We start from the raw sequence: 56590 nt of genomic DNA, 5'->3' as shown, positions 1-56590 counted from the left end.
CCGGGGCGTTGTCGAGTAGCGCCAGGATGCACGGTGTGATGCCTCGGTCCCTGTTTCCTCACAAAAAATTCGCAAAGACTCGATGCTTATGCTTCGCAGCGTCGGGCGCTTGGTCTCGTCTACAATAGCGTCAACTTTTCTCTGAGTTTTTTCATGTCCGAAATCCAAGGTGACGCACTGCAGCACCTGCCGTTGGATCAATTGACCGCGTGCCATGAATGCGATCTGTTGATGCGGCGCGTGGCTGTGCCGCTAGGGCAGAAGTCGGTTTGCCCTCGATGCGGCTATGAGCTGGAAATACACCGGCCTCACATGGTGCGGCGCGCATTGGCGTTGGTGCTGACGGCGTTGCTGCTCTACATACCGGCCAACTTCATGCCGATCATGCATATCACCATTCTCGGCCAGACCAGTACCGATACGGTCTGGAGCGGGGTGCAGGGGCTTTATGGGTCGAGCATGAAGGGCGTCGCCGTCCTGGTGTTCCTCTGTAGCATGGTCATTCCGCTGGCCAAGTTGCTTTGCCAGTTGTTCGTGCTGTTGACCCTGCGTTTCAAGACGATGCGCGAGCAGGGCATGTTGCTGTTGCGTGGATACCAGCACCTGCGCGAATGGGGGATGCTCGAGGTCTACCTGATGGGCATCCTGGTGTCGATCGTGAAGCTGATCGGCATGGCTGAGTTGCATATCGGCTTGGGGCTGGCCTGCTTCGTGGCCTTGTTGTTCACCCAGGTATGGCTTGAGGTGACCATGCCGCATCACCAGGTCTGGGGCGAGTTGTCCGGGGAGTTCGACGATGCGAGCCATTGATGCCGGTGTGCTGATCTGCGGTGAGTGCCACCAGCTCAATCGGCGCGTCGAGGGCGACGAAACCACCTGCAGCCGCTGCGGATCGGTGGTGCACGAGCGTAAGCCGAACAGCCTGGCGCGGACCTGGGCACTGCTGATCACGGCTGCCGTCCTCTATATACCGGCCAACCTCCTGCCGATCATGACGGTCAATTTCCTGGGCAATGGCATGCCCGCGACCATCATGGAGGGGGTGATCGAGCTGATCAACGCGGATATGGTTCCGATCGCCGCGGTGGTCTTCGTTGCCAGTATCCTGGTTCCCACCTTCAAGCTGGTCGGCATCACCCTGCTGCTGTATTCGGTGCAGCGTCACCAGCCGATGTCGGCCAGGCAGCGGATCATGATGTACCGCTTCATCGAGTGGATCGGGCGCTGGTCGATGCTCGATATCTTCGTCATCGCGATCCTGGTGGCTCTGGTGAATTTCGGCAATCTGGCCACCATCGAGGCAGACCTCGGTGCGGCCGCCTTCGCCAGCGTGGTGGTACTGACCATGCTGGCAGCAGTGACCTTCGATCCCCGGTTGATCTGGGATAACACGGACGCGGAAAACGACAATGAGTGATCTTCCCACCCCGAAGATGCGCAAGACCTCCAACTGGTCGGCAATCTGGATCCTGCCGCTGATTGCCCTGGCGATCGGCGCCTGGCTGGCCTGGAGGGCCTACGACCAGGCGGGGATCATGATCGATATCCGCTTTGAAAGCGGTGATGGAATCCAGATCAACAAGACCGAGGTGATCTTCAAGGGCATAGGTGTCGGCAAGGTCGTCGACCTGCATGTGAACAAGCCTGACCTGGGGGTTACCGCGTCCGTCGAGATGCGCAAGGAAGCGGGCGAATACCTGAGCAAGGAAACCCGCTTCTGGCTGGTGAAGCCGCGCGTGTCGCTGGCCGGGGTGACCGGCCTGGAAACCCTGGTGTCGGGTAACTACATTGCCATCGACCCGGTGAAAGGCGAACAGCAGAAGGAGTTCACCGCACTGAAGGAGCCGCCGCCGCTGTCCGACAGCCTGCCCGGCCTGCACCTGATCCTGAAGGCCGAGCGCTTGGGCTCGCTGGAACAGGGCAGCCCGATCTATTACCGGCAGATTCAGGTGGGGCAGGTGAAAAGCTATCACCTGGCGGAAGACCAGAAGACCATCGAAGTGAAGATCCACATCGAGCCGGCCTATGCCAACCTCGTGCGCAAACATACGCGCTTCTGGAACGCCAGCGGCATCACTCTGTCCGGTGACCTGAGCGGCCTCAAGCTGCGTACCGAATCGCTGGCCTCCATCGCCGCGGGCGGTATCGCCTTTGCCACGCCGGATAACTACCCGGACAGCCCGCCGACGGACTCGACCAAGCCCTTCCGCCTCTACGAAGACTACGATGCCGCCCAGGCGGGCCTGGGGGTCAAGCTCAAGGTCACCGATGTCAGCGGCCTCAATGCCGGCAGTACGCCGGTGATGTACAACGGCGTGCAGGTCGGTACCGTTAAGAGCATCGACATGGACCAGGACTTCAACGGCGCCACCGCGTCGCTGTCCATGGACCCGCGCACCGAAGACTTCCTCAATAGCGACACCGAGTTCTGGCTGGTCAAGCCGAGCATTTCCCTGGCGGGTATCACCGGCCTGGAAGCGCTGGTGAAGGGCAACTACATCAGCGTGCGCTTCGCCAAGACCGGCGAGCCGACCCGCGATTTCGTCATCCGTCCCAAGGCACCGCCGCTGAACCTGGACTCTCCGGGCCTGCACCTGGTGCTGACGACCGACAAGCTGGGCTCGCTGGAAGTGGGCACGCCGATCCTCTATCGGCAGATGAAGGTGGGTAGCGTGCAGAGTTACCAGCTGTCTCGCCGTGATCCGTCACGGATAGTCATCGGCGCCCATATCGAGCCGGAGTACGCCAAGCTGGTGAACACCTCGACGCGTTTCTGGAACGTCAGTGGGGTGACGGTCAGTGGTGGGCTCGATGGGATCAAGCTGAAAAGCGAGTCGCTGCAAACCCTGATTGCCGGTGGCATCTCCTTCGATACGCCAGACCCCAAGGCGCCGCCGGTGACCAAGGTGCGTCGCTTCGCGCTGTTCGACAGCGAGGAAGTGGCCCATGCCAAGGGGCGGATGATCGAGCTGCGCGCCGATACCGCCGACGGCCTGAAGGAAGGCACCGTGCTGCGCTACAAGGGCCTGGAAGTAGGGCGCGTCGAGCAGGTCGAGCTGAGCAAGGACCTGAGCGGCGTGGTCATGAAGGCGCGCCTGACTCGTGCGGAAGACCGCATCGCTCGCCAGGGCACGCGCTTCTGGGTGGTGGGGCCGGAAGTGGGGCTTAACGGCGTGTCCAACCTGGGCACTATCGTCAGCGGCCAGTACATCGAAGTGCTGCCGGCCGACAAGGTGGGCCAGGCACAGACCGCCTTCAGCGTGCTGGCCAGTCAGCCGAACCGTCTGCTGGAGGGCGACGGCCTGCGCCTGACCCTCAGTGCGCCCCGCCGTGGCTCGCTGAAGGTCGGGGTGCCGGTGACCTACCGCGAGGTACAGGTGGGCAAGGTGACCTCCTTCGAACTAGGTGAGACCGCCGACCGGGTACTGATCCACATCCTGATCGAGCCGCGCTATGCACCGCTGGTGCGTACCGGCAGCCGCTTCTGGAACACCAGCGGTGTCGGTGTGGATGCGGGCCTGTTCAAGGGGGTGAAGGTGCGTACCGAATCCTTCGAGACCATCCTCGCCGGCGGTGTCGCCTTCGCCACCCCGAACAACGCCGACATGGGCTCGCCGGCCAAGCCGGGACAGACCTTCGCGCTGTTCGACGAGTCCAACGAGGAGTGGCTGGACTGGGCGCCGAAGATCCCGCTGGGCAAGGCGAACTGAGTTCACGCCGAACAGGAAAGGGCCGCGGATGCGGCCCTTTTTCATTTCACAGGTTCGGTGGATGCGCGAGCGATGTTTGTAGGATGGGGTGGAGCGCAGCGATACCCATCAGCATCGTCGCTCGGGGCGGCATGGGTATCGCAAGCTCCACCCATCCTACGAAATGGGCTTTGGTGTTATGCGGTTCGCGAGCAAGCTCGCTCCTACAGGAGCAGGCCCGCGCGAAGTCGGAAAAGCAAAAGCCCCGCATTGCGGGGCTTCTACTTTAACGCGGGGAAGGTCACGCCGGCTCGGCGCTGGCCTCCACATCGTTGTGCGCCGCCTTTTCGGTATCCCGGCGACGAATGAACTTCCAGTCCGCCTCGTCGATGTAGATGCCGTTGGGGCCGCTGCCGCCTTCCAGGTCGATGGCCACCTGGGCCGAGACCTGCGGCTTCACGCTTGCCAGGATCGGCACGAAGCCCAGCTGCAGGCTGGTCTCCAGCAGCGCCGACTGGTTGCGTTCGTCGATGTCCGCCGCCTCGTCGAGGTAGTAGGGCAGACGCACGCGGCCGGCCTGTTCGCGGTCCATCAGGTGCAGCAACAGGTACATGTTGGTCAGCGCCTTGATGGTCATGGTGGTGCCGTTGGATGCAGCGCCGTCGATGTCGGTGTGCATGATCGGCTGGCCGCCCATCTTGGTGATCTCGAACGCCAGCTCGAACAGGTCCTTCAGGCCCAACTGGTTGTTGTTCGCCGCCACCAGGCGCGACAGGTAGTCCTTGGCTTCCTCGTTCTTCGCATCCTGCTCGGCGCTCTGGGTTAGGTCGAACACCGAGAGGTTCTCGCCTTCCTCGTACTGGCCGGCGCTGTGGATGATCTGGTCGATGTGCTTGAGCGCGTCCTTGTTGGGCGCGAGCACGATGCGGAAGCTCTGCAGGTTCGACACCTGGCGCTTGTTGATCTCGCGGTTGAACAGCGCCAGCTGGTGTTCCAGGTTGTCGTAGTCGCTGCGGATGTTGCGCAGGGTTCGGGCGATGTCGGTGACCGCCGCTCGTCTGGCCTTCGCCAGGGTGAGGGCTTCGTCGGTGCGGTGGGCGTAGGCGTTGATCAGCAGTTGCAGACGACGTTCCGGATCATCCTCGCTGTCGAACTTGGCCACGCCCTTCAGGCGTACCTGGGCGTACAGCGCTTCGATCTGGCCGTCCACGCGCTGCAGCGACTGCCAGGTGTCCTGGTAGTCGTTGAGCAGCGGCAGCAGGTTGTCCATGGAGTCGTCCACCGGGTCCATGAACGGCGTGCCGAAGGGCAGGTCGGCCGGCAGCAGCTGGCGGCGGCGCAGGGCGTCGTCGAGGGTGCGCTGCTTGGCTTCCAGGTCGGCCAACTGGCGACCGATCAGTTGCAGCTTGGCGGAGAGCTGCTGGACGCGTTCGGTGAAGGCGTCGGCGGAGCGCTTGAGTTCGTCCTGGGTGGCTTCCAGCTGGGCGAGCTGCTCCAGCTTGCCTGGCTCTTCGGCATTCAGGGTCTGGCTGCGGCGGAAGTCTTCCAGCGCCTTCTGCGCATCGAGCACGTCCTGGTACAGCTTGTCCGCCTGCGCCTTGCTGGCGTTGCGGTCGGCGGCTACGGCCTGCTGGGTCTTGAGCTGCTTGAGCTCCTTCTCCAGGCGCTCCTTCTGGTCGCGCAGGGCGGCGCGGTCGGCCAGGGCCTGCAGGGCCGGCGGTTCGATGTGCGAAAGGTCGATGGAGAGGCCCGGCACTTCGAAGCGCTCGCCCTTGAACGCATCGAGGATCTTCTCGACGCTGCCGACCCATTGGCCGGCCTCGTCCAGGTCCACGCCCTTCTCGCCCAGCGGCAGGCTGAACAGCGCGCCATTGAACAGGCGCATCAGGCGCTCCACATCCTGCTGGGAGAACTCCTCGCGCAGGCGGGCGTAGCTGTTGTTGTCGGCGTGTTCGAGCTGCTGGCGAACGCCCTTCAGTCGTTTCTCCAGGTCGCGCATGCGCTCTTCCAGGTCTTCGCTGGAGAACTGCCGGGAATGGGCCAGGGCGCCGGCCAGTTCGTCGTGGGCGTCCTTGGCGGCGAGCAGCTGCTGCTCCAGCACCTTGGCGTCCTCGACCAGGGCGAAGCGGTTCTTCAGCACGGCCAGTTCGCCCATCCAGCGCTGGATCTCGCTGATCTCGCGCTCCAGGCGCATCAGTTCGGCGGTGCTGCCGCGCTGTTCGTTCTGCAGGCCGTCCTGCTCGCGGCGGTAGTGCTCGGCCTGGATGACCAGCTCTTCCTTGCGCGCGCCGGAGTAGTCTTCCCAGGTGCCCAGCAGGTTATCCAGCAGCGGCGAGAGACGGTGCATCTTGCCGCGCAGGATTTCACGCTGCGCCACGCCGTTGGCCAGGGCCTCGACCAGCGGGCCGGCGGCGACCAGGGCCTGGTAGTCGCCCTCCATGCGACGCACGTCGCGGAAGGCTTCCTCGCAGGCGGCGATGTAGTCGACGCTGCCCGAACGCAGGCTGTGCTCGAAGGCATCGAGGAACAGCTGCTTGAGCTTGGCCGCGGTGATCTCGCGCATGTGCAGCAGGTTGATGAACAGCGAGCGGAAGGTCTTCAGGCTCTGTTCACTGGTGGAGCGCAGCGGGATCAGGGTCAGGTCCAGCGGGATCGAGGTGTGGCCGCCGACCAGCAGGCGGCGCAATTCGTCCGGCTTCAACTCATAGGACTTGATGCCCTCGCGCTCGAGGTTCGCGTACAGCTCGCGCAGGCGCAGGCAGGTGCCGTTCTTCTGGTAGTGCTCCAGGTCCAGTTCGCCCTGGTAGGCGAAGAACTGGTGGCCGAAGCCGCCGCCCGGGCCGCGACCACCACAGCCAATAACGTGACGGCCGTGGGGCAGGTCCAGCTCGATGAGGATGTAGCTGGTGTCGGTGGCGAAGTAGAACTTGCGCGAGGCTTCCAGGCTGTACTTGCCGAAGCTCATGTCGGACATGCGCGCGAGGATCGGGAACTGCAGCGCGTTGATCGACGCCGACTTGCCGAGGTTGTTCGCGCCGTACACCGACAGCGGTTGTTCCAGCGGGAAGATGCCGAGACTGTAGCCGGCAGTGTTGAGCAGGGCGAAGCGGCGGATGCCGTAGCGTTCCTGGGTCATGCCTGGGCCTCCATGTCGGCTTGTTCTTCGGCGATGGCGCGGGCGAGGGCGTCTTCTTCGCTCTCTTCTTCCACGATTACGGCAGCAGGGGCTTCAAGGGTGACGATGGCTTCGTCGTCGGCCGGCTCGTCGGCGTAGGACTCGAGGATCACCACCGGCTCGTCGTCTTCGTCCATCAGTGCGGGCGCGGTGAACTGCATTTCGCTGGCGTGCAGGTTGCTGGCCAGGTCGCGGTCCTGCTGGACCGACAGGCAGACGTCGAGGAAGCGGTGGATCGGCGGCAGGAAGCGGTACACGCCGTTGTCCTCGGCGGCGAAGCCGAGCTGGGTGAGGCGGCGCATGACCTTCTCTTCCAGTTCTTCCTGGGTGGTCACCTCGGCCTGCAGGAACAGGTCGCGGTATTTCTCCAGCAGCGGCGGCAGTTCGTCGCGGCCGATGCTGCCGCCATCGAGGACGGCCAGCGGGTCGCGGCCCTGGTCGGCCAGGTGCTCGACCAGGATGAAGGTGAACAGCGCCAGGCGCTGGGCGGTCTTGTTCACCTGGGCGCCGATCTGCTCGGGCACGAAGTAGTAGAAGCCGCGGGTGTCGCAGACCAGCTCGTAGCCCAGGCTGCGGAACAGCGCGCGGTAGGCGTCCTGCTGGTTGGACAGCTGGCTGTACAGCTCCGGGTCGCGGCGGCTGATGTGGAAGCCCTTGAACAGCTCGCGGAAGATCGGCGCGAGCTGGGTCATTTCGGTGAGATTAATCTGCATGCGATTCGCTCTTGCTGTCCTTGCCAGCGGCGGGGCCGGCGATCAGGGCGAAGGAGCACAGGCTGACGCTGTGCTGGAGAGTGTCGTATTGGCGGCGCTCGAGGCGGTCGCGCTGGAAGCGGGCATCGCGCGACAGGCGCGAGAACCAGTAGAGCAGCTCGTCGGTGGCGCCTTCGGGCTCCTGTTCCAGCAGCCACTGCATCAGGTCCGGCAGCGGCAGCGCGGCCTGGCAGCGGTCGAGCATTTCCCGGGCGGTGCGCGGCGAGCGCTGCGGGCCGTCGCTCTTGCGATTGCCGCTGGCCTTGGGGAAATGCGCCGGCTTGGGCTGGAAGTTGGCCAGCGCGAAGACGTAGCTCTCGACCTGGGACGCGGTGCCCAGGAAGTTGCTCTGCGGCCGGGTGAACATCGGCATGGCGGCCTGGGGCACGGCGTCGATGCCCTTGCGGCGGATGACCGACAGCGCCAGGGCGGCGCCGCGGGTGATAGCGTTGTGCCGGCGGGCTTCCTCGCGCAGCGGCAGCAGCAGTTCGCGGGCGCGGCGCAGGGTGAGCTGGGCGGTGGTCTGCATTTCCAGGATGCGCGCGTGGGTGCGCAGCAACTGGTCGTCGTCCACCAGTTGGCCCAGGCGTGCCTGTTCGCCCAGCAGGCGCAGCAGCACCTGTTCCACGCGGCGCACACCCTGCTCGAAGGCGCCGTCGGCGGAGACCAGCTGGATCATCGGTTCGACGTATTCGTCCCAGGTCGCCAGCACTTCCGCGTAGCGCTGGCGCAGCGGAATCTGCCGGTCCTGGGTCTTCGCCCGTTCGGCCACGGCGACCAGCGCCTGTTCGTCGTTGGCGAGTTTCTTCAGCACGTCGCGCACGCGCATGTCGAGCAGGCGCAGCTGGCGGGCCAGGTCATTGCCGTCGCGCACCTCGAAGGCGTCGCGGATGTAGCCGGCGAGGCGCTCGAGGTGGCGCAGGTAGGCCTCGATCTCCAGGCACAGGCCCAGGCGGTGCTCCTGGCGCAGGTAGGCGAGGAAGTCGTGGATCTGCGCGTTCAGCTCGAAGCGGTTGGGGCTCTTGGCCACCGGGACGAGGATGTCCAGGCGCACCCACTGGTCGAGCAGGGCGGTGATATCCACCGGGGTGCTGTCGGGCAGCTGGCTGGTGAGCTGGTTGCGCAGCTCCACCAGGCTCAGGGTGCCGGCGTCGAAGCGCTCGCACAGCGGTTCGAGCAGCACCCAGTGTTCGGCAAGGGCGCGTAGTACGCGTCGTGGGTCGATCATCGGCTTGGTTGGGCCCGGAATGAACAAAGGGAGCGATTGTACTGCAAAGGGTCTGCCCTGGCCGACAGAGTGACGAAACGCGTCAGATTGCGACGGGCTCCATCGGCTCATGCGTGAAATGGATCACGGAATTTCGCCGCTAAATAGCTGAATTTTCTGGCATGTTTTCTGCCAGAGTCAGTCGACGAAGACTGATCTACCACCATGACCTACGACGCCGCACTTGCCAAAGCCCGGTGGGCCGAACTGGAGCGCCAGAACGACCTCGACTGGGATCTGGACGCCATCACCGACCGCAACGAAGCCATCGCTTTCCTGCAGCGCTTCGAGAACCGCCTGTGCATCTATTCGTCGTACGTCGAGAAGCTCTACAGCAACTACAGCTTCGTGATTCCGGAAAGCCAGGAAGGCGGCATCACCATCCTGCCGGACGAGCAGGCCTGGTTCGACACCTTTCATGACATTCCCGCCGACGCGGTCGAGCCTACCGGTATCCATATCCTGCCGGGCGAGACCATGGGCTACAGCGGCCTGTACCTGAAGATACCCGGCGAGCACCGCCTGGTGGCGTCCCGCGAGCTGCCGTTCCAGGACGGGCTGAAGGTGCTGATCAACCGCTACCGGATGCGCGAGGACTCCTTCCTGCCGGTGCTGGTCAAGGGCGATCTGCGCGAGTACGAGGCTCGCATGCCTTCGCTGCACCTGCACCGCCTGAACATTGCCAAGCTCCAGAGCCATTCGCGCCTGAACCTGGATTCCATCAAGGGCGCCATCGCCGAGCACCTGATCGGCCTGTTCCGCCAGCACTGATCCGGCTCCTGTAACGCCGGTGTGACGATGGGTAACAACTCCTGCCGACCGCCTGTTTCGCCCGTACAGGCTTTCCACTTCCGAAGGCACATTTTCTCGACTATGGGTCGGGCCGCTATGGCCACCGAATTCCTATAGTGGCATCACGGGGTCGAGCCTCCGGTCGCTGCCAAGGACCGGCCTTGCGTCGGTTGCGCGCCCCCTTCCAATAACAACAGCTCCCCATCAGAGGAGAGTGCCATGCGTCAGTCCTCCGGTCCGCTCATGCGTGCCCTTGCCTTGCTCTGCGGGGGCCTGCTGGCCTGCTCCGCCCAGGCCCGCATGCAATCGCTGGATGACAACGAGCTGTCGGCGATCTCGGGCCAGGGCGCGATGCTCACCGTCGATGCCTCCACCTACCAGAACTACCAGTACACCCGACTCAACTTCGGCGCCGACATCAGCCTGCTGACCAACATCGACCAGCTCAGCCTGGGCAACTACACCCGCACCGGCCCCACCACCGTGTCCAACCAGCCGGCCGACATCCTGATCAACAACTTCGCCCTCGGCCGGGTGGACAACGCCAACTCGCCCGATGCCAAGGTGGTGCCGTTCCAGATCCAGGACCCGTACGTCGAGTTCGCCTTCCAGACCAACAATGGCGTGCGCCAACTGGTGGGCGCGCGGGTCGGCTTCGGCAGGGCGCAGGGCGACCTGTCCGGTGACATCCTGTCGATCACCGGCAACCTGCAGGGGCAGATCTACGGCCCGGCATCCATCGCCTACGACTACTACACCCGCAACGGCTGCCCGAACCTGATCAACTGCCTGGCGCTAGCTGTGGCCGGGGATACGCCGGTCTATGCCGACGTGGTGCTGCTCAAGGCCGGTACCGGCGAGGCCACCATCAACGGCCAGCCGATCAACCGCGCCACCCAGATCGGCATCGCCAAGGGCGACTCGCTGCACTCCGACTCGGGCGGCCTGGTCGCCGCGCTGATCCCGACCCTGTCGACCACCAACAACTGCCAGGCGCTGGGCCTGACCACCTGCTTCGACCTGACCAACTACAAGACCATCTACATCGGCAAGCCGGGCTCCACGGACATCAACACCGGCGCCCAGGGCATCTTCTTCTCCCTGCAGAACCAGAACGTGCCCTGGCAGGACCTGGCCAACGCCGGCAAGTTCGTGAATACCCAGTCCGGTGCCTTCGCCAACTTCCCGAAGGTGGGCAATGGCGCGGATGCGGTCTATCCGATCCTGATCAACCTCTATGATGCCCTGCGCGGCCTGCCTCGCCAGTCGACCTGCATGGGCTCCCAGGCGGCGGGGTGCTGATATGAGCGCACGTGCCACATTCGTCGCCTGCCTGTTCGGCTGGCTGCTCTGCCTTCCGGTCCAGGCCATGAAGGCCCTGGACGATGATCAACTGGGCGAGGTCAGCGGCGCGGGCCTGGGTTTCTTCATCGACGGCTTCAGCTACGACCAGGCCAGCGCCTCGGCGAAGATCACCGGGGTGAAGAACAGTGCCAACCAGGATGTCCAGGTGGATATCACCGGCGCCTACATCAAGGGAGCCGGCAGCCAGCGCGGTACGCTCGACACTCGGGCCTACATGGGCACGCCCATGCACCCCTTCACCTTCGGCCCGATCAAGTACAAGGTCGGCGCCAACATCCCGGTCGGGCAGGAGGCATTGCAACTGATGACGCCGACCTGGACCGACCCGATCAACGATACCCACAAGTTCGGCCTCTGGTCCTACTACCAGGGCTGCCTGTTCGGCGAGGCCGGTTGCACCGACCCCACCAAGGCAACCAGCAAGATCAACAGCGAGCTCAGCGCGCTGACCACCCAGCGCAACACGCTACTCAGCACCTATTCCAATGACATGGTCACGTTGAAGTCGGGCATCGACGCCGACATGGTCGTGGTCAACCAGCGCGAAGCCCAGGTGGATGCCGCACAGATCGTGGTGAACAACAACTACAGCACCATGCAGAGCACATACGCCGTAGCTCCCGCGCGGGTCTGCGACAACGTGCTGGGCATCGCCTGTACCAGCAAGCCGGAGTTCGGCACCAAGTACGACTGCTCCTTTATCGCCGGTTGCAGTACCAACACCGGGGTGAAGGCCTACAACGACTCGGTGGACGGCTACAACACCAGCACCTCCAACCTGAGCACCGCGCAGCAGAACCTCAGCGCCTCCTGGAACGTCACCCGCAATGGCGTCACCCTCAGCCAGCGGGCCAGCGATTACGACAAGTTCGTCCAGCTCTGCGGGGCGCAAAGCAGCGGCGCCACGACCTGCGTGGGCGGCACCATCACCCGCACGGGGAACAACGTCGCCACGGTGAAACTGGTGGCCGATGCCATGCCGGGTTCCGCCGGCACTCGGATCCAGGGACTGGACATCGGCATCAAGACCCGCTTCACCCTGCCCAGCGTCGCTTACAATAGCGACGGTAGCCGCGGCGCCACCACCCAGCGGCAGGACTACTTCGCTATCGCTCTGGAAAACTTCACCCTCAACGGCTCCTACCTCAACCTGTGGGGCGACTCAGTCGGCCTGAAGGCTTCCATGAGTCTGCAGATGTACGCCGACAAGCTGATCATCAGTGGTTGCGAGGTCTGCTCCGACAGCGACCGGGTGGTGGCCAAGAACGTCTACTTCGACCTCAACCTGGGTGACGCCAACTACCAGCCTGCGACCCTCACCGTCGCCAGCAACGGCGACCTGGTCCTGAACGCCCCGGGCGTCACCTGGGCCAACCACACCGCCTTCTACCAGAACGTACAGAAGAGCAATATCAGCATCGGCAACCTGAACATCGGCGGTACCGACCTCGGCTCCCAGGCTGTGCGGGGCATGCGGATCGACTACCTGAACGTGCGTACCGTCAACCTGCCGCGCCAATGACATGAGGAGCATCGCCGTGAACCGCCTGCCCCGCCGATTCCTGAGTGCCTTGCTGATGCTTGTCGCCGCAGGTACCCACGCCGAGATGCGCAACCTGGACGACAGCGAGATGTCCGACGTCAGCGGCCAGGACGGCGTCAGCCTGAGTATCAACTTCAACCTCGCCCCGGTGGCCGGCGACACCCGCTGCACCGGCGGTTGCGGCGCGCGCCTGGCGATCCAGCCGCTCAACAGCACCGGCTTCATCGTGCTGGACAACATCAAGGGCGCCTTCAGCTTCGATGGCATGAGCCTGGACATGGTGACCATCGACAGCGGCTTCAACGGCGACGGCGCGCTGTTCAACCGACAGGCCATGAAGATCGGCCTGACCAACGCCAGCGCCACCAACCTGCAGTTCACCCTCGGCGGCGCCAACCAGGGCAAGGTCGCCGCCAGCGGTCTGCAGCAGACCAACCTGCTCACCTACCAGGCCACCGGAGCGATCAAGCTGACCGGTAATGTGTACGTGTTCGGCACCCCGTAAGAGCCTGTTGAGAATCGGCTGCGCGTCGGGCATGGCTGTGTTGAAAACAGGCTCGGAAATGCCTATTAACCCTCCGCTTCCTCGCCTGTCTTGATTCGCTGGCGCTCACCCGGAGGCTGTTACTCCCGTTGGTCGTTGCGCCTTGCTCTGCTCTAGCTCTCGAGATTTTGATCAGGCTCCAAGCGATTCGCCGGCCGGCCTTTCCCCCCGGCGCGTTTCACGCGACAATCCCGCCTCGATGTGCCGGCCTGCCCGTGCAGGCTCCACTTACAGGTAACCGCCCCTTGATCGAAGAAGCCCGCCGCCGCGCCTACCTCGGCGCCATGCAGGTCGCCACCTGGCTGCCGCGCCTGGCGTTGCCGTTCGCCGCACCGTCGCGCCCGGAACTGCTGGAAACGCCCGCGCCCATCGTCGTCGAGAAAGCGCCGCCGGCGCCTGTCGCCGAAGTCGCACGCGAAGCCGCTCCGGTTGCTGCTCCGACCGTCGCGCCCGTGGGGGAGCCCGGTTCGATCGCGGCCCGCCTGATGCCCAAGCCTGCTGTGCCGGCCAAGGCCGCGGCCCCTGTGAAAACCGAAGAGCAGGCCGCGCCGGAAGCCGAGCCCGTGGTCCGCGCCCCGGTCGCGCCACCGCCGCGCTTCGCCCTGCAACTGCTGCGCGCCGGCGAGTGCGCCCTGCTGGTGGAACTGCCCACCGGCGAGCCCCTGGCCAGCCGCGACCCGGCCTACCTGCTGCTCAAGGACCTGCTGCGCGCCGCCGGCCTGCCGGAGAGCCCGCAACTGCTGGGCGAGCCGGTGCGCTGGCCGCTGTTCGCCAGCGGCAACATGGACCAGGGCCCGCAGGCCGCTCGTGAGTTCGTCCAGGGCTTCGTTGCCGCCCGCCTGGAAGACGGCGCACCCTGCCGCCTGCTGTGGCTGGTCGGCATGCCCGCCGTGCGCTACGCCGGCGAGGCGGACGAAGAGTCCCTGCTGCGCGAGCTGCAAGTCGAAGGCCTGGGCGTCGCCTGGGCCCTGCCGGGCCTCGAGCGCCTGGCCGAAGAACCCTCTTTGAAAGCCGACCTGTGGCGCGCCATGCGTCGCGTTCGGCAACGCTGGATGAGTCAGACCACCGCATGAGCGATGCCGTTTCCTTCCGCCTGATGACCGAGGCGGACCTCGATGCCGTTCTCAAGATCGAATACGCCGCCTTCAGCCACCCCTGGACGCGCGGCATCTTCGCCGATGCCCTGAACAGCTACGAATGCTGGGTGATGTTCGAAGGCACCCAGCAGGTTGGCCACGGCGTGATCCAGCTGATCCTCGATGAAGCGCACCTGCTCAACATCACCGTCAAGCCGGAGAGCCAGGGCCGCGGCCTGGGCCTGACGCTGCTGGAGCACCTGATGAAGCGCGCCCATGAACGGGGCGCGGTGGAATGCTTCCTCGAAGTGCGCGAGTCCAATCAGCCGGCCTACCGCCTGTACGAGCGCTACGGCTTCAACGAAGTCGGCCGGCGTCGTGGTTACTACCCGGCGGTCGGCGGTCGCGAAGATGCCCTGGTGATGGCCTGCACCCTGGTCGAGTGAGCCTGCTGGCACCCACCTTGAGTTGCCCGTAGGAGCGAATTTGTCCGCGACTCTTCCGGGCTTCGGTGTGCAGGTTCAGGACTTCGCGGATCTTGTCCGCGAAATCCCGGATGAATCCGCTCTCTCAGGGAGCTCCCGCTGCATCGCGCTCTCGTAGGAGCGGACTCCGTCCGACTATCTCCCCGGCGCGCCGAAATCGCGATTACCCCCCCCTCAACAAGCGCCATCCCACCCGCTGCCTCGGGTCCCCCACAAAAACCGGGAAATTTCCCGCCGACCGGGTTTTTCTGACGGCCATTCCTGACTTACCCTTAAGGCCAATAACAACAAGAACATAAGGTCGCAAACATGAATCGCAGCGATGTGATCGTGGTGGGCGCCGGTATCTCGGGGCTGACCGCGGCCTGGCGTCTGGCATCGGCCGGACTACGGGTGAAAGTGCTGGAGGCCAACAAGCGCGTCGGCGGACGAACCCTCAACCATCGCTTCGCCAGCGGCGAAGTGGTCGAGGTGGGCGGCCAGTGGGTCGGCCCGACCCAGGACCGCATCCTTTCCCTGCTCGCCGAGCTGAACCTTTCGACCTTCGGGCAGTGGAAGCAGGGCGACAATCTCACCCTGTTCGGCGGCCGTCTCAAACCCTATCGCGGCACCATTCCCAAGTTTCCTCCCCACGTCCTGCTCGACGTGATGCAGGCCCACGTGCGCCTGGACCGCATGGCGCGGGAAGTCCCCCTGAACGACCCCAGTCTGCACCCCAAGGCCGACCAGTGGGACCGCCTGACCTTCGCCGAATGGCTGCGCCGCAACCTGCGTACCTCCACCGGGCGCAAGGTCTTCGAGCTGATGAGCGGCGCAGTGTTCGCCGCCAGCCCCCATGACCTGTCGTTCCTCCACGTCCTCTTCTACATCCGCAGCGGCACCAACCTCGACACCCTGCTCGGCGTTGAAGGCGGCGCCCAGCAGGACCGTATCCTCGGCGGCTCCCAGCGCATCTGCCAGACCCTCGCCGAGCGCCTGGGCGACGCGGTGCTCACCGGCGAGCCGATCCGCGCCGTACGGCAGAACGACCGTGGTGTTGAGCTGGTCAGCGACCGTGGCGTGCACCACGCCTCGCGGGTGATCTTCGCCATCCCGCCGACCCAGCTGCTGCGCATCACCCAGGAACCTCTGCTGCCCAGCTGGCGCGACCAGCTCCTGCAACGCCTGCCGCAGGGCGCGGTGATCAAGTGCATGGCGCTCTACGACAAACCCTTCTGGCGCGACCAGGGCTTCTCCGGCCAGGCCACCAGCGAAGTCGGCCCGGTACGCCTGACCTTCGACAACAGCGTCCCCGACTCGCCGCGCGGCGTGCTGCTCGGCTTCATCGAAGGCGACGAGGCGCGGCAGTGGAACGCGCGGCCGACGGGCGACCGTCGCGGCCAGGTGCTGGACTGCTTCGCCCGCTACTTCGGCGAGGCGGCGCTCAAGCCAATCGATTACGTGGACAAATCCTGGGCCGAGGAACCCTTCGCCCGTGGCTGCTACGCCGCGCTGTTCCCACCGGGGCTGTGGACCAGCGGCGCCGCGCGGCTGCGCGAGCCCTACGGCCGCCTGCACTTTGCCGGCACCGAAACGGCGACGCGCTGGATGGGTTATTTCGATGGGGCCGTGGAGGCCGGGGAGCGCGCGGCGGGCGAAGTGCTCGGCGCGAGAGACGATCACGGGGAGGAGGACTATGTGCGACACCTTGGTATTGCGTAGCGACGGGGCCACCTGGTTCGCCAAGAACAGCGACCGCGAGCCCGCCGAACCGCAACGCCTGATCCGCCTGCCGGCCGTGCACGGCGACCGCGCGGCGACGGTGCGCACCACCTACCTGGAGATCCCCCAGACCGCCGAGCGTCATGCCGTCATCCTCAGCCAGCCGGCCTGGCTGTGGGGCGCCGAGATGGGGGTCAACGAGCGCGGCGTGGCCATCGGCAACGAAGCCGTTTTCACCCGCCTGACCCTGCGCGAAGGCGAAGCGCTGCTGGGCATGGACCTGCTGCGCCTGGCCCTGGAGCGCGCGTCGACCGCGCGCGAGGCGCTGGCCGTCATCACCGAACTGCTGGAGCGCCATGGCCAGGGCGGGCCGGCCGGCTACCGCAACAAGCGCATGCGCTACGACAACAGCTACCTCATCGCCGACCCGCAGGAGGCCTGGGTATTGGAAACTGCTGGTCGGCTGTGGGCAGCGAAGAAGGTCGAGCGCTGGGCGATCTCCAATGCCCTGACCCTCGGCCATGACTACGACCTCGCCAGCGCCAACCTGGAGGACCATGCGTGCCGCCTGGGTTGCTGGAACGGCCGTGGCGACTTCCACTTCGCCCGCGCCTTCGATGGCCGCGTGCTGCCCTGGATCGCCGGGGCGCGGCAACGGCGGCAGCTCAACCAGGAATTCCTCGCCCACTGCCCGGCCAAGGTCGATTGGCTGGCGCTGGTGGTCGCCCTGCGCAGCCATGGCCATCGGGGGCATCGGCTCTCGCGGCACGACAATCGCCAGGTCTGCCTGCACGCCGGCAGCTTCTGGCGGCCCTCGCAGACCACCGCCAGCCTGATAGCCCGGCTCGATGGCGGCTCGCCGCGCATGGCCGCCACCGGTACCTCGGCACCCTGCCTGTCGATGTTCCAGCCGCTGGGCTTCGAGCCCGGCGCTGGCGCGGGCCTGCTCAGCCCCGAGGAGGCGCCCGTGGAAGAGTCCCTCTGGTGGCGCTTCGAGACTGTGCATCAGCGCGCCCTGGCCGACCCCGGCTTCGCCGACGCCCTGCGCGCCGGCCACGGTTGGCTGGAAACCGAGTTGCTGGCCGCGTTGGACAGGCGCACGCTGGATTGGCCGCGCCTGGCCGCCGAAGCCCAGGCCTGGCACGACGCCTGGCACCAGCTGGCGCAGCAGGAGGCGCTCCGCCCGCCGCGCTGGTGGCGTCTGAATGCGGCGCGCTGAAAGCGTCTTGTCAGCTGCGCCCTTGCTGCGTAAGGTGCGGCAGCCAACGATGAGGAGCCGACCATGAGCGATCTGCAGGAACTGTTCGACAACAACGAACGCTGGGCCGAAGCGATCAAGCGGGAAGACCCGGATTTCTTCGCCAAGCTGGCTCGGCAGCAGACTCCGGAATACCTGTGGATCGGCTGCTCCGACGCCCGCGTGCCGGCCAACGAGATCGTCGGCATGCTGCCCGGCGACCTGTTCGTCCACCGCAACGTCGCCAATGTCGTGCTGCACACCGACCTCAACTGCCTGTCGGTCATCCAGTACGCCGTCGACGTGCTCAAGGTGAAGCACATCCTGGTCACCGGCCACTATGGCTGTGGTGGCGTGCGCGCCGCCCTGCAGGATCGCCAGTTCGGCCTGATCGACGGCTGGCTGCGCACCATCCGCGACCTCGCCTACGAATACCGCGATCACCTTGGCCAGTTCGAGAAGGAAGAGGAACGGGTCGATCGCCTGTGCGAGCTCAACGTCATCCAGCAAGTGGCCAACGTCAGCCACACCAGCATCGTCCAGAACGCCTGGCACCGTGGCCAGTCGCTGTCCGTGCATGGCTGCATCTACGGCATCAAGGACGGCCGCTGGAAGAACCTCAACGTCACCGTCAGCGGCCTCGACCAACTGCCGCCGCAATACCGCATGCGCCCGCTCGGGCAACTCTGAGCCGGTTGTCCGTCTGCGTCCTTCCGTGAGGGGCGTAGGCGGATGATGAAAGGACAGACGGCGAGCGGAGGTCAGCGATGCATCGGTTGTGCGTGATTCCCGGCGACGGCATCGGCCGAGAAGTGGTGCCGATCGCGGTCAAGGTACTGCAGCGGCTGCTGCCCAACCTGCGCGTGGAGGAGGCCGAAGCTGGCTGGGGCTGTTTCGAACGTCATGGTGTCTCGGTGCCCGACACCACTTTGGCCCGCTTGCGCGCTTGCGGCGCCGGACTGTTCGGCGCCGTCTCCTCGCCCAGCCATCGCGTCGAAGGCTACCGCAGCGCCATCCTCACCCTGCGCCAGGAGCTGGCGCTCAGCCTCAATCTGCGTCCGGTGCGCACTCGTCCGCACGTCTCGCACCACCCGGGCGTCGACCTGCTGATCCTGCGCGAGAACAGCGAAGGCCTCTACAGCGACCGCGAACACTGGGAAGCCGAAGGCGTGGCCATCGCTGAACGGGTGATCACCCGTGCCGCCTGCGACCGCCTGGCCGCCGACGCCTCGTGCATCGCCCGCCAACGCGGCGCCCGGCGCATCACCCTGGTCCACAAGGCCAACGTCCTCCCGCTCACCTGCGGCCTGTTCCGCGACACCTGCCGCGACCGCCTGGTGGAAGACGGCTGGAGCGACGTGCTCGACGAACGCCTGGTCGACGTCGCCGCCCTGCAACTGGTGGAACGCCCCGAAGCCTTCGACCTGATCGTCACCACCAACCTCTTCGGTGACATCCTCTCCGACCTGGCCAGCCACTGGGGCGGCGGCCTCGGCATGGCCCCGTCGCTCAACCTCGGCCGGGGAATCGCGCTGGCCGAACCCGTCCACGGCAGCGCCCCCGACATCGCCGGCAGCGGCCGCGCCAACCCGCTCGCCGCCATCCTCAGCGCCGGCATGCTGCTGCGCCACCACTGGCAACTGCCCGAACTGGCCGAGCGCATCGATGCGGCGGTGGATGGCTTCCTGCGGGAGGAGGGGAGTGTGGACTTTGGTGGGGAGACCACCAAGGTGATCGGGCAAGGCGTCTTGCAGCGTCTGAACTGATTGTCCGATCTCGCCGGTCGCCATGATGTCCGCTGCCTGATACCTGCACAGGGCTGATACGAATGGAATGAAAAGGAAACTCTGCGCAACCCCGCTGGCCACCAGATCCACCAGCCGTGCTTCATCCATCGTCCCGTCGATCCCATCATCGCCATAGCCGGCCTCTGGTCCCTGTGGATAAAACCCAATGGAGAGTCTGTTCTCTCCTACGCCCTGCTGACCAAATCCGCCGCACCTAGCCTCCAGCACACCCACCACCGCATACCCGTGGGGCTGGCACCGGAGAACCTTGGAAATGGCTATCCACGGCCATACGCGGAGAAGCTGTGGACGACCTGATTCAGCATGCGCGGGAGGACTTTGCGAGGTGGGTGCCATTGCGGGTGAATGACACGAAGAATGATTCGGAGGAATGGCTTCGAGGAAGCCAAGTAACTGGGGGCGGAGGATTTTCGTAGGCAAAAGAAAAGGGATTTAGCTTTCGCTAAACCCCTTTTGAGATATGGTGGCTACACCGGGACTTGAACCTGGGACATCAGCATTATGAATGCTGCGCTCTAACCGACTGAGCTATGTAGCCGAGTGGCGCGCATTTTCCGCAGATCGAGGGGGGGTGTCAACCCCTTTTCTTGAATATTTTTCTGATCTATCAATCGTTTAGGCGGAAAGGCCTGATTTCGGGGATTGCCGGGCGGGGAGGGTGGGGTGCAGGGTGTGACTGGGAATATGGGCGTGGGGGTTGTTCGCGAGCAAGCTCGCTCCTACGAAGAGCCCGCTTATAAAAAAGCCCCGGCGGGTGGCCGGGGCTTTTCGGGGCTGGCGGGCGCTTAGACGTTATCCGCTAAGTCAGGCCTGAGGCAGCCGCCAGACCTGAGGGGGTGCCAACTTCTTAAAATTATGTACCCGGTTCTGTACCCGGTTTTGTGCTTCGTGCCTGCTTCAGTGTGAGGTGAGATGATTAGCGCTCGTCATGCCCTCGGTCAGTTGTCACTGCGTCTCTGAAGGCAATGTAGGCTAGCTTGTCCTTTAGGTCTTTCATTTTGGACTCCACAAGCTTCGACACATCTTCATCGCTTGCGGTGGGTGGCGTTTCGTCAGGCCACATTAGCTCCCAGCGAGCTAAAAGCGTTAGGTAGCGCTCGGTGTATTTCAGGGTTTCATCTAGTTGAGCCTCGAACAAGGCTGATTGCTGGTTGGCAATCGCGAGCTTTCGCGCTACTGACTCTTTGAGCTGCCTTTTATAGTCCCTTTCTGCGTTGAGAGCTTTCCCTTCCTCCTCAATTAGCGAAGTGATCGTGGCTGTTTCGTCCTTTTTTTGCTTCTGGGCGATGGCGTGTAGGCGGTCAATCGTTTCGTTCGTCAGCGTAAAGGTTATGGGCTGCCTGCCATTGCTGTCCGAGCGATAGCGGCGCTGACGGATTGCTCCCTGGAGCCTGATCACCAGGACTGGCATGTCTTGCTGAATCTGCCTGATAGCAGAGGCGACGTGCTCATAACTCGCAAACCTAGTAAACGCGTCACCCTTAAGTTTGCTCATGTAGTCGGCGCTGAGGCGATGCTTCAGGTACTCGGCGGCCCATTTCCATTCGTCATCCTGCTTTCGTAGCCACTTCAGCGGTTTCTCGTTTTCTGACATCTCATCCTCCAGGCGGGCCGTTTTGGCTATGAGCCAAAGCCAAGCCTTCGGGAGAGATTTATACCGTTACTGTTTCGTTACGCAACCGTTATCAGCTTTGCCACTGATATGTTAGTAAAACGTTACGTGTTGTTATGTGAGTCGTTACTGTAACTAAGGTATAGTAGATATAGGGTATATTTGCGAGTTAAAAATTGGAGGTTCTATGCTTGCTAGGCTTCTTGATGCGAAGCTAAGGGCGGGTGATCCAGATGCTAAATTTTTGCTCATTGCATTCTGGAAGCACTATGGCTCGGTGACGCCTAAGCCTCGTTCGCAGAAGCAATTGGCTGAAGACCTGCGGCTTCCGGTGCAAGCAGTTTCAAAAGCGGTTGCCCAACTGGTTGATGTGGGGGTACTGCGAGTCGTTACTCAGCCTGAAGGGAAGGGGCGGCCAAGGTGTACCTACGAGATGAGCAAAGCTATCCAGTCGGCTCTGCGGGATGTCGAGGAAAGGACGCTGAACCACCCCGGTTTGGTCAAGCATGTCTTGGGTGGCGAGCGCATCAGGGCCATCTGGTCTGGCTGGAAGGACGATGCGCCGACTGCGAAGGAGCTCAACACACGCTCGCGAGACGAGAAGCGAGTTGCTCCAGTGCGGCAGGGGAAGCTCAGCTTGGCGAATCGTTTGCTGCTCATGATCTTGCTAAGCCATGCAGATCCGTTTGGGGTTGCCAGGGGGCTGAGTAGCAAGGAGCTCTGCTTGCTGACGGGAATGGATGCGGCCTCTCTCAAGCAGCGCTTGCGCAGGCTTACGGAGCTGGGATTCATTCGTAGACACATACCTGGGTTGGCGAGTCCGATTTTCGCTGAGAAGCTCAGGAGCGTTTATTGGCTTAATCTGAACCACCTTCAGCTTTCACCTGCTGACGACGTTGTTTCCGTCGTGGTGCATAAGAAGGCCGCCGATCAAGACATCGACTACAAGTTTTTGGCTGGCGTCAGACTTGATCGCAACTCCTTCCTAGGGCGAGGGGAATACTTGGCACCTCGCAGCGTGGTTCGTCTCTTCAGGCGAGCGCCAGATCATGCGTTTGATCAGCTTGAGCTTTTTATTTGTGACTGCGTATTGGGCTTTCTGTCGCGCCACTGGGTTCAGGCTGATTCCGCCGGATGGGGAAAGGTGCGCGGTGTGGACTCGACGGTGAAGGAGCAAGTGGCGGCATTCTTTCGACTGCCGATGCTTGATCCCAAGGACAAAGCGATTCTGGACCACGAGGAGATTTTCGACTTCTTCCACCACCAAGTCCTTGAGCTGGCCAGAGAGGTGGTCCAACGTTTTTCGCAGGTATCCAGCATTGATCTGGCCAGGGTTAGCTACATCTTGGTTCCGGCGCATGTGTCGACTGGCCACCGTTGCATCGCTCTGTTGACTGAAAGAGCCTCGGACGAGGGTCTGGCCAAGCATTGGATGGTCACCAAGGGGTGCGATGATCCTGTGGTGAAAAGCGTGTTAAGGGAGGTGGATATTCCGCTGGAGCTGCGCGAAAAGTCAGGGTTGCTCACGCCAGCACGAGCTGCTGGGTAACAGGCAGTTTTTTTATACGGCCCTCGCAGATCCTCTGGGACATACAGAGGAGCCCTGCTGATGCGAATTTTCCGCTTACAAGACGTGATCACTGCTACTGGCCTGTCTAGGTCGACCCTGTACAAGTACATCTCGGAAGGCACCTTCCCGAAACCGGTATCGTTGGGCGACCGCTGCGTCGGCTGGGTCGATAGCGAGGTGCACGACTGGATCCTTGCCCGGATCGAGGAGCGTGACCAAGCTGAGGGGGCGTCCACTCGTCCCATCGGCCATCTGAGCATGGCCAGCTAGAACAGCCACCTGCGCCATGATCGGCTTCGGCTGGTCATGGCGCTTATGCCGGTTCTCCGTCTCTGGCTGTTCGGCTTCGCATGGTAAGTCGTGGCGGTGTCGCTCCCACCGCCACGACAGCCTCAGTTCCGATATCTGGCTCAGGCCTCTTCGGCTTGATTTATTTCCGAAATTCGAACTCGGCAAAAATTGCCGCTATGGCGGGACGATTGAGGTGGCTTTGCCCGAGCAGCTCGGCGAAGGAAATTGCGGTGCGGGTATTATGCTTTTACTAGCTACTATCACCCGAAGGGTTCACGCCTAACCGAGTAACAACCTGCACTGACCTACACAGAGAGTCGGACACTGATCCACCACCTGAGAGGCCATCACTACAGCGTATCCAGAGAGACCAACCAACGGATCAGGCAGGGAAAGGTATCCAGTAAATTAAAACTCCGCAGGCATGGCTTATGAAACTCAACCATGAGAGGTCATAACCATGTTCAGCGATACCAATACCACCCAGCGCTTTCCACTCCGTCACCCTGACAATCCCAACCTCCACCTGCACTACGGGGATACCTTCGAGGGCTTTCCCATTCAGAGCGAAGTAGGCCCCTTTATTCGGGAATACCTGTCTGATCTCAAGCGCACCGTCGACCTGGCATTGGCTGAGTATCCGAGGGTCTTGGCCTACAGGGTGGATCTGCGTTTGCCTCAGGGTGTCGAGCTACCCGACTTCGCCTATACGAATCAGGTCATCAGCCGGTTCTTCGAATCGTTTACGAAGAAGATCCAGTACCACCAGGAGCGGGTGGCTGAGCGTGGCTACTCGCGTGGTTGCAAAGTACGGTACGTCTGGTCGAGAGAGATCGGTCAGGGAGGCCGCCAGCATTATCACCTGCTGATCCTGCTTAACCGTGATGCCTATTACACCCTAGGGCTGCTGGGCTCAGAGAGGGTCAACATGATCAGCCGCATAGAAGAGTCATGGGCCAGTGCGCTGGGGTTGTTGATGTCTGAAGTCGATGGGCTGGTACATATCCCCGAAAATCCAACGTATCGGATAGATCGGCATCCCCGTATGCGGAAGGTTGCATGGTCAGAACACAAGGTTCTTGTTGATGAGCTACCGGATCTGTTCTACCGGGCCAGCTACCTGTGTAAGAAAGCGACCAAGTCCTACGGGGATCGTCAGCGGGGATTCGGCACTAGCCGAGGGTAGTGGCTAGTTCGCCTTTGCGACCATTAACTCAGACCAGCGAGTGGTGTAAGCCGGGGAGAGCAATTCTCTTCGCATAGCCCACTCGACTGGCTTGGTGATGCGTCCCGGCTGCAGCGTTCCACGTCCTCAGCAGTTTTTGATAGCTTCCATGGGGCACAGGATCATTTTCACATGCCAATGCTCGTTCCTTTATCATCCATGCACTTTGCATGGATGGTGGGCCTAGAGGCCCCCTTGCCGCCTTGGCAGCAGTGATCGGAACAGCCTTATATGAACGCCGTAGAAATCGAACAAGCCATCACCGACCTGGCCAGCCAGCCGTTTGACCGGGTCGAGTTCCCTTATGCCTTCCTGCAGGCTTTCGGTAATAAGGAAACCACCCTCAAGCGCCTGCGTTCGGGTGCAACCAACAAGTCCGATCTGGGCGGTGTGCTGCAGACCAGCAATATCCACCTGGCCGTGTGTGAACCAGGCAAGGTCACGGAGACCCTGGCGGCACTCAAGGCCAGCCCTGCTACGGCCCGTGCCAAGGCTAAATACGTGCTCGCCACGGATGGCGAGACGCTGGAAGCTGAGGAGCTGGAAAGTGGCGAGACGGTCGCCTGCGACTACCCGCAGTTCCCTGATCACTTCGGATTTTTCCTGCCGCTGGCAGGCATTTCCACGGTCAAGCAGATTCGCGAGAACTCCTTTGACATCCGTGCGACCAGCCGACTCAACAGGCTTTATGTGGAGCTGCTCAAGGACAACCCTGCCTGGGGCACGGCCGAACGCCGCCATGAGATGAACCATTTCATGGCGCGGCTGATCTTCTGCTTCTTCGCTGAAGATACCGACATTTTCAATGGCACCGGTCTGTTCACCGACACACTCACGCAGATGAGCGACCGCGATTCAAGCAATCTGCATGAGGTGATGGGTGAGATCTTCCGCGCGATGAACACGCCGATTGCGCAGCGTGCTTCGGCGAGTCTGCCGCGCTGGGCGGATGCTTTCCCGTATGTCAACGGTGGGCTGTTCTCAGGCGATCCGGATGTACCGCGTTTTTCTCGCATTGCGCGTAGCTACCTGCTGCATATCGGCGCTTTGGACTGGAAGCAGATCAATCCCGATATCTTCGGTTCCATGATCCAGGCCGTGGCCGACGACGAGGAGCGCGGCTCACTAGGCATGCACTACACCAGCGTGCCCAATATCCTAAAGGTACTGAACCCGCTGTTACTCGATGAGCTGCGCGCCAAGCTGGAAGAGGCCGCTGACAACCCGCGCATGTTGCTCAACCTACGCAAACGTCTTGCACGTATTCGAGTATTCGATCCTGCCTGTGGTTCGGGCAATTTCCTGGTCATCGCCTACAAGCAGCTGCGCGAAATTGAAAATACGATCAATGAGCGTCGTGGCGAGCCTGGGCGTAAGAGCGATATTCCTCTCACCAATTTCCGAGGTATAGAGCTGCGGGACTTCTCTGCTGAGATTGCTCGACTGGCCCTCATCATCGCTGAGTATCAATGCGATGTGCTGTATCGCGGGCAGAAAGAAGCTCTGCTGGAATTTCTGCCGTTGAGCAGTCAGAACTGGATTACTCGTGGCAATGCCTTGCAGGTGGATTGGCTTAGCACCTGCCCGCCAACAGGGACCGGGGTTAGGCTTACAGCCGATGACTTGTTTCAGAGTCCACTGGATCAGGCCCAGATTGACTTTGAGAACGAAGGTGGCGAGACCTACATCTGCGGCAACCCGCCGTATTTGGGCAGCACTTGGCAGAGTGATGATCAAAAGGACGATCTCAGGAAACTTTTTGACAGTCGAGTAAAAAACTGGAAATCCTTGGACTACGTTGCTGGCTGGTTCCTCAAGGCGGCCGACTATTGCTGTCATGCCAATGCAGCAGCAGCGTTTGTATCAACCAACTCCATCTGCCAGGGGCAGCAAGTACCGATCTTGTGGCCGGAAATTTTCTCCACCGGCTGTCAGATTTGTTTTGCTCATACCAGCTTCAAATGGACCAACCTGGCTTCCAATAACGCAGGGGTTATGGTCGCCATCATTGGAATTTCTACTAAGTCCCCAAGTATGAGGCGTCTATTTTCTGTTGGGGATGACGAGAAAACCGTCGAGAGACTTTGCTCCCAGATAAATGCGTATCTGGTGCCCGGCGATGATGTGGTGGTTAACAAAGCAGCACGTCCCCTGAGTGGTCAGGCCGAAATGAGCTTTGGTAGTAAGCCCGTAGACGGGGGGCATTTACTGATGTCTCGCGATGAGGTGAGCAGTCTAGGTTTAGACTCGGTGCAGCGTGTCCAGCTCATTCATCGTATTTTTGGCTCTGCGGAATTTATTCGTGGGCAAGAGCGCTATTGCCTGTGGATTAATGACTCCAACTTAAGAGAAGCACTGAGCATACCCTCAATTTCTGAGCGTATTGAGGGGGTGCGGAGCATGCGTTTGTCCAGTCCCAAAGGGCCTACTGTCGAAGCTGCATCAGTGGCTCACCGTTTTGGAGAAGTGCGCCAGGTTGGAAATGAGAGCGTGATTATTGTCCCAAGCGTCTCGTCCGAATCCCGTGAATACCTACCCTGCGGCTATGAGCCTGTAGGTACTATTGTTTCCAACCTTGCTTTTGCTCTCTTCGATGCCCCGCTTTGGAATATGGCTATTGTTGCTTCGAAATTGCATTTGACTTGGATTGGCACGATTTGCGGAAAAATGAAAACCGACTTTCGCTACTCCAATACCTTGGGTTGGAACACTTTTCCTATACCCGTATTAACCGAGAAAAATAAAGCCGACCTCACCCGCTGCGCCGAAGACATTCTTCTGGCACGGGAGGCCCACTTCCCGGCTACGATTGCAGATCTCTACGACCCAGAGACTATGCCAGAGAACTTGCGCGCCGCCCATGAGCGTAATGACGAAGTGCTGGAGCGCATCTATATCGGTCGCTGCTTCAAAAACGATACCGAGCGGCTGGAGAAGCTGTTCGAGCTGTACACCGAGATGACGGCCAAGCAGAAGCTTGGGAAGGCTAAACGATGACCGACCAGATCCTGGCTAGCTCGGAAGTTGGCCTCAAGGAAATTGAGCGTCTCGAACACCCCTAAAAATACGGGCAAGAAGCCCTGAATGGATGCATAGCCATGACCCAAACCGTTCCTTCCGTTTCCGTTTCCTATGCTCAGAACGGACGCTCCACCAAGGCCAACGAACTGGGCATGCGCCCTATGCAGGAGCGCGTCTTCGAGCGGCGTGGTGAGCAGTACCTGCTGATCAAGTCGCCGCCTGCATCCGGTAAAAGCCGGGCCTTGATGTTCATTGCTCTGGACAAGCTGGCGCACCAGCACATCAAGCAGGCCATCATTGTGGTGCCGGAAAAATCCATTGGTTCGAGCTTTCACGATGAGCCGCTTAGCCGCCACGGTTTCTGGGCCGACTGGCATGTGGAGCCGCGTTGGAACCTGTGCGATGCACCCGGCACCGACGATGGCGGCAAGGTCAATGCAGTGGGCGCGTTCCTAGAAGGCAGCGACCAGGTGCTGGTTTGTACCCATGCCACCTTCCGTTTTGCGGTGGAAAAATTCGGGGTGGCTGCGTTCGATGACCGTTTGATCGCCGTGGACGAGTTCCACCACGTTTCCGCCAACCCCGAAAACAGGCTGGGCACGTATCTGGGCCAGTTGATCGCCCGCGACAAGGTGCACATCGTGGCGATGACTGGCTCCTACTTCCGTGGCGATGCCGAGGCTGTGCTGTCACCCGCTGACGAAGCCCGCTTCGATACCGTGACCTACACCTACTACGAGCAGCTCAACGGTTACGAGCACCTGAAGAAACTGGATATTGGTTACTACTTCTACTCCGGGGCTTACTCCGACGACATCCTCAACGTCCTCGACCCGGAAGAAAAGACCATCCTCCACATCCCCAACGTGAACTCTCGCGAGAGCACCAAGGACAAGATTCGCGAGGTGGAGCACATCATTGAAGAGCTGGGCGAGTGGCAGGGCACCGACCCGGTGACGGGCTTCCAGCTGGTGAAGACCGTCGATGGGCGTGTACTGCGTATTGCTGACCTGGTGGATGACGACCCGGCCAAGCGCGATAAAGTCTCGGCTGCCTTGAAAGACCCGGCCCAGAAGAACAACCGCGATCATGTCGATATCATCATCGCGCTGGGCATGGCCAAAGAGGGCTTCGACTGGATCTGGTGCGAGCACGCCCTCACAGTCGGCTACCGGTCCAGCCTGACCGAGATTGTGCAGATCATCGGTCGGGCGACACGCGATGCACCCGGCAAAGCACGGGCACGCTTCACCAACCTCATCGCCGAGCCGGATGCCAGCGAGAAGGTGGTGACCGAGGCGGTGAACGATACGCTCAAGGCGATTGCCGCCAGCCTGCTGATGGAGCAGGTTTTGGCCCCGCGTTTTGAGTTCAAGCCGAAGACTCCCACCTCTGGCCCGCAGGAAGGCTTTGACTACGGCGATGCGGGCTATCAGCCCGACAAGTGCAACGTGGGTTTCAACCATGACACCGGGCAGCTGCAAATCGAGATCAATGGCCTGGCCGAGCCCAAGAGCCCTGAGGCCAGCCGTATCTGTCAGGAAGACCTGAACGAGGTGATTGCCAGCTTCGTTCAGGACAAGACCAACATCGAGCGCGGCCTGTTCGATGAGGAACTGGTTCCCGAGGAGCTGACCCAGCTGCGCATGGGTAAGATCATCCGCGACAAGTACCCCGAACTTGATGCCGAGGATCAGGAGGCCGTTCGCCAGCACGCCATTGCGGCACTGAACTTGACTCAGCAAGCCAAGCAACTGGTGCTGGGGGATGATCTGCAAGGCACCGTCACTGGTGCAAATAGCGCCCCGAGCACTGCCCTGATTGATGGCGTGCGCAAGTTCGCGATGGATGTGCGCGAGCTGGATATCGACCTGATCGACCGGATCAACCCGTTCAGCGAGGCCTACGCCATCCTCGCCAAGACCATGAGCGAGGAAAGTCTCAAGCAGGTTGCTGCAGTGATTGGTGCCAAACGCACCCGCCTGACGCCTGAAGAGGCCAAAGACCTCGCCGTGCGGGCGGTAAAATTCAAGAAGGATCATGGCCGGGTGCCTTCCCTGACTGCTCAAGACCCATGGGAGCGGAGCATGGCGGAAGGCGCTGCGGCCTTTATGCGTTTCAAGAAAGAGGGCCGTTATGGCTAACGAATTTGATCTGGATGAGCTGGAAGCGGAGCTTTCCGATTTCGCCACGTCAGACAAGAAGACCGGCCGCACTCCTCGCGAGGAGCGCATCATTGCCGGCTTCGAAGACATTCAGCGCTTTGTTGAGGAGCACGGCCATGCGCCGCGCCACGGCGATGATAAAGACATCTTCGAGCGCCTGTATGCCGTGCGCCTGGATCGCCTGCGCGATCAGGAAGAATGCCGCAGCCTGCTCATGCCTCTCGACCATCAGGGCCTACTGAATGCGCTTGAGGTACCAGAGCCACAAGGCGACTACAGCATCACGGACGACGAACTGTTGGCGGAACTGGCCGGCGGCGACGAGGGTTCGGATATTCAGAACCTCCGTCATGTTCGCAGCAATGCCGAAAAGCGTGAGGCCGAGGAGATTGCACAGCGCGAGCGTTGCGAGGACTTTGAGCGGTTCCAGCCGCTGTTTGAGCAAGTGCAGCGCGAGCTGCAGTCGGGCGTTCGAGTTACCCGCAACTTCATGAGGGATACCACCGTTGAGGCTGGGCAGTGGTTTATTCTCAGCGGCCAGACTGCTTATGTAGCTGAGCAAGGTGAGGACTTTGATTCGCCACAGGGCAAGAAAGATGCGCGTCTGAGAGTAATTTTTTCCAACGGTACGCAAAGCAATCTGCTGCGACTTTCGCTGGTGCGAGCTCTTTACAAAGATGATGCCGGTCGCCGTATTACAGATGCGGATGCGGGGCCTCTGTTTGGCGAAACACTGGAGCCCGATGACATCGAGAGTGGCACCATTTACGTGCTGCGCAGCCACTCAACGCATCCCTTCGTAGCCGAACATCGCGAGCTGATCCACAAGATCGGCGTCACCGGTGGCAAGGTGGAAACTCGTATCGCCGGGGCTAACAAGGACGCCACCTACCTGCTGGCGGATGTTGAGGTGGTTGCCACCTACAAGCTGCACAACATCAATCGTACGCGGATGGAAAACTTGTTCCATCGTCTGTTCAGCCCTGCCCAGATTGAGCTGACGATCCCTGATCGCTTCGGTAATCCGGTCAAACCCCGGGAGTGGTTTTTGGTACCGCTGCACGTTATCAACGAAGCTGTGGAGCGCATTCGCGACGGTTCAATCGCCGGCGTTATTTACGATCCCGCGTCGGCATCGTTGCGAAGTGCCGGCTGAACCGAGCATTTGTCCCGTGAACATTCGTTCCCTGCAAGCCCGCTGGATGCAACGCTGGGAGACTCAATCTCATCGGCTGCTAATTGACCGTTCCTTGTTGAAGATTTGGTAGAGTCACTCCTTCAACTGAAGGAGTGCTTCACATGGGATTTTATATCGAGTGCTACCGTGGGGCTGAGTTTTTACACGCTGGGCAACCCAGCACGATCAGCGCCGATCAGATAGAGCAAGTCGTTGATGAGACGACGCAGGTATCAACACCTGCGTTCAAAGGTGGCGATGAGGTTCGTCGAGCTACGTTCGTTGCGACTACACCTCAAGGGAAATTCACTTGGCATGTACTCTTCAGTACCGGTGACGCCGATGACTGTGTGGAGGACGTTACGCTTGTCAGTGCTCCGTTGGATGCAGTCGTCAAGGTGAGTCCTGGGTTTAAGATCAGGGACGCAGATAGCTGAGTCCCCCACGGGCTTGGCTGATTAGCAATCGCACATCGGGCCTTATTTGCGAGACAAAAAATAAAGAATGTCCCGCCCTCAGTGGAGCGGGACATCCGTTTCCTCTGACGTCGGTCACTTGCTTTTTGGTGCTGCCTGGAGTCGACAGAAGATCCAGCACGCCAGTACCACCGCTATCAGCAGTGGTGGAAATCGCACCATCACAATCACCAGTAACAAGACCGCCAGGCAGCCTGCCAGGATCCCGGCAAACATCATCGCAGCACCGAAAGTGCGTAGCAGACGTTTCATACTTCCACCTCTTGGCGTGTGGCTTGCGCGTCCAACTTCTCAGCCAGGCTGGGCTTGCTGTAGGTGGCTTGTGGTGTGATTGTTGAGGCGGGCACTTCACCTTCCGGGTAGAACTCTTCCACGATGGCGCTGACATCCTCCTCGCTGTCTTCGAATGCTCCGTTGCCAAAGCCGCGTCGTGCTGCCTCATCCAAGGCGGCTTGATCGAAGCCCGCAGCCTGGCGCCGCGAATCGAGTTCGCTGGCTGTCACCAGTGCTTCAGCCATGTCCATGCCGCCGCGTACAGTCAGGTCGGCGTAAAAGATCGGCGTGCCATGGCTCTGTCGTGTCGACTTCCCGCGTAGACGTAACTCCAGCGGCAGACAGGCCAGGCGGTTACCCGAGATGGCCTGGAAGTAATGCAGGCGAGCGGCCAGGGTGCGGATGCTGTTGAAGCCGGTGGTGCGGAACATGAAGCTGCCCAGCGGATCCTCATCGCCAATGACCACGTTCAGTCGGCCGTAGGGCTTGCAGGCACCGCCTTTGGCGAGCGGACAGGCATCCGGCGAAGGGCAGGGCAACGACTGCATACCGTCCTGAGTGACCCGTTTGCAGGTCTCGCCATTGCCGACGCAAACCGGCCGACCAGACTGCCGGTCGAACAGCGTGTAGTCGGCGCGGAAATTCAGCTCCGGTTCGTTGAACAGCAGGCGTACCGGAATGCTGCGCAGCTTGTCGTCCTTGCCTTCGCGCAGCTCATCATTGAGTGGGTGCAGTAGCCAGCCGTCCTTACCCTGCACCTGGGAGGTGATGGTGAACTGGTCATCCTTCTCCGGCAGTCGCTTGCCGTTCTTCTCGATGACCTTGCCGATGGAAATCCGCCCGAGTACCGGCGGAGTGATAGCCAGACCTTTGAGCATGGTGAGTCTCCTGGAAATGAAAAAAGGCCAGCCACGCAGCGCGAACTGCATGGACTGGCCAAGGGGGAAAGGATTGGAGGGGTTGGGTTTCAGCCGACCAGAAAGCGCCGCGCACCCAGCTTCAGTAGTGGGTACTTGGCCTGCAGGTGCGGCTTGTCTTTGAGCAGTTGAGCGACATCGAAACCGATGCTGTCCTTGGCTTTGCGCCAACTGATGTAGCCGCTGGAGAACTCCGCCCGACTGGCGTCGCCCATGGCCTGCTGCAGCATCTGCTTAAGTTCAGCCTCACGCTTTTCCCTGTCGGCAATCGACTGGCGCACGGCTTTCAGCTCTATATAGGCTGCAGTGAGCCCGGCATGCTGGCTGAAGTCGACGACCTGGCCGTTGTCCTCTGGATAGAGGCAGCGAAGTGCTGACTCAGCGGAAGCGGTGCCATCGGCCGGCGGTGGTGTGTCGGTTTCCACGTAGTGCCAAAACTGGCGCTCCAGCTCGATCAGGCGAGCAATCATCTGCTCGTCTCGTTCGATGCGATGGATCTCCAGCGTCTGGCCGCCCAGCAGCACCGACACATCCGCCGCTTGCTTGCCGGTGACGGCGAGCTGGTGCATCACCTGCAGCTGCACATACTCAGGCACGCCCTCTTTCCAGAGGCGTGCCCCGTTTATGCCGGCTGTCTTACATTCGAGGATCTGCACATCGTCGGCCCCGATCACCTCGCGGTCGATGTTGGCCAGCATCCAGGGCAACTCCGGATCAGGATGCTGCAGCACGGCGTTGATGCGCCGTACCTTGTTATTCGTACGCTTGCTGTAGTGCCAGGCCACGATAGGCTCCAGCACGTTGCCCCAGTACATCGGGCTTTCCTCATCCTGAGGATCAGCCTTGGGCATGCCGGAATCGCGACCGGTCTTCTCCATCCACAGCTCCAGCTGCGACTTGTAGGGATTCAGACCAACGGCAGCGGCGGCATCGGAACTGCCGATACCTTGCTTGCGGATCTGCAGCCAGTCCTCGCGCGGCAGCTCCTTGGTGCTGACCAGACGCAGGGCGGGGCGGGATTTGCTGGTGCTGCGATTCAATGAAGTGGCTTTCATAGCGTTCACCTTGCAGAAATAGAAACGCCCGACCTGCAGCGAAGCGGGTCGGGCGTTATGGGGTGGGATTAGTAAAAGGTCAGGCGACCAGTTGCAGGGCCGTATCCAGAGCGCGTTGCTTGATCTGGGCACCTTGGCCGAACCAGGCAGAGTCGAGGCGGTACTCTGTGCTGCGTGCCCGTCGCTCGTGATCAACGTACTCGGTCACGGCATTGAGCAAGCCCCAGGCGGTGCCGCGAGCTGAGTCCAGCTGGCTGCCCCGGCCACGGCCTTCGTACAGCTCCTGCACTTTGCGCAGGGCGCGCTCGTTCGGCAGCTGCTCCGGCAAGGCGCCGGTCGGGCTGGTCTCGCACATCACGTTCATAAAGAAGCCCAGTGCCTCATGCCACTGCACCTTGCGTTCAGCCAGGTGGCGCATGCGGTACATGAAGTCGTCCCATTGCGAGACAGCAATGCCGAGCTGCTTCTTCACCAGATCACCGTCGAAGCGGGTGCTGTGCGGCACCTTGATCGCACGGCTGGTGCCGTCCAGGGCGATGGTCAGCGTGTTGTTGCAGACCACACGGATAGTAGTGGGCGTTGCTGTGGTGGCCAGTGTGCCGTCGCAGGAAGTGGCCAGCAGCAAATAGCCATTTACTTGGTCGTTGCCCTTGAGCGCAGCGCCCTGTCCGGTACGCGCCAGTGCCCAGAACTTGCGACCGCCCTTGAGCACGCCAGCGGTTTCCAGCTCGTAGCCGGAGACCTCGGTCAGGTCACGATAAAATTCGAGCACTTCCCGAGGCTGCACGGTGTGATAGCGCTGCGAGACCACTGACAGCGGTGCCTTGGTGTCCGAACGGTAGAGCACCTTCTGCTCGGGGAAGGAGTGGATCGCGCCCAGATGGCCGATGGCGTCCGACTTGAAGTGCACTGGGCTTTCCATGATCTGCCAGTCCATACCGGCTTCGCGTTGCCAGACTTCGATGGGCTGTTTCTGCGGCAGGTTGTTGCCCAAGCCGTGCCACGGAGTAGCGCCAACGTAGGCCATTTGTTCGATTTGATGAGCCATGACGAGTTTCCTTTAGGTGCAGGCCGGCAAAAAGCGCTGCGCATGGCGCAGCACCGGCAATCAGTGATGGAGAAGGAAGAGGAGAGCGGTGGCCGGATCAGGTCGGCAGGTTGAAGCGATGACCGCAGATCAGGCAGAGGTTGTGGGCCAGGACGTGACGGTCGAGTGACTCGCCGAGCTGAGCGCCGAGCGCACAACCACCGACGCCTCCGACCAGGCCACCGAGAATGGCGCCGGATGCCGAGCCGAGTGTGATACCTACAGGGCCGGCAATTACGCCGAGTGCTGCGCCGGCCTTGCCGCCTGCCAGAGCAGCACTGATGCCGCGTGCGAGGCCGCCGACAGCGCCGATGGCCGCGCCGGTTTTCATGGCGTGATGGAACGAAGCGACTTTGGGGGAGTGACAGCGAGGGCACTGCAATGACATGGGGGGAACCTCTTTGGTGCGGATGTCATTGCAGTAATGTGTGGTTGAGATTTTTTTGAATCGAATGGCTGCTTTTCAGCAGCGCTAACTGAGTGCGAACTGGCTGGAGTCGGCCAAAAGCAGTCTTTGATTGGTGACCAAGCGGCCCTCGTGCGGGGGCAGTTATTAGGCCCAAAGGTCTCTAGGAAAGCCGGGGCTATTGATAGGGCCGGTTCACCTCTAGCATTGTGGTCAGGTGGTACTGATGAAGTCAGGTGGTGAGTCCACTCATGATCAACAGCGATGCACTCGGCCCTGCGAAAATTACATCGAGATTAGTGCCGGCTCAGTTAGCCGCGTGCTCAGAAAGCCCAGCTGGATCAATTACTCGAATATGCCGAAAACCGATCTTAATCAGTCCCGCCTTTTCCAGTTGTTTTAGCAGCCCGTTGATAGTCTGGCGGGAAGAACCAAGTATGGAGGCTAAATCCGCCTGAGAAACATTCAAAATAACTTCCTCAGAGCCTGTTGCCGGTGGTTGCAGCAACAACAGTTCTGCTAAACCTGTACGCAGCCGTTGCAGCGGCACGATCATCTGGCCATCGGCAAAGTGCCGCATAAAAGCGGCATAGCGCTTGGCAATAAAAAGTGTAATTGCCTTGCAATAGAGAGGTTCCTCTTCAAGGATTCGCTCGAATTGCTGCAGAGGCAGCATTAGTAATTGCACATTGGTATCGGCGATCACAGCCACATCGGCCTTTTCGCCTGTAATCAGGGCGAGGAAGTTGAACCAAAATCCTCTCTCGCCAATCATATAAAGCTTCTCCTCACCCTCGAATAGCAGCCGCGAAACCCGCACGCGCCCCTCAAGCACTACTGAGGCTGCAGTCGGTCGGCTGCCTTGGGCAGTGATCACCTGCCCTTTGCGATAGTGGCGCAATACGGAAGACTGGATGATTTTGTCTTGCACTTCCCCCGGCAAGCTTGCGAACCAGTCATCTGCCTCGCGCAGGCGGTAGATTGTCTGATGGGCTGCGTCATCTATGTTTTGCATTTGGAAACCTTGGAAACATCGATGTTGGGTCTTAACCACATTCGACAGTTTCCCAAGATATGGGATGCAGGGGAAGCCGAATTAACGGCTCGCAGCTAACAGCGGCACCACCCTATCCCGGTGCAGCAGCAGCAGGGCTAAAGACAGCAAGTAGTGCAGCCATTGGATGCCAGATAGCGGTCCGAGCATCTCTTCACCGGTTGCACCGGCCGCTAGACTAACGATGAACACTAGCGCCGCCCCGAGTGGCATTACCCGCCGCGTCACTAAGGCTGTGGCACAGATTAACAAGACAGAGCCAAGAGGCACCAGCATGCGCCAGGTGTCAAATCCCGACACGCTAATCACCACCCCGAAGCTCCCAACCAAGAGCGCGAAGCGCCCTGCGGCCGTGATGCGCTGAGCAACAGAGTCATCTGGCCAGCGCAGTGCAATGACCAGCAGCGGGAAACCTGCGCTGGCGGCAACCAGGCCGGTAAAGCGATGTGGGCCGGCGAACAACTCACCATACTGGTAATGCAGTGTACCAATCGCTGCCGCCAGGCCGATCAGGCCGCAACCAATGGCTAGAGCAGGGCGCTGGCGCAGCTGGACAAAGGCAATGGAAAAGGCAACCACAGCCAAGATCAAGTCGGAAATGGCATCGGCATTCATTGGGAAGTCCACAAAGCAGCAGGTTTGAAGGAAGTGCGGCTGAGCCATGCAGCGCTGCCTAGCATTACAACCAATAACATCAGCTTGAGTGCGATGGGCATACTAAAACCGAACCAGTCAGGTAGAGCAGCAAAGGCAATGCCCAGTCCTATGACACGGCACTGCTCAAAACGCCGTGCATTGGCACGTCCTTCCAATAGTGACGTGAGAGAGATTGCCGAAATGGCAAAGCCAGCGGCGTAGAGTGCCAGTAAGGTCTTCGGCAAGGTGTTGACTAGCGTCAGAAAATGCATGAGGAACAACATTGCAAGCACCTGATGCACTACCGCATAGCGTTTGACCGCATCGGGTGTACACGGATCGTAATACTTAAACTGCGACGGCTCGTAAGGCTCGCTCGCCTCATCGTGCCAGCCACCAGGTGGTGCCAGCCAGACGCCAAGTTTAGCCCGCCAGCCCGGGGTGGCTTTGGATTTCTGCCAGAGCTCAATGTAGTAATGCATGTTGCCCCAGAATGGGTTAAGGCTCTGCAACGGTGTGCGCACGCCGTAGATGACCTTCTCGTCCTTGCGCTCCTCGGCGAAGGTACCGAATAGGCGATCCCAGAGAATCAGAATGCCCCCGTAGTTTGTGTCCATGCAGTAGTCATTTTGCCCATGATGGACGCGATGGTTTGAGGGTGTGACGAAGATGCGATCAAGCCAGCCCAAACGACCAATTACCTCGGTATGCACCCAGTACTGGTAAAGCAAGTCGATCAGCAACACCCCGGCAAACACGCTGGGCGGCACACCGGCCACTGCCATCGGTAGATAGAATATCCAGCCCAGAAGTGCGCTCGTCGAGGACTGGCGTAAGGCTGTTGCCAGGTTGAAGTACTCGGAAGAGTGATGCGATACGTGCCCGGCCCACAGCAAGCCAATTTCATGGTTCATACGGTGATGCCAGTAGTAGAAAAAGTCGTAGGCCACAAGGGCTCCGACCCATACCCACAGGCTATCGCTAGGCAAGGTCGTGGCGCGGTAGGCTTCGAATACCAGAGTGTAAACGCCCAGTTTCGCCAACTTGGTGAACGCCCCAACCACCTGGCTCAATAGACCATATTGGTAGCTGCTGATGGCATCAGGTATGGAATACGCCGCTAGCCCGCGGCGGTGCGCCAGCCATGCTTCCAGCAAGGTGGTGGTTAAAAAAATCGGTATGGCAAACACGATCAGATTCATTGCGCGCGATCCTTTTCTCTCGACTCAAGAAAGTTGAGCGGCTGATGGCTTTCAGCGACTCAGCGACCAGGCAAGTTAGCACTCTTGACTGTGCCCACTTGTCGGCTCGGCGACAGGTTCTGCACGGCAATAGTGGCAACCTAGCTGACCACTCGTGCCGGGGCTCAGTGCTCAGTGCAGCCCTGGTGTAGTCCACTTCAAGGAGAATAAGCGTGAGTAAAGTAGTCGCAATTAGCGGTGGATTCGGTTGTCTAGGTATAGCGGTAGGCGAGGCGTTCGCGGCCAATGGTTGGCGGGTGGCCCTGATTGATCAGGCCAGCGTGCCGCGACCCCTGGCCGACACGGCGCGCTCTGAAAAACTGCTTATCGGCGCGGTCGATCTAACCGATCTGCACATGGCAAATTGTGCAATGCAGCAGGTGCAGCAGCATTTTCAAGGATTAGATGCGCTCATCAACGTGGCGGGTGGTTTTCGCTGGGAGACCATCGAGGGCGGCGATCTTGCGACCTGGGATTTGATGTATCAAATGAACGTGCGCACTGCCGCAACGGCTAGCATGGCCGCGCTGACACACCTGAAGAAAGCCGAAGCCGGGCGCATTATCAACATTGCAGCCGGAGCGGCCAGTAAGGCCAGCCTAGGCATGGGGGCCTATGCTGCAGCAAAGTCCGGGGTGATGCGCCTTACGGAGGCGTTGGCCGAAGAGTTGAAAGATCAGCGCATCACGGTCAATGCGATCATGCCATCGATCATCGATACCCCGCAGAACCGCCTCGATATGCCTGATGCGGATGCCACCCGCTGGGTTACGCCAGAGCAGGTCGCTAATGTGATCGTATTTTTAGCCTCTCAGGAGGCTAGTGCAATCACAGGTGCAGCTATCGCTGTAAATGGGCGGTGCTAATTTATTAGGCCGGCTGTCGACATAGCAGAGTGGCTGCCTAGAGCCGTTCTTCTCACCCAGGGTTCGCCCGATCCTAATGATCCTAATGATCCTAATGATCCTAATGCGGCATGCGTGGCCTATGCGTGGGGAACTGCCTGTTGTTACCGGCTGCTTTGGGCTTGCTGTGGGTCACTTCTTGCTCGTGCAGAACTTGGCCCATTCCGCCATCAGTGCACTGCGCTTCTCCAGAAGGTCGGAGCGCGAATAGGCCGCCTCGGTCTGGTCGCGTTCATCATGGGCAAGCGCAAGCTCACAAACCTCTCTCGGGTAGTTGGTGCATTCGGGTGAAAGCGCCAGCCGATGTTTTCGTAATCAGCGACGTCTCTTTCCATTCAGCCTAAGTCCTTTTTCCAGCTGTCCAGCATGTCCGCCCATCTCTGCATCATCATGGCTCGATCACTCAAATACTCGGCATGGTTGTAGGTGCGGCGGACAGCGTTTTGCTCGGTATGGGCGAGCTGTCTTTCGATCCAGTCTGCTGAATAGCCCATCTCATTGAGTCTGGTGCTGCCCGTTGTCCTCGTGGCATGCGGGCTGTATTTACCTCCCCAGCCAAGGGTGTTGAGCATCTGGCGGAATGAGGCCGCAACCATTGGGCGGGTGCGTACGTCGCGGTGAGGAAATACGTGGGTGTATTTTCCTGTGATGGAATGCAGGCCTCGCAGTATTTCGACTGCCTGTCGCGGCAGTGGCACCGTGTGCTCTTTGCGCTTTTTCATCCGCTCGGCGGGAATGCGCCAAAGCGCCTTCTCCAGGTCAAATTCTGCCCACTGAGCCTCTACAGCTTCATTGGGGCGGCACAGAGTCAGCCACATGAGCTGGAAAGCGCAGAGGGTCTCATGGCGTCCGCCGTGAGATTCGACATCGCGTAACAGTTGGCCAATTTCTTCGGTGGAGAGAGGGCGTTTGTGCTGAGTCTTGTTGGCTGGCAGGGCTTTTCGAACGGGGTGTACCGGGTCGGTGCTGGCTCGCAACGTGGAAATTGCCAGTTCGAAAACTCCGGACATGCTCCGCTTGGCCTCTGCGGCAACAGATGGGCCATTATCTTGAGCGGCTGCTCTGAGCACTTCAAGAATGTGCATGGGGGTGATGGCTTTGATCGGCAGTTCACCGATTTTGGGAAATACGACGCGTTCAAGCATGTTGAGTCGTCTGGACTTGGTGATCTCCTCCCAGTCCTTCAGTGAAAGCCACTCTTTGGCGACGGCTTCAAACGTAATGGCCTTCTCGTGGTCGCGCTTCACCCGCTCCTGTTGCCGGTGGTGCGCGGGATTGATGCCCTGTATGACTAGGGCACGGGCTTTCACGCGCTCATCGCGTGCCTCTGCAAGAGTGAAGCGGCGCCCTTTGCGGCGCTCTTCGGCGTGCTCGGGTGATTCCCCTTTGGGCGCGATTACATAGTCCCCAATCGCGAACACGCTTTCCTTCCTGCTAGTTCCGTCGTTCAGCTCGAACCGATAGCGCCATGCCTTAACCCCGTTAGGCTTCACCTCAAGGTAAAGGCCATTGCCATCTGTGAGCTTGTAGGGCTTTTCCTTGGGCTTGGCGGTACGGCACTCGGTATCGGTAAGCGGCATGGCTGCTCAATCCTGGTATACCCGGTTATATGGGGAGGTGAATTTTTCGATACCCGGTAGCGTACCCGGTAAATATGCGGATCGTATAGATTCTTTTCGGACCTTTTCGGAAAAGAAAAACCCCTTAAGGCTTTATTCCTCAAGGGGTTTCGTGTCCGGTAAGATCCGGTGAAATCCTAATTTCTGTTTAGACGTTGAAGCGGAAGTGCATCACGTCGCCGTCCTTGACGATGTAGTCCTTGCCTTCCAGGCGCCATTTGCCGGCTTCTTTCGCGCCCTGTTCGCCCTTGAACTGGATGAAGTCGTCATAGGCGACGACTTCGGCGCGGATGAAGCCTTTTTCGAAGTCGGTGTGGATCACGCCGGCGGCCTGCGGGGCGGTGGCGCCGACGCGGACGGTCCAGGCGCGGACTTCCTTCACACCGGCGGTGAAGTAGGTCTGCAGGTGCAGCAGTTCGTAGCCGGCGCGGATCACGCGGTTCAGGCCCGGCTCCTCGAGGCCGAGGGATTCGAGGAACATGTCCTTCTCTTCGCCGTCGTCCAGCTCGGCGATCTCGGCTTCGATCTTGTTGCACACCGGCACGACCATGGCGCCTTCTTCTTCGGCGATGGCGCGGACGACGTCCAGGTGCGGGTTGTTCTCGAAGCCGTCTTCGGCAACGTTGGCGATGTACATGACCGGCTTGCTGGTGAGCAGGTGGAAGCCGCGGATGACGCGCTTGTCTTCATCGCTCATGTTCTTCATCAGCGAGCGGGCGGGTTTGCCTTCGCTGAAGTGGGGGATGAGCTTTTCCAGCAGGGCTTTCTGCGCCAGGGCGTCCTTGTCGCCGCCCTTGGCGTTGCGCGCGACCTTCTGCAGTTGCTTCTCGCAGCTGTCGAGGTCGGCGAAGATCAGTTCGAGGTCGATGATCTCGATGTCGCGCTTGGGGTCGACGCTGTTGGAGACGTGGATGACGTTCTCGTCTTCGAAGCAGCGCACGACGTGGGCGATGGCGTCGGTCTCGCGGATGTTGGCGAGGAACTTGTTGCCCAGGCCTTCACCCTTGGACGCACCCGCAACGAGGCCGGCGATGTCGACGAATTCCATGGTGGTCGGCAGCACGCGCTCGGGCTTGACGATCTCGGCCAGCGCATCGAGGCGGGCGTCGGGCATCGGCACGATGCCGCTGTTCGGCTCGATGGTGCAGAAGGGGAAGTTTTCCGCCGCGATGCCGGATTTGGTCAGGGCGTTGAACAGGGTGGACTTGCCGACGTTGGGCAGGCCGACGATGCCGCAGTTGAATCCCATGCTAGGTCCCTCGCGCCAGGTGGCGGAAAAGAGGTGTGATCAGGCCTTCTGGCTGTGCAGCTTCTGCATCGCGCGGGTCCAGTCCCCGTCGAGCATTTCCGGCAGCACGCCGAGGGCGGAGTCGATGCTGGTGTCGAGCAGTTCCTGTTCGGCGCGCGGGGCGCGGCCAAGAACGAAACCGGAGACCAGGCTGCTGTGCCCCGGATGGCCTATGCCAAGCCGCAGGCGATGGAAACCGTTCTGGTTGCCAAGCTGGGCGATGATGTCGCGCAGCCCGTTGTGCCCGCCGTGTCCGCCGCCCTTCTTGAGCTTGGCGACGCCGGGGGGCATGTCGAGTTCGTCGTGGGCCACCAGGATGGCTTCGACCGGAATGCGGAAGAATCCGGCGAGCGCCGCCACGGCCTGGCCGCTGCGGTTCATGTAGGTGGTGGGGATGAGCAGACGAACGTCGCGGCCCTTGTGGCTGAACTTGCCGACGAGGCCGAAGTACTTCTTGTCGAGTGACAGGTTCGCGCGTTGCGCGTCCGCCAGTCGCTCAACGAAAAGGGCCCCCGCGTTATGCCGGGTCTGGTCGTATTCAGGGCCTGGATTTCCCAGGCCGACGATCAGTTGTACGGCAGTCACGACGGGGGCCCCTTCCTTAAAGGCAATGGTGCGCGCGATTACTCGGCAGCAGCTTCGCCTTCACCTTCTTCTTTCACTACGCGGGAAGCGTGGATGTTGGCGACGGCCAGGTCGTTACCGTGGGCCAGTTGCACCAGCTCTACGCCTTTCGGCAGCTTCAGGTCGGACAGGTGAACGATCTGGCCCAGTTCTACCTTGGCCAGGTCGACTTCGATGAATTCCGGCAGGTCTTTCGGCAGGCAGGAAACTTCGACTTCGGCGATCACGTGGGAGATCTCGCCGCCACCAACCTTGACGCCAACAGCGGTGGCTTCGTTGATGAAGTGCAGCGGTACGTGAGCGGTCAGCTTCTGGCCGGCAACGACGCGCTGGAAGTCAGCATGCATGACGAAGCCTTTGGACGGGTGACGCTGCAGGGCCTTGATCAGTACGGTTTCCTTGGCGGCACCGACGTTCAGGGTGATCACGTGGCTGAAGGCAGCCTCGTTTTCCAGCAGCTTGGCAACTTCGCGCAGTTCCAGGGTCAGGGATTGCGGGGCTTTCTCGCCACCGTAAACCACAGCCGGGATCAGGCCAGCATTACGACGCAGGCGGCGGCTCGCACCTTTCCCCAGGTCGGAACGCTCTTGAGCATTCAGTACAAAATCAACCATTTGACTATCTCCAAAATGACAAGATCGCCCGGACGCTTGCGACCAGCGTTCGGGCGATTTTGCTAAATGCCCCATCGACATGACGGGGCGCTTTACGTCAGTGCTGTCCCGCCTTAGCGGAACATGGCGCTGATCGATTCTTCATTGCTGATGCGGCGCATGGCTTCAGCGACAACCGGAGCGATGTCCAGCTGGCGGATGCGGCCACAGGCTTGTGCAGCAGCGGACAGCGGGATGGTGTTGGTCACCACCAGCTCGTCCAGTACGGAATTTTCGATGTTCTCGATGGCACGGCCAGACAGCACCGGGTGGGTGCAGTAGGCGATCACCTTGGCGGCGCCGTGCTCTTTCAGAGCCTTGGCGGCATGGCCGAGGGTGCCGGCGGTATCGACCATGTCGTCGACCAGTACGCAGGTACGGCCTTCGACATCACCGATAATGTGCATGACTTCGGACTGGTTGGCCTTCGGACGACGCTTGTCGATGATGGCCAGATCAACGCCCAGGGACTTGGCGACGGCGCGAGCACGCACCACACCACCGATGTCCGGGGAGACGATCATCAGGTTCTCGAAGCGCTGGTCTTCGATGTCGTCGACCAGTACGGGGGAGCCGTAGATGTTGTCGACGGGGATATCGAAGAAGCCCTGGATCTGGTCGGCGTGCAGGTCAACGGTCAGAACGCGGTTGACGCCTACGACGGTCAGCATGTCGGCAACGACTTTGGCGCTGATGGCCACGCGGGCGGAACGCGGACGGCGGTCCTGACGGGCGTAACCGAAGTAGGGGATGACGGCGGTGATACGAGTCGCCGAGGAGCGGCGGAAGGCGTCAGCCATCACCACCAGTTCCATCAGGTTGTCGTTGGTCGGTGCGCAGGTCGGTTGAATCAGGAAGACGTCCTTACCACGGACGTTTTCGTTGATTTCGACGCTGATTTCGCCGTCGGAGAACTTACCGACAGAAACGTCACCGAGGGGAATGTGCAGCTGCCGTACGACACGGCGTGCCAGATCGGGGTTGGCGTTCCCCGTGAAAACCATCATTTTGGACACGCTGCGGTACCTGTGTCGGCTTGAGGGTAGGCCCGGTTGAGCCAGAAGAAAATGGCAGGGGCGGCTGGATTCGAACCAACGCATGGCAGGATCAAAACCTGCTGCCTTACCGCTTGGCGACGCCCCTGTAGCTTACAACTTGCGGAGCAATGTGTTCGTTGATGCTGTACGTATGACCCTGTGGGTTATGGCAGGGGCGGCTGGATTCGAACCAACGCATGGCAGGATCAAAACCTGCTGCCTTACCGCTTGGCGACGCCCCTGTATCGTACAACCGATTACATTGCTTTCTTCTCAGGCCTGGCCTTGAAGCTTGCGGTGCAACATCGAGATGTTACGCCCCTGGGCGACAAAACTTGGCAGAGTGGCCGGAAGTTGGCGGCGAACTTTATCAGCATCGCCTTGATTTGGGAAGCTCCCAAACACACAAGCTCCGGTGCCGGTCAATCTCGCTTCGGTAAATTTACCTAGCTGGATCAGTGCGTTACGTACATCCGGGTAACGCTTCTCGACGACCGGCTGGCAGTCGTTATGACCGTCCACCCCGAGAAGGCTGCGAACTTTAATGGGCGGAGTATCCCGTGTCAACTCGGGATCGGAGAAAACTTCTGCTGTGCTGACAAAGACTTGCGGCACGACGACGAGGAACCAGGGCTCATCCAGCTCCACCGGCGTGAGCTTCTCGCCGACGCCTTCGGCGAAGGCCGCGCGGCCGCGCACGAATACCGGCACGTCGGCGCCCAGGCTAAGGCCCAGCGCGGCGAGGCGGTCTTCGTCCCAGTCGAGCCTCCACAGGTGCTTGAGGCCGAGCAGGGTGGTGGCGGCGTCGGAACTGCCGCCGCCGATGCCGCCGCCCATGGGCAGGCGCTTGTCCAGCCAGATGTCTGCGCCCAGCTTCGTGCCCGATTGTTCCTGTAGCCGGCGCGCGGCTTTGACGATCAGGTTGCTGTCGTGGGGAACGCCTTCGATGTCGGTGTTCAGGCGGATTTCGCCGTCCTCGCGCAGGGCGAATTGCAGTTCGTCGCCGTGGTCGAGGAATTGAAAGAGGGTCTGCAGCTCGTGGTAGCCGTCGGGACGGCGGCCGTTGATGTGCAGGAACAGGTTGAGCTTCGCCGGGGCCGGCAGGGTCAGGCGGTCCTGCATATCAGTGGCCCAGTTGGCGCGGCTGCCAGGTCTTCACCACCAGGGTCACATCCAGGTCCTGGCCGTGCAGCTTCAGGCGCTCGGGCAGCCAGTAGCCGTCCTGTTCACTGTAGCGGGTGTATTCCACTTCCCAGCCGTCCTGTTCGAGTTTGGCCAGGCGGCTGTCGCCGTCGAGGGTCAGGCGGCTCTTGCTGTCCGGCGCGGGCAGGCCGCGAATCCACCAGAGCAGGTGGGACACCGGCAGGCGCCAGCCCATCTGTTGTTCCAGCAGTTCCTCCGGGGAGGCGGCTTCATAGCGGCCCTGGCCTGCGACTTCCAGGGTCACTGCGCCTTCGCGCCCGGTCAGGCGCGCTGCGCCACGACCCAGCGGGCCGGACAGGCGGATGTCGTAATAGCCTTGGCGTTGCAGCCAGAACAGGGTGCCGCTGCCTGAGTCTTTCGGCGCGCGGATGCCGACCTTGCCATCGATCTGCCAGCCGTCGAGGGCGGTGATCTGGGTCTTGTGGGCATTCCAGGCGGTGGCGTTGCCCTGGCCTTCCAGGGACTCGTGGGTGCCAAGGCCGGTGCAGCCGGCAAGCAGGGCGAGGGCGGCGGCGCCGAGGAGGTGACGTAAACGCATAGATCAGAGGGTTCCGGAACCGGTCAGGCGCTTCATGGTGTCGCGCAGGACGGTGCTGTCGGGCTGGGCTTGTAGGGCGGCGGCCCACACTTGGCGTGCTTCGCTCTGCTTGCCCTGGGCCCAGAGCACTTCGCCCAGGTGGGCGGCGACTTCATGGTCGGGGAAGCGTTCCAGCGCCTTGCGCAGGTAGCCTTCGGCTTCGCTGAGGTTGCCCAGGCGGTAGTTGACCCAGCCCAGGCTATCGAGGATCGCGGGGTCGTCCGGGTTCAGCGAGTGGGCCTTCTGGATCAGGTCGCGGGCTTCACTGTAGCGGGTGGTGCGGTCGGCCAGGGTGTAGCCCAGGGCGTTGAGCGCCATGGCGTTGTCCGGCTCGCGCTGGATGATCAGGCGCAGGTCCTGCTCCATCTGTGCCAGGTCGTTGCGCTTCTCGGCCAGCATGGAGCGGGTATAGAGCAGGTTGAGATCGTCCGGGAATTGCTTGAGGCCCTGCTGGATGACGTTCCAGGCGCGGTCGACCTGGTCGCGGTTGGACAGGCCCTCGGCTTCGATCAGGTACAGCTGGATGGCATAGTCCGGCTGGCGCTCGCGGGCTTCGGCGAGGCGGCGGGAGGCTTCGTCGACGCGTTTCTGGTCGAGCAGGATTTCGGTCTGGCGGAGCTGGGCCGGGAGGAAGTCGTTGCCCGGGCCGACCTGGGCATATTCCTTGAGCGCGGTGTCTGGCTGCTTCTGTTCCTCGGCCAGGCGGCCCAGGTTGAAGTGGGCGGCGTCGACGTGGCTGTCGCGCTCGACCAGTTCCTGCAGGTAGACCTTGGCTTCGTCCCAGGCCTGGGCCTCCAGGCAGACCAGCGCCAGGGAGAAGCGCAGGTCGTCGTCATCCGGGAACTGTTCGACCAGCGCGGAGAACTCGGCCTTGGCCTCCTCCAGGCGGTTCTGCTCCACCAGCAGGCGGGCGTAGGCCAGGTGCACGCGCTTGTCGTCCGGGTGCTCCTTCATGCCGTTCTTCAGCAGCGGCAGCGCTTCGTCGCTGCGCTTCATGCTTTGCAGCAGGCGCGCGCGCAGCAGCAGCGGGGCGACGTCGTGCTTGCTCGCCGAGTTGTCTTCCAAGAGGTGCAGGGCTTCCTGCGGGCGGCCGTCCTGCTGCAGCAGCAGGGCTTTGCCGAACAGCAGCTGGCCGTTGTCCGGGTACTTCTTCAGCAGGCGGTCGAAGCTCTGCAGCAGGCCCGCGCGGGTGTCCGGGTCGGTCTCGGCGGCGGACAGCGCGAGGAAGTCGAAGTGGGTGTCGCCCTGGCCATTGAGGACTTTCTCCATGTACACCATGGATTCGTCGTACTGCCCGGTGCGCGCCAACTGGATGGCGGCGGCGCGCTGGGCGTCGAGGTTGTCCGGCGCGGCCTTGGCCCAGATCAGCGAGGTGTCCAGGGCTTCCTGGTCGGCGCCCAGGTACTCGGCGATGCGGAAGGCGCGCTCGGCGACGCCCGGGTCCTGAGTGGCACGGGCCTGTTCGACGTAGTTGGCAAGGGCGATGTCGAAGCGGTTGCGCTGGCCGGCGAGCTCCGCGGTCAGCAGCGAAAACAGGGTCTCTTCGCTGAACGAGCCGTACTTCTGCTGCTTCTGGGCAGCGGCGGCCTTGTCCTTCTCGGCGGAAGAACCCTCCGGGGTTTTATGGGAAAGAGACTGGCAGCCACCGAGCAGCAGCAGAGCAGTCAGCAGCGCAAGAGACTTGTTCATAGAGGAAGGACGAGGGCCTGACCTGCGAAATAGCGCCCATCATGACATAAGGAATGTGGCAATCCCATGGGCAAGCGCGGCATCGGGCCTTGTATACGATTTGCAGTGTGCGATACGTCGCGGGTGGTTGTCCTTCACAAGGCTAAGTAGGACAATTGCGGGCTTTCCGATCAGCATCAGCGATTCTGCATGGCCTTCATTGCCCTCGGTATCAACCACAAGACCGCGTCCGTGGCCGTCCGCGAGCGCGTGGCTTTTACTCCCGAGCAGATGGTCGAGGCCTTGCAACTGCTCTGCCGCCTCACGTCCAGCCGCGAAGCCGCCATCCTCTCCACCTGCAACCGCAGCGAACTCTACCTGGAGATCGAGCACCCGGACGCCGGTGATGTGCTGGCCTGGCTGGCCGATTACCACCATCTGAACATCGACGACCTGCGCGCCTGCGCCTACGTGCACCAGGACGACGAAGCGGTGCGCCACATGATGCGCGTCGCCGCCGGCCTGGACTCCATGGTACTAGGCGAGCCGCAGATTCTTGGCCAGATGAAGTCCGCCTACGCCGTGGCCCGCGAGGCCGGCACCATCGGACCCATGCTCGGCCGCCTGTTCCAGGCGACCTTCAGCACCGCCAAGACCGTGCGCACCGACACCGCCATCGGCGAGAACCCGGTGTCCGTGGCCTTCGCCGCGGTGAGCCTGGCTCGGCAGATATTCAGCGACCTGAGCCGCAGCCAGGCGCTGCTGATCGGCGCCGGCGAGACCATCACCCTGGTCGCCCGCCACCTGCACGAGCAGGGCGTGAAGCGCATCGTGGTCGCCAACCGTACCCTGGAGCGCGCCAGCCAGCTGGCCGAGCAGTTCGGCGCCCGCGCCATCCTGCTGGCGGACATGCCCGACGAACTGGTCAACAGCGACATCGTCATCAGTTCCACCGCCAGCCAGCTGCCGATCCTCGGCAAGGGCGCGGTGGAGCGCGCGCTGAAGCAGCGCCGGCACAAGCCGATGTTCATGGTCGACATCGCCGTGCCGCGCGACATCGAGCCGGAAGTCGGCGAGCTGGAGGACGTCTACCTCTATAGCGTCGACGACCTCCACGAAGTGGTCGCCGAGAACCTCAAGAGCCGCCAGGGCGCTGCCCAGGCCGCCGAGGAACTGGTCGGCGATGGCGTTCTCGAGTTCATGGCACGCCTGCGCGAGCTGGCCGCCGTTGACGTGCTGCGCGCCTACCGCCAGCAGGCCGAGCGCCTGCGCGACGAGGAAACCCAGAAGGCCCAGCGCCTGCTGGCCAACGGCGCCGACCCGATGGAAGTCATGGCGCAGCTCGCCCGCGGTCTGACCAACAAGTTGCTGCACGCGCCCAGCGTGCAGATGAAGAAACTCTCCGCCGAGGGCCGCATCGATGCGTTGGCCGTCGCGCAGGAACTGTTCGCCCTCGAGGAGGGCACTGACAAGCGATGAAAGCGTCCCTCCTGAAAAAGCTGGATATCCTCAGCGACCGCTATGAAGAGCTGACGGCTCTGCTGGGCGATGCCGAGGTCATCAGCGACCAGACCAAGTTCCGCGCCTACTCCCGTGAATACGCGGAAGTGGAACCGGTCATCCTCGCTTTCCGCGAGTTCCGCAAGGTGCAGTCGGATCTGGAGGGCGCCCAGGCGCTGCTCAAGGACAGCGACCCGGACCTGCGCGAGATGGCCGAGGAAGAAGTCGGGCAGGCCAAGGCCGCGCTGGTCGGTCTGGAGGATCGCCTGCAGCGCATGCTGCTGCCCAAGGACCCCAACGACGGCCGCAACGTCTTCCTGGAAATCCGCGCCGGCACCGGCGGCGACGAAGCCGCGATCTTCTCCGGCGACCTGTTCCGCATGTACTCCCGCTACGCCGAGAAGCAGGGCTGGCGCGTCGAGATCATGTCCGAGAACGAAGGCGAGCACGGCGGCTATAAGGAAGTCATCGCCCGTGTCGAGGGCGACAACGTCTACGCCAAGCTCAAGTTCGAGTCCGGCGCCCACCGCGTGCAGCGCGTGCCGGCCACCGAATCCCAGGGGCGCATCCACACCTCGGCCTGCACCGTGGCGGTGCTGCCCGAGCCGGACGAACAGGCGGCCATCGAGATCAACCCGGCCGACCTGCGCGTGGACACCTACCGCTCCTCCGGCGCCGGCGGCCAGCACGTGAACAAGACCGACTCGGCGGTGCGCATCACGCACATCCCGTCGGGCATCGTGGTCGAGTGCCAGGAAGAGCGCTCGCAGCACAAGAACCGCGCCAAGGCCATGGCCTGGCTGGCGGCCAAGCTCAACGACCAGCAGCAGGCCGCTGCCCAGCAGGCGATCGCCAGCACGCGCAAGCTGCTGGTCGGTTCGGGTGACCGTTCCGAGCGCATCCGCACCTACAATTTCCCCCAGGGCCGGGTGACCGACCACCGCATCAACCTCACCCTCTATTCCCTGGGCGAAGTGATGGAAGGCGCGGTGGAACAGGTGATCGAGCCCCTGCTGCAGGAATTCCAGGCCGACCAGCTGGCCGCACTGGGTGATTGAGAGAGCGGCGATGGCAACCATCATGACCCTGCTCAACGAGGCGCAACTGCCGGACTCGCCCAGCGCGCGACTGGATGCCGAGCTGCTGCTCGCTGCCGCCCTGGGCAAACCGCGCAGCTTCCTGCGTACCTGGCCGGAGCGAGTGGTCTGCCGTGAGGCCCACGACCTCTTCGACAGCTTCGTCGCCCGCCGCCGGGCCGGCGAGCCGGTGGCCTACATCCTGGGTCGCCAGGGCTTCTGGAGCCTGGACCTGGAAGTGGCGCCGCACACCCTGATCCCGCGCCCGGACACCGAACTGCTGGTGGAAACCGCCCTCGACCTGCTGCCGGCCACACCGGCCCGCGTGCTCGACCTGGGCACCGGCACCGGCGCCATCGCCCTGGCCCTGGCCTGTGAGCGTCCGGGCTGGCAGGTGCAGGGTGTGGACCGCGTGGCCGAGGCCGTGGCACTGGCCGAGCGCAACCGCGAGCGCCTGGACCTGGCCAACGCCGCCTTCCGCGCCAGTCAGTGGTTTTCCGAGCTGGCCGGCGAGCGCTTCTCGCTGATCGTCAGCAACCCGCCCTACATTCCCAGCGCCGACCCGCACCTCGCGCAGGGCGACGTGCGTTTCGAACCGTCGAGCGCGCTGGTCTCCGGGGCCGACGGCCTGGACGACATCCGCCTGATCATCGAGCAGGCGCCCGCGCACCTGGAGAACGGCGGCTGGCTGATGCTCGAACATGGCTTCGACCAGGCCGGCGCCGTGCGCGACCTGCTGCTGACCCGTGGCTTTGCCCGCGTGGAAAGCCGCCGCGACCTCGGTGGCCATGAACGAATCAGCCTGGGGAACTGGACATGCTGAGCGATAACGAACTGCTGCGTTACAGCCGGCAGATCCTGCTGCCGCAGATCGACGTCGACGGCCAGCTGCACCTGAAGGACAGCCGCGTGCTGGTCGTCGGCCTCGGCGGCCTGGGCGCCCCGGTGGCACTGTACCTGGCCGCCGCCGGCGTCGGCGAGCTGCACCTGGCGGACTTCGACAGCGTCGACCTGACCAACCTGCAACGGCAGATCATCCACGACACCGGCAGCGTCGGCACGAGCAAGGTGGACTCCGCCATCGCCCGCCTGAGCGCGATCAACCCGGACGTGAAACTGGTTGCCCATCGCCAGGCGCTGGACGCCGACTCTCTCGACGCGGCTGTGGCGGCAGTGGACCTGGTGCTGGATTGCTGCGACAACTTCGGCACCCGCGAGGCGGTCAACGCCGCCTGCGTCGCCGCGAAGAAGCCGCTGGTGAGCGGTGCGGCGATCCGCCTGGAAGGGCAGCTCTCGGTGTTCGACCCGCGCCGCGACGAAAGCCCCTGCTACCACTGCCTCTACGGCCACGGCAGCGAAGCCGAGCTGACCTGCAGCGAGGCCGGCGTGGTCGGTCCGCTGGTGGGCCTGGTGGGCAGCCTGCAGGCCCTGGAAGCGCTCAAGCTGCTGGCCGGGTTCGGCGAGCCGCTGGTGGGCCGCCTGTTGCTGATCGATGCGCTGGGCACACGCTTCCGCGAGTTGCGCGTCAAGCGTGACCCGCAGTGCGCCGTGTGCGGAGTGGCGCATGGCTGATGCCGCGCCCATCGGTGTCTTCGACTCCGGCGTTGGCGGGCTCAGTGTCCTTCACGAGATCCGCGCCCGGCTGCCCAACGAGTCGCTGATCTACCTTGCCGACTGCGGCCACGTCCCCTACGGCGAAAAGACCCCCGACTATATCCGCGAGCGTTGCCGCGCCATCGCGGACTTCCTGCTGGCCCGTGGCGCCAAGGCGTTGGTGCTGGCCTGCAACACCGCAACCGCTGCCGCTGCCGCCGACCTGCGCGAGCTGTACCCGCAGGTGCCGATCGTGGCCATGGAACCGGCGGTGAAGCCGGCCGCCGAGGCGACCCGCAGCGGCGTGGTGGGTGTCCTGGCGACCACCGGCACACTCAAGAGCGCGCGCTTCGCTGCTTTGCTCGATCGCTTCGCCGGCGATGTGCGGGTGATCACCCAGCCCTGTCCGGGACTGGTGGAGCGTATCGAGGCTGGCGATCTGAGCGGTCCGCAGACGCGCGAATTGCTGGGGCGCTATGTCGAGCCGTTGCTTGCCGAAGGCTGCGATACGCTGATCCTCGGCTGCACCCACTACCCGTTCCTGCGTCCGTTGCTGCGTGAGCTGATCCCCGCGGATATCTCGCTGGTCGATACCGGCGCGGCCGTGGCGCGTCAGCTGGAGCGTCTGCTCAAGGCGCGTGAGTTGCTGGCGGAGGGAGCGGCGGGGCGGACGGAGTTCTGGACCAGTGGCCCGGTGGAAAACCTGGAGAAGGTCATGCCGGTGCTGTGGGGAAGCGGCGAAATTGTCAGTTCCTTCAGCGGATGACAGAAAAATTACCTGCCAGCGACCATGCTCTGTCGGCCAAGTTCGAGAAGTGGTCTTATAATACCTAGCTATTCGCGGGGATTTTTCATTCAGCTTTCTCATTAAGGATGTTTCGATGAAGAAACTACTTTCGCTGGCCGCCTTGGCCGCATTGTCCCTGGGTCAGATTGTCAGCGTGCAGGCCGCCAGCCTTACTGGCGCCGTGGGTGCGACCGGTCAGGGCGACATGACCTATCGTTTGGGCCTGGGCTTCGATTGGGACAAGAGCTGGTGGGAAAGCTCCGTAGGACATCTCACCGGATACTGGGATGCGGGGTACACCTACTGGTCGGCCGGTGAGCGCGCCGGTGGCCGTCACTCGCTGTCGTTCGCCCCGGTGTTCGTCTACGAGTTTTCCGGCGAATCGGTCAAACCCTTCGTCGAAGCCGGCATCGGCATCGCCGCCTTCACTGGCTCGGAAGTGGGTGACCAGGATCTGGGCGGCTCGGTGAACTTCGAGGATCGCCTGGGCTTCGGCATGAAATTCAACGGCGGCCAGGCCGTCGGCGTGCGTGCGATCCACTACTCCAATGCCGGCCTCAGCCAGCCCAACGAAGGCATTGAGTCCTACAGCCTCTATTTCACGCAGCCTCTGTAACAGAACGCTGACGAAAAAAAGCCGGACCTTGGGTCCGGCTTTTTTGTGTCTGCTCTGCGGCTGGGCGGGTTCGCGAGCAAGCTCGCTCCTACGAAGAGCGGCACGGTGCATCGCCTGTAGGAGCGAGCTTGCTCGCGAACAGAAGTCCCCGGTCGCATCGGCGATGGATGCCGTCTGACCTTCGTCCCGGCGGCTCTCGTAGGAGCAACTGTCTTCTACCGGGTTAATCCCTGCCTGCGCTTCCCCCTCACCCCAGCCCTCTCCCTCAGGGAGAGGGAGCCGTCCGTGCCGGCTGACACTACGGTTTCATCCTGCACCGAACAGTCCCCTCTCCCGCTTGCGGGAGAGGGTCAGGGTGAGGGGCCCTTGATCTTGTAGGAGCGGACTTTGTCCGCGATCCACCTGGCACCGCAGCGCCCGGCGAAAACAATCGCGGAAGGAGTCCGCTCCTCCTGAAGCATCAAGGCTGGACGGAGAGTCCCTTGAACGCCTCCAGCGCCCGCTCCCGCGTGGCGGAAAGATCGACCATCGGCTGTGGATAACCTGCCGCGCCGAACAGCCCCAGCCGTGACGGATCGTGAATCGCCCGGCCTTCCACGCCGGCCAGCTCCGGCAGCCAGCGACGGATGAAGCGGCCGTCCGGGTCGAAGCGCTCGGATTGAGAGATCGGGTTGAAGAGGCGGAAGTAGGGCGCCGCATCGGTGCCGGTGGAGGCGCTCCACTGCCAGCCGCCGTTGTTCGCGGCCAGGTCGCCGTCGATCAGGTGGCGCATGAACCAGCGCTCGCCTTCGCGCCAGTCGATCAGCAGGTTCTTGGTGAGGAACATCGCCACTACCATGCGCAGGCGGTTGTGCATCCAGCCGGTGGCGAGCAGTTGGCGCATCGCCGCGTCGATGAGCGGGAAGCCGGTGCGGCCCTGCTGCCAGGCCTCCAGGTCCTGTCGGTCGTGGCGCCAGTTCAGCTTCTCGGTGTCCTCGCGGAAAGCGCGGTGCCGGCTCACGCGCGGGAAGCCGACCAGGATGTGCTTGTAGAACTCACGCCAGAGCAGTTCGTTGATCCAGCTGACCGCGCCGCTGTTGCCGGTTTCGAACTCGCCCTGGTTGTTGGCCAGCGCCGCGTGCAGGCATTGGCGGGGCGAGAGGACTCCGGCGGCGAGATAGGGTGAGAGCTGGCTGGTGCCGTCGCTGGCGGGGCAGTCGCGGCGCTCGTGGTAGCTCCCCAGACGCTCGTCGGCGAAGGTTTCGAGACGCTCGTGGGCTTCGCTCTCGCCGGCCGGCCAGTGACCGCGCAAATCCTCAGCGGGTGATTCGAAGCCGTCGATGCGTTCGGGCAGCGGATCGCTGGCCAGCTCCAGCGGCGCTTGAGCGCGCAGTGCCGGCTGCAAGGCGGGAACGCCCAGATTGAGGCGCTCGTAGCAGAGCTTGCGGAACTGGCTGTAGACCTGGAAGTAGCCGCCGCCCTTGGTGAGCAGGGTACCGGGGGCGAAGAGCAGTTGGTCGAGGTAGCTGCGCAGTTCGACGCCCTGGCCGGCCAGCCCACGCTTTACGGCGGCGTCCCGACGGGCTTCGTGCAGGCCGTATTCCTCGTTGATGTGCACCGCCCCGATGTCATGGTGGCGGCACAGTTCGGCGATCACCCGGGGCGCGTCGTTCCAGCGGTCCGCCGTGCGTACCAGCAGCGGGATGTTCAGCTCGGCAAGCCCGGCGCGCAACACTCGCAGATTGCGCAGCCAGAAGTCCACCTTGCAGGCGGCATCGTCGTGCTCGCGCCACTGGCCGGGGCTGAGCAGGAACAGGGCGATGACCGGCCCACGTTCGGCGGCTGCCGACAGGGCGGTGTTGTCGCGCAGGCGCAGGTCGGTGCGCAGCCAGACGAGTTGCCGCCTCATGCCGGTTCACCGTTGAGCAGGCCGAGTTCGCGCAGGCAGTGCAGGGCGCTGACCGGGTCCTGCGCCAGGTGCAGGGGCGCCGCGACCTCGGCCAGTTGTTCCTGGTGGATGCGCGCGGCGGCCCCGGCCAGCACGCGGGGGCAGTCGACGCCGGCCAGCACGCGCGGCAACTGAGCGAGATTGAGCGTCTGGCTGGAGTAGAGCAGCACCGCGCGGGGCTTCAGGCGTTCCACCGCCAGGGCCAGTTCGCCGGGTGGCAGCGGCCAGTCGAAGACTTCCAGCGGACAGCCGGCGCTGCTGGCCAGCCAGGCGCTGAGCCAGAGTCCCGGTTCCAGCGGCAGTTCGGAATGGTTCACCAGCAGCAGTGGTGCACCGCGCTGCTGGCGGTTGTGGTGGTAGAGGCGGGTGCCGAACTTGCTGCGCAGCCAGCCGTGGAAGAACACCCGCTCCAGTTGCGCGCCGAACTGGCCCTGCCAGCGTCGCTCCAGTTGCTCCAGCAGCGGCAGCATCAGGTGTTCGCAGAGGGTGTGCGCCGGGTAGACCGCCAGGGCGCCGTTGAACAGTTCGTCGAGCCGGCGCTCGCTGATCCGGCCGATGGCGCCGATGCATTGCTGCAGCAGGTCTTCCCAGGGCGAGGCGTCCGGCTCGGCGGCGGGCGGGTCGGGGTTGTCCAGCAGCGCGCGGACCTTGCTCACTGCCACGCCCCGCCCCAGCCAGGTGAGGATGGCCTGGATGCGCGCGATCTGCGCCTCGGAGTACAGGCGATGGCCCTTGGGCGTGCGCTGGGGCACCACCAGTCCGTAGCGCCGTTCCCAGGCGCGCAGGGTGACCGGGTTGACCCCGGTGCGCCTTGCCACCTCACGGATGGGCAGCCAGCCTTCGGCCAGGGCCTGGCGGTAATCGTCGTCCGTTTCGCGGTGTGGGTGGTCGGGCTTCATGGCGTTCCTGCCGGTACGTCAAATGGCATTGCGAAGGCTCAGGTCTTCGGGATGCGGTTGAAGGTAGGCCTGGGCATCGATGTAGGGATGCGGATGCCGGCGGAAGTGGTGCTTGAGCAGTGTCAGTGGAACCACCAACGGGATCACCCCGTTGCGATACTGGCCGATCAGCCGCTGTATCTCGGCTTTCTCCTCGGCCGGCAGGTCGTGCTTGAGATAGCCGGCCAGGTGCTGAAGTACGTTGCTGTGGGTGCCGCGCGTGGCGCAGGTACCCAACGCGCGCATGAAGTCGCGGAAGTAGGCCGGGGCGAAATCGTCCAGCGGTTGGTCGCCGATCATGGCCAGGCGCTGGCCAAGCACGTTGTATTGGCGAGGGTCGTGAGCCATCAGCTGGTACTTGTAGCGCGAGTGGAAGCGGATCACCGCGTGGCGTGTCAGGCCCTGCGCGCGGAGCTTCTGCCAGGCGGCGTAGGCGAACACGCGAGTGAGGAAGTTCTCGCGGATCACCGGGTCGTTCAATCGGCCTTCCTCCTCCACCGGCAGCTCCGGGCGAGCAGCACAGAAGGTTTCCGCATAGAGCCCGCGAACACCGGGCGGGCACGCCTGGCCATTGGAACGGTAGAGCTTCACCCGCTGCAGCCCGCAGGAGGGTGATTGCTGCATGAAGATGTAGCCGCAGATGTCCCGCAGCAGGCCGGCCTGCTCGCGGCCGAAGTCACGCAGGGCCGCGCTGACGTCGCGGTTGCCTTCCCGCTGGATCACCGCCCTCGGCGTGTCGTGGTCACCGACCAGGCGCAGGGTCGGTCGCGGCACGCCGAGGCCGATGGCGACTTCCGGGCACACCGGGACGAAATCGAAGTGGCGGCTGAGTACATCCAGGCACAGGCGCGAGACCTTGTGTCCGCCGTTGTAGCGCACCGGCTCGCCCAGCAGGCAGGCGCTGATACCGAGCTGGGGACGTGGCGTGGAGTTGGACAT

The 56590-nt window shown here is 62.3% G+C and carries 50 protein-coding genes, 3 tRNA genes and 2 pseudogenes; 27 read left to right on the top strand and 28 right to left on the bottom strand.

Annotation, left to right across the window (positions count from 1 at the left end):
- Nucleotides 1-153: 153 nt before the first annotated feature.
- From ACAW63_RS00275 to ACAW63_RS00265, 3 genes are read left to right on the top strand one after another with little or no spacing between them, the layout of a single operon-like run.
- The gene (locus ACAW63_RS00275; protein ID WP_275608672.1) at nucleotides 154-810 is read left to right on the top strand and encodes a paraquat-inducible protein A; all 657 of its coding nucleotides are present in this window, start codon (nucleotides 154-156) and stop codon (nucleotides 808-810) included.
- Nucleotides 797-1417: a paraquat-inducible protein A gene (locus ACAW63_RS00270; protein ID WP_371230863.1), complete on the top strand. Its 621-nt coding sequence runs from the start codon at nucleotides 797-799 to the stop codon at nucleotides 1415-1417. Before ACAW63_RS00275 ends, ACAW63_RS00270 begins: the two co-directional genes overlap by 14 nt.
- Entirely contained in the window at nucleotides 1410-3710 is a 2301-nt protein-coding gene (locus ACAW63_RS00265) for an MlaD family protein (RefSeq protein WP_371230861.1), read from the top strand. Before ACAW63_RS00270 ends, ACAW63_RS00265 begins: the two co-directional genes overlap by 8 nt.
- Nucleotides 3711-3990: 280 nt before the next feature.
- Here the strand turns inward: ACAW63_RS00265 and mksF are convergent, their stop codons facing one another.
- Genes mksF through mksB form a run of 3 tightly spaced genes read right to left on the bottom strand, consistent with a single transcriptional unit; the run spans nucleotide 3991 to nucleotide 8844 of the window.
- Nucleotides 3991-6825 carry an Mks condensin complex protein MksF gene (gene mksF, locus ACAW63_RS00260; protein ID WP_371230859.1) on the bottom strand — a complete coding sequence of 945 codons (2835 nt, stop codon included), beginning with the start codon at nucleotides 6823-6825 and terminating at the stop codon, nucleotides 3991-3993.
- A complete protein-coding gene (gene mksE / locus ACAW63_RS00255; RefSeq protein ID WP_371230857.1) occupies nucleotides 6822-7577 on the bottom strand; it encodes an Mks condensin complex protein MksE in 756 nt (251 codons plus the stop codon). The genes mksF and mksE overlap by 4 nt, the downstream gene beginning before the upstream one ends.
- On the bottom strand, nucleotides 7567-8844 hold the full coding sequence (gene mksB, locus ACAW63_RS00250) for an Mks condensin complex protein MksB (RefSeq protein WP_371230856.1): 1278 nt from the start codon (nucleotides 8842-8844) through the stop codon (nucleotides 7567-7569). Before mksB ends, mksE begins: the two co-directional genes overlap by 11 nt.
- A 204-nt stretch (nucleotides 8845-9048) precedes the next feature.
- On the opposite strand from mksB, the gene ACAW63_RS00245 reads away from it, so the two are divergent.
- The 11 genes from ACAW63_RS00245 (at nucleotide 9049) to ACAW63_RS00195 (ending at nucleotide 19731) form a co-directional block, all read left to right on the top strand.
- Complete coding sequence (locus ACAW63_RS00245) at nucleotides 9049-9654, top strand: hypothetical protein (protein ID WP_371230855.1); 606 nt, start codon at nucleotides 9049-9051, stop codon at nucleotides 9652-9654.
- A 240-nt stretch (nucleotides 9655-9894) separates the two neighbouring features.
- The gene (locus ACAW63_RS00240) at nucleotides 9895-10977 is read left to right on the top strand and encodes a hypothetical protein (RefSeq protein ID WP_371230853.1); all 1083 of its coding nucleotides are present in this window, start codon (nucleotides 9895-9897) and stop codon (nucleotides 10975-10977) included.
- 1 nt (nucleotide 10978) lies between these two features.
- A complete protein-coding gene (locus ACAW63_RS00235; protein WP_371230851.1) occupies nucleotides 10979-12562 on the top strand; it encodes a hypothetical protein in 1584 nt (527 codons plus the stop codon).
- 16 nt (nucleotides 12563-12578) lie between these two features.
- Nucleotides 12579-13088 carry a DUF6160 family protein gene (locus ACAW63_RS00230; RefSeq protein ID WP_371230849.1) on the top strand — a complete coding sequence of 170 codons (510 nt, stop codon included), beginning with the start codon at nucleotides 12579-12581 and terminating at the stop codon, nucleotides 13086-13088.
- A gap of 284 nt (nucleotides 13089-13372) precedes the next feature.
- Nucleotides 13373-14200 (top strand): energy transducer TonB, encoded by an 828-nt coding sequence (locus tag ACAW63_RS00225; protein WP_371230847.1) that lies wholly within the window; start codon nucleotides 13373-13375, stop codon nucleotides 14198-14200.
- A complete protein-coding gene (gene rimI, locus ACAW63_RS00220; RefSeq protein ID WP_371230846.1) occupies nucleotides 14197-14649 on the top strand; it encodes a ribosomal protein S18-alanine N-acetyltransferase in 453 nt (150 codons plus the stop codon). Before ACAW63_RS00225 ends, rimI begins: the two co-directional genes overlap by 4 nt.
- 348 nt (nucleotides 14650-14997) lie before the next feature.
- Nucleotides 14998-16389, top strand: a complete 1392-nt coding sequence (locus tag ACAW63_RS00215) for a flavin monoamine oxidase family protein (RefSeq protein ID WP_371230844.1) — start codon at nucleotides 14998-15000, stop codon at nucleotides 16387-16389.
- Nucleotides 16364-17608, top strand: coding sequence for a C69 family dipeptidase (locus tag ACAW63_RS00210; RefSeq protein ID WP_371230842.1), 1245 nt, complete (start codon nucleotides 16364-16366; stop codon nucleotides 17606-17608). The genes ACAW63_RS00215 and ACAW63_RS00210 overlap by 26 nt, the downstream gene beginning before the upstream one ends.
- Nucleotides 17609-17671: 63 nt before the next feature.
- A complete protein-coding gene (gene can, locus ACAW63_RS00205) occupies nucleotides 17672-18316 on the top strand; it encodes a carbonate dehydratase (RefSeq protein ID WP_371230840.1) in 645 nt (214 codons plus the stop codon).
- 77 nt (nucleotides 18317-18393) lie between these two features.
- On the top strand, nucleotides 18394-19392 hold the full coding sequence (locus ACAW63_RS00200) for an isocitrate/isopropylmalate dehydrogenase family protein (RefSeq protein ID WP_371230838.1): 999 nt from the start codon (nucleotides 18394-18396) through the stop codon (nucleotides 19390-19392).
- Between the two features lie 81 nt (nucleotides 19393-19473).
- Complete coding sequence (locus ACAW63_RS00195) at nucleotides 19474-19731, top strand: SOS response-associated peptidase family protein (protein WP_371234826.1); 258 nt, start codon at nucleotides 19474-19476, stop codon at nucleotides 19729-19731.
- A 164-nt stretch (nucleotides 19732-19895) separates the two neighbouring features.
- On the opposite strand, the gene ACAW63_RS00190 is transcribed toward ACAW63_RS00195, so the two are convergent.
- Nucleotides 19896-19972, bottom strand: a tRNA-Met gene (locus ACAW63_RS00190).
- A gap of 378 nt (nucleotides 19973-20350) precedes the next feature.
- Complete coding sequence (locus ACAW63_RS00185; protein ID WP_024086255.1) at nucleotides 20351-21028, bottom strand: hypothetical protein; 678 nt, start codon at nucleotides 21026-21028, stop codon at nucleotides 20351-20353.
- Nucleotides 21029-21479: 451 nt separating this feature from the next.
- On the opposite strand from ACAW63_RS00185, the gene ACAW63_RS00180 reads away from it, so the two are divergent.
- The 3 genes from ACAW63_RS00180 to ACAW63_RS00170 all read left to right on the top strand — a co-directional run bounded on the left by ACAW63_RS00180 (nucleotide 21480) and on the right by ACAW63_RS00170 (nucleotide 24093).
- Nucleotides 21480-22595 carry a hypothetical protein gene (locus ACAW63_RS00180; RefSeq protein ID WP_198082071.1) on the top strand — a complete coding sequence of 372 codons (1116 nt, stop codon included), beginning with the start codon at nucleotides 21480-21482 and terminating at the stop codon, nucleotides 22593-22595.
- 60 nt (nucleotides 22596-22655) lie between these two features.
- Nucleotides 22656-22886, top strand: coding sequence for an AlpA family transcriptional regulator (locus tag ACAW63_RS00175; RefSeq protein ID WP_042855695.1), 231 nt, complete (start codon nucleotides 22656-22658; stop codon nucleotides 22884-22886).
- 481 nt (nucleotides 22887-23367) lie between these two features.
- Complete coding sequence (locus ACAW63_RS00170) at nucleotides 23368-24093, top strand: inovirus Gp2 family protein (RefSeq protein ID WP_096222167.1); 726 nt, start codon at nucleotides 23368-23370, stop codon at nucleotides 24091-24093.
- 3 nt (nucleotides 24094-24096) lie between these two features.
- Here ACAW63_RS00170 and ACAW63_RS00165 read toward each other — a convergent pair whose 3' ends face one another.
- Nucleotides 24097-24168 (bottom strand): DUF4113 domain-containing protein, encoded by a 72-nt coding sequence (locus ACAW63_RS00165; protein ID WP_230684674.1) that lies wholly within the window; start codon nucleotides 24166-24168, stop codon nucleotides 24097-24099.
- Between the two features lie 195 nt (nucleotides 24169-24363).
- On the opposite strand from ACAW63_RS00165, the gene ACAW63_RS00160 reads away from it, so the two are divergent.
- The 3 genes from ACAW63_RS00160 (at nucleotide 24364) to ACAW63_RS00150 (ending at nucleotide 30474) form a co-directional block, all read left to right on the top strand.
- Nucleotides 24364-27129: a BREX-1 system adenine-specific DNA-methyltransferase PglX gene (locus ACAW63_RS00160; RefSeq protein ID WP_263475324.1), complete on the top strand. Its 2766-nt coding sequence runs from the start codon at nucleotides 24364-24366 to the stop codon at nucleotides 27127-27129.
- Nucleotides 27130-27230: 101 nt separating this feature from the next.
- The gene (locus ACAW63_RS00155; protein WP_042855641.1) at nucleotides 27231-29297 is read left to right on the top strand and encodes a DEAD/DEAH box helicase; all 2067 of its coding nucleotides are present in this window, start codon (nucleotides 27231-27233) and stop codon (nucleotides 29295-29297) included.
- Entirely contained in the window at nucleotides 29290-30474 is a 1185-nt protein-coding gene (locus ACAW63_RS00150; protein WP_042855642.1) for a GIY-YIG nuclease family protein, read from the top strand. Before ACAW63_RS00155 ends, ACAW63_RS00150 begins: the two co-directional genes overlap by 8 nt.
- Before the next feature lie 572 nt (nucleotides 30475-31046).
- Here ACAW63_RS00150 and ACAW63_RS00145 read toward each other — a convergent pair.
- From ACAW63_RS00145 to ACAW63_RS00110, 8 genes are all read right to left on the bottom strand, one after another.
- Nucleotides 31047-31223 carry a hypothetical protein gene (locus ACAW63_RS00145; RefSeq protein ID WP_013970869.1) on the bottom strand — a complete coding sequence of 59 codons (177 nt, stop codon included), beginning with the start codon at nucleotides 31221-31223 and terminating at the stop codon, nucleotides 31047-31049.
- On the bottom strand, nucleotides 31220-32122 hold the full coding sequence (locus ACAW63_RS00140; RefSeq protein WP_042855644.1) for a hypothetical protein: 903 nt from the start codon (nucleotides 32120-32122) through the stop codon (nucleotides 31220-31222). Before ACAW63_RS00140 ends, ACAW63_RS00145 begins: the two co-directional genes overlap by 4 nt.
- 89 nt (nucleotides 32123-32211) lie before the next feature.
- On the bottom strand, nucleotides 32212-33216 hold the full coding sequence (locus ACAW63_RS00135) for a YqaJ viral recombinase family protein (RefSeq protein WP_042855645.1): 1005 nt from the start codon (nucleotides 33214-33216) through the stop codon (nucleotides 32212-32214).
- A 79-nt stretch (nucleotides 33217-33295) separates the two neighbouring features.
- Entirely contained in the window at nucleotides 33296-34264 is a 969-nt protein-coding gene (locus tag ACAW63_RS00130) for a DUF932 domain-containing protein (RefSeq protein ID WP_042855646.1), read from the bottom strand.
- Between the two features lie 97 nt (nucleotides 34265-34361).
- The gene (locus tag ACAW63_RS00125; RefSeq protein ID WP_042855647.1) at nucleotides 34362-34691 is read right to left on the bottom strand and encodes a hypothetical protein; all 330 of its coding nucleotides are present in this window, start codon (nucleotides 34689-34691) and stop codon (nucleotides 34362-34364) included.
- Between the two features lie 325 nt (nucleotides 34692-35016).
- Entirely contained in the window at nucleotides 35017-35724 is a 708-nt protein-coding gene (locus ACAW63_RS00120; protein WP_003090707.1) for a Crp/Fnr family transcriptional regulator, read from the bottom strand.
- Between the two features lie 81 nt (nucleotides 35725-35805).
- Nucleotides 35806-36378, bottom strand: coding sequence for a hypothetical protein (locus tag ACAW63_RS00115; protein ID WP_021219115.1), 573 nt, complete (start codon nucleotides 36376-36378; stop codon nucleotides 35806-35808).
- Nucleotides 36375-37601, bottom strand: a complete 1227-nt coding sequence (locus ACAW63_RS00110) for a sterol desaturase family protein (RefSeq protein WP_043241603.1) — start codon at nucleotides 37599-37601, stop codon at nucleotides 36375-36377. Before ACAW63_RS00110 ends, ACAW63_RS00115 begins: the two co-directional genes overlap by 4 nt.
- Nucleotides 37602-37813: 212 nt before the next feature.
- On the opposite strand from ACAW63_RS00110, the gene ACAW63_RS00105 reads away from it, so the two are divergent.
- Nucleotides 37814-38506 carry an SDR family NAD(P)-dependent oxidoreductase gene (locus tag ACAW63_RS00105; RefSeq protein WP_021219117.1) on the top strand — a complete coding sequence of 231 codons (693 nt, stop codon included), beginning with the start codon at nucleotides 37814-37816 and terminating at the stop codon, nucleotides 38504-38506.
- Between the two features lie 171 nt (nucleotides 38507-38677).
- Here the strand turns inward: ACAW63_RS00105 and ACAW63_RS00100 are convergent.
- The 11 genes and pseudogenes from ACAW63_RS00100 to ACAW63_RS00050 form a co-directional block, all read right to left on the bottom strand.
- Nucleotides 38678-38830: pseudogene (locus tag ACAW63_RS00100) on the bottom strand (integrase); the annotation flags it as partial.
- Between the two features lie 50 nt (nucleotides 38831-38880).
- On the bottom strand, nucleotides 38881-40125 hold the full coding sequence (locus ACAW63_RS00095; protein ID WP_042855650.1) for a tyrosine-type recombinase/integrase: 1245 nt from the start codon (nucleotides 40123-40125) through the stop codon (nucleotides 38881-38883).
- 187 nt (nucleotides 40126-40312) lie between these two features.
- Nucleotides 40313-41413 carry a redox-regulated ATPase YchF gene (gene ychF / locus ACAW63_RS00090; RefSeq protein WP_331319302.1) on the bottom strand — a complete coding sequence of 367 codons (1101 nt, stop codon included), beginning with the start codon at nucleotides 41411-41413 and terminating at the stop codon, nucleotides 40313-40315.
- 39 nt (nucleotides 41414-41452) lie between these two features.
- Nucleotides 41453-42037, bottom strand: a complete 585-nt coding sequence (pth, locus tag ACAW63_RS00085) for an aminoacyl-tRNA hydrolase (protein ID WP_193452056.1) — start codon at nucleotides 42035-42037, stop codon at nucleotides 41453-41455.
- Nucleotides 42038-42075: 38 nt separating this feature from the next.
- On the bottom strand, nucleotides 42076-42690 hold the full coding sequence (locus ACAW63_RS00080) for a 50S ribosomal protein L25/general stress protein Ctc (protein ID WP_275608634.1): 615 nt from the start codon (nucleotides 42688-42690) through the stop codon (nucleotides 42076-42078).
- A 113-nt stretch (nucleotides 42691-42803) separates the two neighbouring features.
- Nucleotides 42804-43745 (bottom strand): ribose-phosphate pyrophosphokinase, encoded by a 942-nt coding sequence (locus tag ACAW63_RS00075; RefSeq protein WP_015478849.1) that lies wholly within the window; start codon nucleotides 43743-43745, stop codon nucleotides 42804-42806.
- Between the two features lie 52 nt (nucleotides 43746-43797).
- Nucleotides 43798-43872 (bottom strand) — tRNA-Gln (locus ACAW63_RS00070).
- Between the two features lie 61 nt (nucleotides 43873-43933).
- A tRNA-Gln gene (locus tag ACAW63_RS00065) sits at nucleotides 43934-44008 on the bottom strand.
- A gap of 31 nt (nucleotides 44009-44039) precedes the next feature.
- Nucleotides 44040-44888 (bottom strand): 4-(cytidine 5'-diphospho)-2-C-methyl-D-erythritol kinase, encoded by an 849-nt coding sequence (gene ispE, locus ACAW63_RS00060; RefSeq protein WP_371230832.1) that lies wholly within the window; start codon nucleotides 44886-44888, stop codon nucleotides 44040-44042.
- Nucleotide 44889: 1 nt separating this feature from the next.
- On the bottom strand, nucleotides 44890-45507 hold the full coding sequence (gene lolB / locus ACAW63_RS00055; RefSeq protein ID WP_371230831.1) for a lipoprotein insertase outer membrane protein LolB: 618 nt from the start codon (nucleotides 45505-45507) through the stop codon (nucleotides 44890-44892).
- Between the two features lie 3 nt (nucleotides 45508-45510).
- Nucleotides 45511-47278: pseudogene (locus ACAW63_RS00050) on the bottom strand (tetratricopeptide repeat protein).
- A gap of 146 nt (nucleotides 47279-47424) precedes the next feature.
- Between ACAW63_RS00050 and hemA the strand changes: the two are divergent.
- The 6 genes from hemA (at nucleotide 47425) to ACAW63_RS00020 (ending at nucleotide 52786) form a co-directional block, all read left to right on the top strand.
- Entirely contained in the window at nucleotides 47425-48693 is a 1269-nt protein-coding gene (gene hemA / locus ACAW63_RS00045) for a glutamyl-tRNA reductase (protein WP_371230829.1), read from the top strand.
- Nucleotides 48690-49772: a peptide chain release factor 1 gene (gene prfA, locus ACAW63_RS00040; RefSeq protein WP_371230827.1), complete on the top strand. Its 1083-nt coding sequence runs from the start codon at nucleotides 48690-48692 to the stop codon at nucleotides 49770-49772. Before hemA ends, prfA begins: the two co-directional genes overlap by 4 nt.
- Before the next feature lie 10 nt (nucleotides 49773-49782).
- Nucleotides 49783-50613: a peptide chain release factor N(5)-glutamine methyltransferase gene (gene prmC, locus ACAW63_RS00035; protein WP_371230825.1), complete on the top strand. Its 831-nt coding sequence runs from the start codon at nucleotides 49783-49785 to the stop codon at nucleotides 50611-50613.
- Entirely contained in the window at nucleotides 50607-51362 is a 756-nt protein-coding gene (locus ACAW63_RS00030) for a molybdopterin-synthase adenylyltransferase MoeB (protein ID WP_371230824.1), read from the top strand. The genes prmC and ACAW63_RS00030 overlap by 7 nt, the downstream gene beginning before the upstream one ends.
- A complete protein-coding gene (murI, locus tag ACAW63_RS00025; protein ID WP_371230822.1) occupies nucleotides 51355-52149 on the top strand; it encodes a glutamate racemase in 795 nt (264 codons plus the stop codon). The genes ACAW63_RS00030 and murI overlap by 8 nt, the downstream gene beginning before the upstream one ends.
- Nucleotides 52150-52264: 115 nt before the next feature.
- Nucleotides 52265-52786 (top strand): acyloxyacyl hydrolase, encoded by a 522-nt coding sequence (locus tag ACAW63_RS00020; protein WP_275608626.1) that lies wholly within the window; start codon nucleotides 52265-52267, stop codon nucleotides 52784-52786.
- Nucleotides 52787-53246: 460 nt separating this feature from the next.
- On the opposite strand, the gene phrB is transcribed toward ACAW63_RS00020, so the two are convergent.
- Genes phrB through ACAW63_RS00005 form a run of 3 tightly spaced genes read right to left on the bottom strand, consistent with a single transcriptional unit; the run spans nucleotide 53247 to nucleotide 56590 of the window.
- On the bottom strand, nucleotides 53247-54674 hold the full coding sequence (gene phrB / locus ACAW63_RS00015) for a deoxyribodipyrimidine photo-lyase (RefSeq protein ID WP_371230819.1): 1428 nt from the start codon (nucleotides 54672-54674) through the stop codon (nucleotides 53247-53249).
- On the bottom strand, nucleotides 54671-55612 hold the full coding sequence (locus ACAW63_RS00010) for a MerR family transcriptional regulator (RefSeq protein WP_371230817.1): 942 nt from the start codon (nucleotides 55610-55612) through the stop codon (nucleotides 54671-54673). Before ACAW63_RS00010 ends, phrB begins: the two co-directional genes overlap by 4 nt.
- Nucleotides 55613-55630: 18 nt before the next feature.
- Entirely contained in the window at nucleotides 55631-56590 is a 960-nt protein-coding gene (locus tag ACAW63_RS00005) for a YbgA family protein (protein ID WP_371230816.1), read from the bottom strand.

Origin of the sequence: Pseudomonas sp. QE6, assembly GCF_041379005.1 — a bacterium.
GTDB lineage: Bacteria > Pseudomonadota > Gammaproteobacteria > Pseudomonadales > Pseudomonadaceae > Pseudomonas.
Note: the sequence above shows the minus strand (reverse complement) of the source record. Positions and strands in the feature narration are given on the sequence as shown.

Excerpts from the sequence above, each read along its gene's own strand:
- prmC (WP_371230825.1), top strand. The coding sequence starts at position 49,783 with ATGGCAACCATCATGACCCTGCTCAACGAGGCGCAACTGCCGGACTCG.
- hemA (WP_371230829.1), top strand. The coding sequence starts at position 47,425 with ATGGCCTTCATTGCCCTCGGTATCAACCACAAGACCGCGTCCGTGGCC.
- ACAW63_RS00130 (WP_042855646.1), bottom strand. The coding sequence starts at position 34,264 with ATGGCTCATCAAATCGAACAAATGGCCTACGTTGGCGCTACTCCGTGG.
- ACAW63_RS00020 (WP_275608626.1), top strand. The coding sequence starts at position 52,265 with ATGAAGAAACTACTTTCGCTGGCCGCCTTGGCCGCATTGTCCCTGGGT.
- ACAW63_RS00150 (WP_042855642.1), top strand. The coding sequence starts at position 29,290 with ATGGCTAACGAATTTGATCTGGATGAGCTGGAAGCGGAGCTTTCCGAT.
- lolB (WP_371230831.1), bottom strand. The coding sequence starts at position 45,507 with ATGCGTTTACGTCACCTCCTCGGCGCCGCCGCCCTCGCCCTGCTTGCC.
- can (WP_371230840.1), top strand. The coding sequence starts at position 17,672 with ATGAGCGATCTGCAGGAACTGTTCGACAACAACGAACGCTGGGCCGAA.
- murI (WP_371230822.1), top strand. The coding sequence starts at position 51,355 with ATGGCTGATGCCGCGCCCATCGGTGTCTTCGACTCCGGCGTTGGCGGG.
- ACAW63_RS00155 (WP_042855641.1), top strand. The coding sequence starts at position 27,231 with ATGACCCAAACCGTTCCTTCCGTTTCCGTTTCCTATGCTCAGAACGGA.
- ispE (WP_371230832.1), bottom strand. The coding sequence starts at position 44,888 with ATGCAGGACCGCCTGACCCTGCCGGCCCCGGCGAAGCTCAACCTGTTC.
- ACAW63_RS00175 (WP_042855695.1), top strand. The coding sequence starts at position 22,656 with ATGCGAATTTTCCGCTTACAAGACGTGATCACTGCTACTGGCCTGTCT.
- ACAW63_RS00235 (WP_371230851.1), top strand. The coding sequence starts at position 10,979 with ATGAGCGCACGTGCCACATTCGTCGCCTGCCTGTTCGGCTGGCTGCTC.
- ACAW63_RS00275 (WP_275608672.1), top strand. The coding sequence starts at position 154 with ATGTCCGAAATCCAAGGTGACGCACTGCAGCACCTGCCGTTGGATCAA.
- ACAW63_RS00160 (WP_263475324.1), top strand. The coding sequence starts at position 24,364 with ATGAACGCCGTAGAAATCGAACAAGCCATCACCGACCTGGCCAGCCAG.
- phrB (WP_371230819.1), bottom strand. The coding sequence starts at position 54,674 with ATGAGGCGGCAACTCGTCTGGCTGCGCACCGACCTGCGCCTGCGCGAC.
- ACAW63_RS00110 (WP_043241603.1), bottom strand. The coding sequence starts at position 37,601 with ATGAATCTGATCGTGTTTGCCATACCGATTTTTTTAACCACCACCTTG.
- ACAW63_RS00135 (WP_042855645.1), bottom strand. The coding sequence starts at position 33,216 with ATGAAAGCCACTTCATTGAATCGCAGCACCAGCAAATCCCGCCCCGCC.
- ACAW63_RS00030 (WP_371230824.1), top strand. The coding sequence starts at position 50,607 with ATGCTGAGCGATAACGAACTGCTGCGTTACAGCCGGCAGATCCTGCTG.
- prfA (WP_371230827.1), top strand. The coding sequence starts at position 48,690 with ATGAAAGCGTCCCTCCTGAAAAAGCTGGATATCCTCAGCGACCGCTAT.
- ACAW63_RS00265 (WP_371230861.1), top strand. The coding sequence starts at position 1,410 with ATGAGTGATCTTCCCACCCCGAAGATGCGCAAGACCTCCAACTGGTCG.
- ACAW63_RS00245 (WP_371230855.1), top strand. The coding sequence starts at position 9,049 with ATGACCTACGACGCCGCACTTGCCAAAGCCCGGTGGGCCGAACTGGAG.
- ACAW63_RS00095 (WP_042855650.1), bottom strand. The coding sequence starts at position 40,125 with ATGCCGCTTACCGATACCGAGTGCCGTACCGCCAAGCCCAAGGAAAAG.
- ACAW63_RS00080 (WP_275608634.1), bottom strand. The coding sequence starts at position 42,690 with ATGGTTGATTTTGTACTGAATGCTCAAGAGCGTTCCGACCTGGGGAAA.
- mksF (WP_371230859.1), bottom strand. The coding sequence starts at position 6,825 with ATGACCCAGGAACGCTACGGCATCCGCCGCTTCGCCCTGCTCAACACT.
- ACAW63_RS00210 (WP_371230842.1), top strand. The coding sequence starts at position 16,364 with ATGTGCGACACCTTGGTATTGCGTAGCGACGGGGCCACCTGGTTCGCC.
- ACAW63_RS00270 (WP_371230863.1), top strand. The coding sequence starts at position 797 with ATGCGAGCCATTGATGCCGGTGTGCTGATCTGCGGTGAGTGCCACCAG.
- rimI (WP_371230846.1), top strand. The coding sequence starts at position 14,197 with ATGAGCGATGCCGTTTCCTTCCGCCTGATGACCGAGGCGGACCTCGAT.
- ACAW63_RS00120 (WP_003090707.1), bottom strand. The coding sequence starts at position 35,724 with ATGCAAAACATAGATGACGCAGCCCATCAGACAATCTACCGCCTGCGC.
- ACAW63_RS00180 (WP_198082071.1), top strand. The coding sequence starts at position 21,480 with ATGAGCAAAGCTATCCAGTCGGCTCTGCGGGATGTCGAGGAAAGGACG.
- ACAW63_RS00200 (WP_371230838.1), top strand. The coding sequence starts at position 18,394 with ATGCATCGGTTGTGCGTGATTCCCGGCGACGGCATCGGCCGAGAAGTG.
- mksB (WP_371230856.1), bottom strand. The coding sequence starts at position 8,844 with ATGATCGACCCACGACGCGTACTACGCGCCCTTGCCGAACACTGGGTG.
- ACAW63_RS00170 (WP_096222167.1), top strand. The coding sequence starts at position 23,368 with ATGTTCAGCGATACCAATACCACCCAGCGCTTTCCACTCCGTCACCCT.
- ychF (WP_331319302.1), bottom strand. The coding sequence starts at position 41,413 with ATGGGATTCAACTGCGGCATCGTCGGCCTGCCCAACGTCGGCAAGTCC.
- ACAW63_RS00125 (WP_042855647.1), bottom strand. The coding sequence starts at position 34,691 with ATGTCATTGCAGTGCCCTCGCTGTCACTCCCCCAAAGTCGCTTCGTTC.
- ACAW63_RS00215 (WP_371230844.1), top strand. The coding sequence starts at position 14,998 with ATGAATCGCAGCGATGTGATCGTGGTGGGCGCCGGTATCTCGGGGCTG.
- ACAW63_RS00005 (WP_371230816.1), bottom strand. The coding sequence starts at position 56,590 with ATGTCCAACTCCACGCCACGTCCCCAGCTCGGTATCAGCGCCTGCCTG.
- ACAW63_RS00185 (WP_024086255.1), bottom strand. The coding sequence starts at position 21,028 with ATGTCAGAAAACGAGAAACCGCTGAAGTGGCTACGAAAGCAGGATGAC.
- mksE (WP_371230857.1), bottom strand. The coding sequence starts at position 7,577 with ATGCAGATTAATCTCACCGAAATGACCCAGCTCGCGCCGATCTTCCGC.
- ACAW63_RS00115 (WP_021219115.1), bottom strand. The coding sequence starts at position 36,378 with ATGAATGCCGATGCCATTTCCGACTTGATCTTGGCTGTGGTTGCCTTT.
- ACAW63_RS00140 (WP_042855644.1), bottom strand. The coding sequence starts at position 32,122 with ATGCTCAAAGGTCTGGCTATCACTCCGCCGGTACTCGGGCGGATTTCC.
- ACAW63_RS00240 (WP_371230853.1), top strand. The coding sequence starts at position 9,895 with ATGCGTCAGTCCTCCGGTCCGCTCATGCGTGCCCTTGCCTTGCTCTGC.
- ACAW63_RS00145 (WP_013970869.1), bottom strand. The coding sequence starts at position 31,223 with ATGAAACGTCTGCTACGCACTTTCGGTGCTGCGATGATGTTTGCCGGG.
- ACAW63_RS00010 (WP_371230817.1), bottom strand. The coding sequence starts at position 55,612 with ATGAAGCCCGACCACCCACACCGCGAAACGGACGACGATTACCGCCAG.